Annotated in this window: 34 protein-coding genes and 1 riboswitch (2 of these 35 running past the window's edge); of the genes, 11 read left to right on the forward strand and 23 right to left on the reverse strand. The window is 74.8% G+C overall.

The window, feature by feature from the left end; genetic code table 11:
- The 3 genes from ACGF13_RS19440 to ACGF13_RS19450 form a co-directional block, all read left to right on the forward strand.
- Positions 1-1,313: the 3' portion of a hypothetical protein gene (locus tag ACGF13_RS19440; RefSeq protein WP_392876838.1), read on the forward strand. Its footprint begins 88 nt before the window's first position; only the last 1,313 of its 1,401 coding nucleotides appear in the window; the start codon falls outside the window, past its left edge; the stop codon is at positions 1,311-1,313.
- A 405-nt stretch (positions 1,314-1,718) separates the two neighbouring features.
- On the forward strand, positions 1,719-2,486 hold the full coding sequence (locus ACGF13_RS19445; protein WP_392876434.1) for a serine/threonine protein kinase: 768 nt from the start codon (positions 1,719-1,721) through the stop codon (positions 2,484-2,486).
- 11 nt (positions 2,487-2,497) lie between these two features.
- Positions 2,498-3,934, forward strand: coding sequence for a serine/threonine-protein kinase (locus ACGF13_RS19450; RefSeq protein ID WP_392876437.1), 1,437 nt, complete (start codon positions 2,498-2,500; stop codon positions 3,932-3,934).
- 120 nt (positions 3,935-4,054) lie between these two features.
- On the opposite strand, the gene ACGF13_RS19455 is transcribed toward ACGF13_RS19450, so the two are convergent.
- Entirely contained in the window at positions 4,055-4,975 is a 921-nt protein-coding gene (locus ACGF13_RS19455; protein WP_392876440.1) for a hypothetical protein, read from the reverse strand.
- 350 nt (positions 4,976-5,325) lie between these two features.
- Positions 5,326-5,826, reverse strand: a complete 501-nt coding sequence (locus ACGF13_RS19460) for a hypothetical protein (RefSeq protein WP_392876443.1) — start codon at positions 5,824-5,826, stop codon at positions 5,326-5,328.
- A 394-nt stretch (positions 5,827-6,220) separates the two neighbouring features.
- Here ACGF13_RS19460 and ACGF13_RS19465 point away from each other — a divergent pair, with 394 nt between their 5' ends.
- Together ACGF13_RS19465 and ACGF13_RS19470 are read left to right on the forward strand one after the other, a co-directional pair.
- Positions 6,221-6,757, forward strand: coding sequence for a hypothetical protein (locus ACGF13_RS19465; protein ID WP_392876446.1), 537 nt, complete (start codon positions 6,221-6,223; stop codon positions 6,755-6,757).
- A 187-nt stretch (positions 6,758-6,944) separates the two neighbouring features.
- Positions 6,945-7,538, forward strand: a complete 594-nt coding sequence (locus ACGF13_RS19470; protein WP_392876449.1) for a DUF4291 domain-containing protein — start codon at positions 6,945-6,947, stop codon at positions 7,536-7,538.
- A 196-nt stretch (positions 7,539-7,734) separates the two neighbouring features.
- Here ACGF13_RS19470 and ACGF13_RS19475 read toward each other — a convergent pair whose 3' ends face one another.
- Both ACGF13_RS19475 and ACGF13_RS19480 read right to left on the reverse strand, forming a co-directional pair.
- Positions 7,735-7,872: a DUF397 domain-containing protein gene (locus ACGF13_RS19475; RefSeq protein WP_392876452.1), complete on the reverse strand. Its 138-nt coding sequence runs from the start codon at positions 7,870-7,872 to the stop codon at positions 7,735-7,737.
- On the reverse strand, positions 7,835-8,764 hold the full coding sequence (locus tag ACGF13_RS19480) for a Scr1 family TA system antitoxin-like transcriptional regulator (protein ID WP_392876455.1): 930 nt from the start codon (positions 8,762-8,764) through the stop codon (positions 7,835-7,837). Before ACGF13_RS19480 ends, ACGF13_RS19475 begins: the two co-directional genes overlap by 38 nt.
- A 273-nt stretch (positions 8,765-9,037) precedes the next feature.
- On the opposite strand from ACGF13_RS19480, the gene ACGF13_RS19485 reads away from it, so the two are divergent.
- The 3 genes from ACGF13_RS19485 to ACGF13_RS19495 all read left to right on the forward strand — a co-directional run bounded on the left by ACGF13_RS19485 (position 9,038) and on the right by ACGF13_RS19495 (position 12,198).
- Entirely contained in the window at positions 9,038-10,063 is a 1,026-nt protein-coding gene (locus tag ACGF13_RS19485) for a HEAT repeat domain-containing protein (RefSeq protein ID WP_392876458.1), read from the forward strand.
- A gap of 101 nt (positions 10,064-10,164) precedes the next feature.
- A complete protein-coding gene (locus ACGF13_RS19490) occupies positions 10,165-10,917 on the forward strand; it encodes a phosphotransferase family protein (protein WP_392876461.1) in 753 nt (250 codons plus the stop codon).
- A 159-nt stretch (positions 10,918-11,076) separates the two neighbouring features.
- Positions 11,077-12,198, forward strand: a complete 1,122-nt coding sequence (locus ACGF13_RS19495; RefSeq protein ID WP_392876464.1) for a basic secretory protein-like protein — start codon at positions 11,077-11,079, stop codon at positions 12,196-12,198.
- Positions 12,199-12,394: 196 nt separating this feature from the next.
- Here the strand turns inward: ACGF13_RS19495 and ACGF13_RS19500 are convergent, their stop codons facing one another.
- Positions 12,395-13,786 carry an amino acid permease gene (locus tag ACGF13_RS19500; RefSeq protein WP_392876467.1) on the reverse strand — a complete coding sequence of 464 codons (1,392 nt, stop codon included), beginning with the start codon at positions 13,784-13,786 and terminating at the stop codon, positions 12,395-12,397.
- Between the two features lie 137 nt (positions 13,787-13,923).
- Here ACGF13_RS19500 and ACGF13_RS19505 point away from each other — a divergent pair, with 137 nt between their 5' ends.
- Both ACGF13_RS19505 and ACGF13_RS19510 read left to right on the forward strand, forming a co-directional pair.
- Positions 13,924-14,376 carry an Lrp/AsnC family transcriptional regulator gene (locus tag ACGF13_RS19505; protein WP_392876470.1) on the forward strand — a complete coding sequence of 151 codons (453 nt, stop codon included), beginning with the start codon at positions 13,924-13,926 and terminating at the stop codon, positions 14,374-14,376.
- Positions 14,377-14,497: 121 nt separating this feature from the next.
- Positions 14,498-15,751, forward strand: coding sequence for a threonine/serine exporter family protein (locus ACGF13_RS19510; protein WP_392876473.1), 1,254 nt, complete (start codon positions 14,498-14,500; stop codon positions 15,749-15,751).
- Positions 15,752-15,811: 60 nt separating this feature from the next.
- Here the strand turns inward: ACGF13_RS19510 and ACGF13_RS19515 are convergent, their stop codons facing one another.
- Together ACGF13_RS19515 and ACGF13_RS19520 are read right to left on the reverse strand one after the other, a co-directional pair.
- A complete protein-coding gene (locus ACGF13_RS19515; protein WP_392876476.1) occupies positions 15,812-16,525 on the reverse strand; it encodes an IclR family transcriptional regulator in 714 nt (237 codons plus the stop codon).
- A 200-nt stretch (positions 16,526-16,725) separates the two neighbouring features.
- Positions 16,726-16,868: riboswitch (SAM riboswitch) on the reverse strand.
- Positions 16,869-16,942: 74 nt separating this feature from the next.
- Entirely contained in the window at positions 16,943-18,094 is a 1,152-nt protein-coding gene (locus ACGF13_RS19520; RefSeq protein WP_392876478.1) for a hypothetical protein, read from the reverse strand.
- Between the two features lie 260 nt (positions 18,095-18,354).
- Here ACGF13_RS19520 and ACGF13_RS19525 point away from each other — a divergent pair, with 260 nt between their 5' ends.
- Positions 18,355-21,498 carry a BTAD domain-containing putative transcriptional regulator gene (locus ACGF13_RS19525; protein ID WP_392876481.1) on the forward strand — a complete coding sequence of 1,048 codons (3,144 nt, stop codon included), beginning with the start codon at positions 18,355-18,357 and terminating at the stop codon, positions 21,496-21,498.
- Between the two features lie 48 nt (positions 21,499-21,546).
- On the opposite strand, the gene ACGF13_RS19530 is transcribed toward ACGF13_RS19525, so the two are convergent.
- From ACGF13_RS19530 to ACGF13_RS19605, 16 genes are all read right to left on the reverse strand, one after another.
- A complete protein-coding gene (locus ACGF13_RS19530) occupies positions 21,547-21,774 on the reverse strand; it encodes a hypothetical protein (RefSeq protein ID WP_392876484.1) in 228 nt (75 codons plus the stop codon).
- A gap of 161 nt (positions 21,775-21,935) precedes the next feature.
- Positions 21,936-22,748 (reverse strand): dimethylargininase, encoded by an 813-nt coding sequence (gene ddaH, locus ACGF13_RS19535; protein ID WP_392876487.1) that lies wholly within the window; start codon positions 22,746-22,748, stop codon positions 21,936-21,938.
- Positions 22,749-22,809: 61 nt separating this feature from the next.
- Positions 22,810-24,108, reverse strand: coding sequence for an MFS transporter (locus ACGF13_RS19540; protein ID WP_392876490.1), 1,299 nt, complete (start codon positions 24,106-24,108; stop codon positions 22,810-22,812).
- Between the two features lie 6 nt (positions 24,109-24,114).
- Positions 24,115-37,524: an amino acid adenylation domain-containing protein gene (locus ACGF13_RS19545; protein WP_392876493.1), complete on the reverse strand. Its 13,410-nt coding sequence runs from the start codon at positions 37,522-37,524 to the stop codon at positions 24,115-24,117.
- Between the two features lie 91 nt (positions 37,525-37,615).
- Positions 37,616-38,611 carry a TauD/TfdA family dioxygenase gene (locus ACGF13_RS19550; RefSeq protein ID WP_392876496.1) on the reverse strand — a complete coding sequence of 332 codons (996 nt, stop codon included), beginning with the start codon at positions 38,609-38,611 and terminating at the stop codon, positions 37,616-37,618.
- 8 nt (positions 38,612-38,619) lie between these two features.
- Positions 38,620-38,832 (reverse strand): MbtH family protein, encoded by a 213-nt coding sequence (locus ACGF13_RS19555; protein WP_380451513.1) that lies wholly within the window; start codon positions 38,830-38,832, stop codon positions 38,620-38,622.
- A 112-nt stretch (positions 38,833-38,944) separates the two neighbouring features.
- Positions 38,945-40,129 carry a cytochrome P450 gene (locus tag ACGF13_RS19560; protein WP_392876499.1) on the reverse strand — a complete coding sequence of 395 codons (1,185 nt, stop codon included), beginning with the start codon at positions 40,127-40,129 and terminating at the stop codon, positions 38,945-38,947.
- A complete protein-coding gene (locus ACGF13_RS19565) occupies positions 40,129-40,908 on the reverse strand; it encodes a thioesterase II family protein (protein ID WP_392876502.1) in 780 nt (259 codons plus the stop codon). The genes ACGF13_RS19560 and ACGF13_RS19565 overlap by 1 nt, the downstream gene beginning before the upstream one ends.
- Positions 40,905-42,704, reverse strand: a complete 1,800-nt coding sequence (locus ACGF13_RS19570) for a non-ribosomal peptide synthetase (RefSeq protein WP_392876505.1) — start codon at positions 42,702-42,704, stop codon at positions 40,905-40,907. The genes ACGF13_RS19565 and ACGF13_RS19570 overlap by 4 nt, the downstream gene beginning before the upstream one ends.
- Before the next feature lie 9 nt (positions 42,705-42,713).
- On the reverse strand, positions 42,714-47,177 hold the full coding sequence (locus ACGF13_RS19575; protein ID WP_392876508.1) for an amino acid adenylation domain-containing protein: 4,464 nt from the start codon (positions 47,175-47,177) through the stop codon (positions 42,714-42,716).
- Between the two features lie 32 nt (positions 47,178-47,209).
- Positions 47,210-51,901, reverse strand: a complete 4,692-nt coding sequence (locus ACGF13_RS19580; protein ID WP_392876511.1) for an amino acid adenylation domain-containing protein — start codon at positions 51,899-51,901, stop codon at positions 47,210-47,212.
- A gap of 177 nt (positions 51,902-52,078) precedes the next feature.
- Positions 52,079-53,341 (reverse strand): glutamate synthase-related protein, encoded by a 1,263-nt coding sequence (locus tag ACGF13_RS19585; RefSeq protein WP_392876514.1) that lies wholly within the window; start codon positions 53,339-53,341, stop codon positions 52,079-52,081.
- 74 nt (positions 53,342-53,415) lie between these two features.
- Entirely contained in the window at positions 53,416-54,408 is a 993-nt protein-coding gene (locus ACGF13_RS19590; RefSeq protein ID WP_392876517.1) for an asparagine synthetase A, read from the reverse strand.
- Positions 54,409-54,519: 111 nt separating this feature from the next.
- A complete protein-coding gene (locus tag ACGF13_RS19595) occupies positions 54,520-55,866 on the reverse strand; it encodes a methylaspartate mutase (protein ID WP_392876520.1) in 1,347 nt (448 codons plus the stop codon).
- Entirely contained in the window at positions 55,863-56,306 is a 444-nt protein-coding gene (locus ACGF13_RS19600) for a cobalamin B12-binding domain-containing protein (protein ID WP_392876523.1), read from the reverse strand. The genes ACGF13_RS19595 and ACGF13_RS19600 overlap by 4 nt, the downstream gene beginning before the upstream one ends.
- Positions 56,307-56,543: 237 nt before the next feature.
- Positions 56,544-57,671: the 3' portion of a helix-turn-helix domain-containing protein gene (locus tag ACGF13_RS19605; protein ID WP_392876526.1), read on the reverse strand. It continues 138 nt past the right edge of the window; 1,128 of the gene's 1,266 nt are visible here — the last part of the coding sequence; its start codon lies off the right edge, out of view; it ends in the stop codon at positions 56,544-56,546.

Raw genomic sequence — 57,671 nt, forward strand, 5'->3', positions numbered from 1 at the left:
TGGTGACCGCGATCGCCGTCGGCATGGCCGAGTCCAGCTGCAACCCGCTGGCGTCCAACGTCCAGGGCAACAGCCCGCAGTCCACCGACCGCGGCCTGTGGGAGATCAACGACTACTGGCACAGCGAGGTCACGGACGCCTGCGCCTACGACGCCCAGTGCAACGCCAACGAGGCCTACCGCATCTCCAACCAGGGCATCGACTGGCACCAGTGGTCGACCTACGCCGCGGGCGTGCACCAGCGGTACATGGACGCGGCGCGGGCCGCCGTGGACCGGCTCGGCCACCACGAACCCGGTCCGGCGCCGGTGGTGTATCCGGCGGAGTCCGGCCGGGTGGTGTCGGCGCGGTCGGCGGACGGACGCCTGGAGGTCTTCGCGGCCGGGGCGAACGGCGTCTCCCACGCCTGGCAGACTGCCATCAACGGCGCCTGGTCGGAGTGGGAGAACCTCGGTGGACCGGGCGGCGCGGAGCTGGCGGTCGGTCCGAACGCGGACGGCCGGTTGGAGGTGTTCGCCATCAACGGCAGCACTTTCCAGCACCGTTACCAGCTCCAGCCCTCCGGCGCCTGGTCGGGCTGGGAGGACTTCGGCACCGGAGGCCACGACATCGCCGTCGGCTCCAACCAGGACGGACGCCTCGAAGTCTTCGCCTCCGGACCGGTCGGCGTCTACCACCGCTACCAGACCGCACCCAACGGCGGCTGGTCCGGCTGGGACCCCACCGGCGCTGGCCCCACCGGCGCTGGCCCCGCCAACAGCGAGATCGAACTCGGCAAGGCCCCCGACGGCCGCCTCGAAGTCTTCGCCCTCAACGGCAGCACCTTCCAGCACCAGTGGCAGACCAGCGTCAACGGCGCCTGGTCCCCCTGGGAGGACTTCGGCACCGGAGGCCACGACCTCACCGTCAGCCACAACCAGGACGGACGCCTCGAAGTCTTCGCCTCCGGACCCGCCGGCGTCTACCACAAGTACCAGACCAGCCCCACCAGTTGGTCCGGCTGGGACCCCACCGGCGGGCCCGCCGACTCCCAGCTGACCAGTGAGCGTTCGCCGGACGGCCGGGTGGAGGTCTTCGCGATCAACGGCAGTACGGCTCAGCACATCTGGCAGACCGGCGTCAACGCGCCGTACGGCCAGTGGGACACCTTCGGCACCGGCGGCACCGAGATCGCCGCGGCGGGCAACGCGGACGGCCGGATCGAGGTGTTCGGCTCCAACACCGACGGGGTCCACCACCGCTGGCAGACCGGGTTCTCCACCTGGTCCGACTGGACCTGGCTGAACACCACCCCCGGACCCGCCGTCCCCTGACAACGCCCTGGAACACAGCGATCCACCCGATCAGCAGGCGCGGCCTGCTGTGGTGGGCGGCCGAGCGGGAGCACTCGTGCTCCCGCTCGCGGGCCGTTCCGCGCCAGTGGCGTCCGAAGACGCCGCCGGGCCCCACCCGTGGGTCGGCGGCGGCCGGCGGCCGTGGGCCGTCGGCGGCGACCTCCCGGCGGCACCGCCGCATTCGGGGCCGCCGATGCTGTGACCGCGGGGGTGCCGATGCCCTGACCGAACACCCGTACATTCCACTGTCACCTTGTCAAGTAGCGTGCGGCTCCGGTTTATTGTCGTACGCGAAGAGGTACCGTCCGTCCGTCCGGCCTGAGCCGGCGCGGCACGGGAAGCGGTGCGCGGGGACGGAGGCGCGGTGCGCGGGACGGGGCAGCGGTGAGCGGGATTGTCGTCCACCTGCCGGCGGGGAACGGCGACGCCCCGGTGACCTTGCGGCTCGGCCCGGGAGAGCGGGCGCGCTTCGGCCGCGGTTCCGCCCACACCCCGGTGGAGCTGCGGCTCGGCGACGAGTCGGTCTCCCGGCTGGCCGGCGAGATCCACGCCACCGACGACCACTGGCAGTTGAGCAACCTCAGCAACACCCATGCCTACCTGGTGGAGAACCCGGAGGGCGCCGGCGAGTACCTGCGGGTGCCGCCACGGCGGGTCGGCGCGCCGATCCCCTTCGAGTTCTCCCGTGTGGTGCTGCCCTCTCGGCGGGAGACCCCGCTGTCCTTCCAGGTGTTCGCCCCTGACCACGTCTACCTGGACCCGGACACCCGCGGCGGCTCCCGGGAGAGCCGCACCATGACGGCGTACTCGCTGGACGAAACCGCCACCTACTTCCTGGTCCTGGTCGCGCTCTGCGAGCCGTGGCTGCGCGACCACTCCCCCGCCGCCGTTCCCACCACCCCGCAGGTGGTCGCACGGCTGCACGGCCACCCCGCCTGCGCCCGGCTCACCGCCCGCGCGGTCAGCTCGCACCTCGACTACCTCGCCGACGAGAAGCTCCGCATCGACCTGCCCGACGGCGACCGCGCGGACCGCCGCGGCGGCAAGCGCGAGGCCGTCGTGGGGCTCGCCCTGAAGTTCGGCATCGTCCGCGAGGAGCACCTCGTGCTCCTGCCGAGCCCCGGCCCCGGCCCCGGCCGGTCCGGACGGTAGGGAGGGCGGCGATGCTGCAGGACCCGGCCTTCCCCGTGGACAGCGAGGAACTGCTGCCGGCCGGCCACCGGGTCGGCGAGTGGACCGTCACCGGGCCGATCGGCGAGGGCGCCTGGGCCACGGTGTACGCCGCCCACCGGACCGACCACCGGGCCGAGGGCGGGACCGCCCCCCGGACCGACCACCGGCCCGACCACCGGAACGACCGCAGGAACGACGAAGCGAACGACGAGCCGGACGACACCGTCGCCCTCAAGGTGCTGCCGACCGCCGGGCTCGCCCCCCGCCAGGCCCGCCAGGTCGCCGAAGCCGCCCGGCGCGAAGCCGAGTTGGCCCGCACCGCCCCGCACCCCCGGCTGGTACGGCTGCTCGACACCCTCGTCCTGGCCGCCCCCGACCAGCCCTCGCTCGACGGCGCGATCGTCCTGGTCATGGAACGCGCCCGGTGCACCCTGCGCGACCTGCTCGCCACCGGCGTCGACGAGGCCGAGGGCGCCCGGATCGTCACCGGCATCTGCGAGGGCCTGGCCCACCTGCACCGCTCCGGCTGGGTCCACGCCGACCTCAAACCGGAGAACGTCCTCATCGGCGCCGACGGCGAGGTCCGCCTCTCCGACTTCGGCCTCGCCATCGAACTCACCGGCACCCACGGCCACGGCGCCCCGATGGGCACCCCCGACTACCTCCCACCGGAGCGCTGGCGGGAGCCGCTCGGCGAACACGGCGTCAAGGTCCGTACCACCGCCGACATCTGGGCGCTCGGCATCGTGATCCACGAGGTCTTCGCCGCCGGCAGCCGGCCCTTCCCCGGCACCACCCCGACCGCCCGCTGCGCCGCCGCCCAGCAGTACGCGGAAGGCCGCGCCGCCCTGCGGCTGGCCGCCGCCGTCCCCCCGTTCTGGCGCGCCCTGGCCGCCGACTGCCTCGCCCCCACCCACGCCGCCCGCGCCCCGCACACCGCGGAGAGCCTGCTCGGCCGCATCCGCGCCCACCGCCCCGACCGGCGCCCGCTCCGCCCCCGCCGCCGCCCGTACCCGCGTCCTCGCCCGCGCACCGCCCTGCTGGCCCTGGCCTCCTGTGCCACGGTCGCCGCCACCGTCACCGCCCTGTGGCCGCACCCGGGGCCGTCCGGCCAACCAGCCCACGTGCGGGTCTTCAACGCCGAACGCGGCTGCCAGGACCGCGCCGACCGCGACCCCCAGTGCAGCCTCGGCCTCGCCGTCGACCCCCTGCGCCCCTACACCGCCGACAACGTCGTCCCCGTGCGGGTCTGGCACGACGACACCCTCGACGCCGACTGCCAACTCCCCACCGGCCTCCCCGTCATCAACGAGGAGGACCTCACCTCCACGCTCTGGTACCGCATCCGCCTGCCGGGCTCCTCCACCACCGCCTGGCTCCCCGCCGTCCGCACCAGGGACCGCCCTGCCCTGCTCCGCTGCCCGTGAGCGCCGCCGGCCCGGCTACCCGCCCGTCGGCCGGCCGGCGTTGGGGGCGCCCCGCTGCTCGGGCTCGACGGCACCGCCGTCACCGAGCAGCGGATGAACCTCCCTCCCCGGAGGACGGGGTCAGGGAGCGGGTGACCGCCTGCCGGATGCTCCGGCGGCGCGTTGGCAGAGCTCGACGAGGGAACCGAGGAACTGGCCGCCGTAGACGCGGGCGGCGGCGCAGGGGTCCGTGTTGGCGTCGGCGGCCGGGCCGCCGGGCGGCCGGGCGGTGGAGGGGGCGGGCCGTGGTCGGGGGTGAGCGCCCGGGAAGTGCGGTCGCTGCCCCGGCCGGGCGCCGTCTTCGCCCGGCTCGGCGGCCGGGGTCTCCTGCTCCTCGGTGGGCGCGGCGTCCGGCGTGGGGACGGGCTCCGCGGCCGTCGGCTCCGGCGGGGGCGGCGCGGGGACCGGCGCCGGAGAGGCCGACGGCGCGGAGTGCTTCAGGGCCCCCACGACGGCGGGGGCGACCGGCTGGTCGTCGAGCGCCGGGCGCGGCCCCATCCCGAGGTAGGCCCGCGGGCCGGCGTCCGCCGCCCCCGAGAGCAGTGCCGTCGCCAGCACGACCGCCACGACGGCGCCACGCCCGAACGCCCGGGCCGGGGACGGGTAGAGGGGCGGACGCCCGGCGCCGGCCTCCGCCGAGGGCTCGGACTCCAGCAGTTCCACCCGGCGCCGGCAGACCTCCGCGTTGCGCGAAGCCGCCCACTGCTCGGACGCCCCCTGGTCGGCCCACGCGGTGGCCGTCCCGGTGAACAGGTCGGCCGCAAGGCCTGGGTCCCCGCCGACCGCCGCGACGTAGGCCCGCACCTCCTGCGCGCGCAGCGCCTCCGGGTGCGTGGCGCCGCGCTCCAGGGCGACGTGCTGGTGGAGCTCCTCGGCCAGGCGGGCGGCGAGAACCGTTTCCCCGACCTCCATGGCGCCCCGGATCAGGTCCACCCTGGGGGCGTAGGCGGCGGGCGGCTTCTCGGCTGCCGTCCTTGACGACGTGTCGGTCGGATCGGTCATGGGCCCCTCGCAGGTGGTCTCCGAACGATGGATCACGTCACCTATACCGGTCGGGGCCACCCGTCGGCCGGTCCACGGTCGTCCCTTCGGGTGAAAGCGTCAACGAGCGATCGGACGCCGTTCGGGGTCCGGGCCGCCCTGATCGGCCTGCGGTGGACCTCCGGTAGGCCGCCGGAAGGCCTGCGATCGGCCTGCGATCAGCCCCCGGCCGGCCTCCGGTCCGCCCGGCGGCCGAACGGAGGCCGACCGGCGCGCCCGTAACGGCTCCGCGCCGGAATCGCCGCTTCGAGTGACAGGCCGACAGCAGGGGCACACGTCCGACCAGCGGTGGACCCGGCCGCATCGTCGGCTCAGCGGATCACGCCGGAAAGGTCCAGTCGCTCCATGCGGTTGAGGCACTGTCCGATCTCGACGATCAGGTCCTCGGCACTCAAGGGGAACTCCTCGGGACCGGTGGACAGCAGCTCCGCGACGTTGCCCTCGTCATCCTCGACGGCAACCGTGGCCAGCAGATCCGTGCCGGTGACACTGAAACCGATGGACAGCTGGACGGCCACCGTCAGCCCACTCGCCAGCTCGATCACCTGGCCATCGGCGTAGGACGCCTCATCCGGCCGGTCCGAGTACTGCCACCCCGGCCCCAACGACTCACGCCTGCGCACCGAACCGACCGGGACGCCCTCCTCCCAGGCGCGCGCCAGCCTCCTCAGCCCGAAATGGGCATCCCGAAGCGCCACAGCCAGCGCAACGGCGGCCTGCCCGGTGCCATCCATCAAGTCCGCTTCCCGCCCGTGTCCGTATCGATCCTCGTACTCCTTCGCGCCGGGCCGTCCGGAGGCGAAGGCGGCCACCGTTACTCATCGTCAGTTCTGTGGAAAAGCGAAGATCAGTCGATGGCCGTGGGCCACAGCGTAGACCCGCGCCGGCAACCGGTCCGGGACAGCCGCCGGATCTGCCGCTGACGGCCGGGTGGTCAAGATCCCTGTCAGAGGACCGTCGGGTTGGACGGCCGCGCGGAGTCGGGGTCGGGCGAGAGCGACCGACACCTCCCACCAGCTGTTCTCCGCCGCGCGAAGAGGCGATCGGCTGACTAGAGTGGGCACATAGGTCTCGTGTGTGAGTACCGGTCAACACGACTGGTGGCAGGTGGAAACAGACCGGCCAGTCGTTTCTGCAGTAGTGACATGTCGCTGTTCAACCATTGAAAAGTTCAACACCCCTCCGATGCTCGAAGGAGGCGGAGTCATGGTGGGAATTCTCAAACGCCGCGGTGGCGCAGTCCTCGCAACTGCTCTACTGGCTGCGGGAACCATCGCCGGCCCGACCGCGGCAGTGGCGGCGCCCGTACCCAGTAGTCCAACCATCCTGCCGACCCAGGTCGTCATCAACCACAACGTGACCTTCGGTGGAGGAGTCCCGGTCGGCGGCTGGTACTCATTGAGCGTCTTCCCCAGCGGGTCGTTCAACTACTCCGGCCACATGCACGACTCGGGCGCGCCGAGCTACAACCTCGCCGGTGTCTGCGTCGTGCGCTTCAACAACGGCACGGCCTTCGTGTTCCAGACGTCCGGCCGTATGCACGGGACCTTCGAATCGGGGTCCCGGGACTACAATTGGAACAGCAACGGCACAAACCAGTCCATCCGCGACGCTTGGCAGGCCTCGGGCGGCGGCTGGAACGCGAGCTGCAACAGCAAGGTCAACGCCGACATCGGCGCTCTGGTCAACTCGACGATCCAGGGGGTCGGATACGTCGCACAGGTCATCGCGGTCGTCGGGTGACCCGGTCGGCACCGTCGATGTGGCCCCGTACGGGAACCGCACGAAGTGGTTCTGACTCAACTCCCGCGGAATTCGAGCCAGAACCACTTCATGAAGGCGAACGACGCCACAGCGGGGCATCCGCCGGCCCCGCCGGGCCAGGGAAATCCGCTGGCGCGAGGCTCGCCAGGCCTTGATCCTTGGCACCGTGCCAGAACCCAAGCAGCAGATTCGCGCCCTCCACACGGCGTCCACGGTGACCGTCTACCAGGCGTACCGGCCGGAGATCGGCCTGCCCGCCGCACGGGACGGTCGGTTCCCGGCGGCGTGGAAGAGGGACCGGATGACGTGGATCAAGCCGTCGTTCCTCTGGATGATGTACCGCTGCGGGTGGGCGCGGAAGGAGGGACAGGAGACCGTCCTCGCGATCGAGATCACCCGCGAAGGCTTCGAATGGGCCCTGGCGAACAGCTGCCTGTCCCACTACGAGCACGGGCTGCACTCCGACCGGGCCTCCTGGAAGCGCGAGTTGAAGCGGTCGGCCGCGCGGGTGCAGTGGGACCCCGAACGCGACCTGCACCTCCAGCCGCTGGCCCACCGGTCACTTCAGCTCGGCCTCGCCGACGAAGCGGCTGGGCGGTACGCGGACGAGTGGATCGTCGCGATTGAGAACGTCACCGCGCTCGCGCACACGATCCACGCACGCGTGCGGGACGGGGACCTGGACGCCGCGCGGAAACTGCTTCCCGCCGAACGACCGTACCCGGCGGGCGCCATGCTGCTGAACCACCTGGGCGGCTGAGCGGTTACGAGAACGCGACCGGCGGCACCCGGAGTTGTTGGATCGGTGGCTCCGAGTCGACTGTGGAGTCGAGAAGGCCAGCGAGCCCGAGGCCCCGCCGGATGCGTCCGGCGGGGGCCTCGGGGCTGTCCGGCGGCGCCGTGTGAGGACGAGTGGTCCCGAGGCGGTCGCAGATGCAAGGGGCGGCTTGGGGGCGTCAGTTCCCGCTCGGGAACTCGCCCGCCTGGATCGCGGCGATGAAGGAGTCCCAGGCGGCGGTGGGGAAGACGAGCGCTGGGCCGTGGGGGTCCTTGGAGTCACGCACGGGGACGAGACCGGGGAATCCGGGGGCCACCTCGATGCAGTCGCCGCCGTCCGGGCCGCTGTAGCTGCTCTTGAGCCAGCTGGCCGCGTCGAGCTCGTTCCGCGTCATCTCTGAACCCTTCCAACGCCTCGGCGATCAGCGCGAGCGTCTCGCCTGCCGTGAGCGCATCGCCACGCAGCCGATCATAGCGCCGCCGGTGTCCTGAGACGATGGACGGTTCGTCGCAGGGGTTACCCCTGTCCAGGCTCTCCGAGTACACCGAATGCCGGCCATCCGGCATCTCCAGAAGGACCATTGGGATCTTGATGATCGTCACCCGAGCCGTGAACGGCACCACCTGGATGACGATGTTCCCGCGCTGGGCGAGGTCCAGCAGGTGTTGCATCTGGCGCACCATCACCTTCGGCCCGCCGACCACCGATCGAATGGCGCTCTCGTCCAGCAGGACGACCAACTGCGGGCCGCCCTCCGCGAGGAATCGCTCCTGCCGTGCAAGCCTCGCCTCGACTCGCTCCTCGATCACTTTGGGGCTTTCCTCAGTTCCACCCGCCTCGAACATCGCTCGCGCGTAGTCCCGACACTGGAGCAGCCCGTGCATGTAGTCGGTCTGGAACACCTGGGCCCCGACCGCCTCGGCCTCCGCGTCGGCGTGGGTCTGGAACCAGTCCGGATGCTCGATCTGCGCACTCCAGTCGACCCGGTTGTACAGCCGCATCAGCAGCCCACCGGTGTCCAGCAACTCCTCAAGCAGCTCGACTTCCTCGACGGTCGGCTTCCGCCGCCCACCCTCGGTCCGCGAGATCACCGTTCGGTCGAGGTGGAGCAGCTTGCCCAGGTCCTCCTGGGTGAGGCCCGCCAACTCCCGGGCGTAGCGGATCTCTTCACCGAACATGATCGCGGAACTCGCCGTCGGCTTGCGCATCTTCCGCTGTGTCATCACTGCCCCCTGCCGTACGCCACGCGCCCAACACGTGCTTCTGCGCGTCACCGTACCCCCGCATTCCGACCGCCGACCTCGGAACGCGATCTTTTGCGTGCAGAGCGTCACATGCGCGCCCCCTCTGCACGCCCCTCTCCACGGCCCGCGCTTGAACCCCACGCAGGACGTCGACCCCGCCGACTTCCTGCGCGCTCAGCTGACGGGCCGGGCGGAAACCGCTGTGCGCGAGTGGGCGCCGTGCGCGAGACTGCCGGAATGTACCTGGGGAACGACATGGTGACGGAGCTGGTCAGACGGGCCCTCGAGGCGCCGGACCGGCACACGAGCGAGGATCTGCTGCGGCGCGCCGCCGAAGCCGACGCGCACGGCGCGGTGGCGCGCGCGGGCGACCTGCTCCGGTCGCCTCAGCCCCTGGAACGGGCCCTGGGCTGCGATCTGTTGGGGTTCGCGAGTGACGTCCACGAGGACGTCCGGGCCGAAGCCGCCGTCACCCTGACCGCCCTCGCCACTCAGGAGTCCGACCCCGACGTCCTCTGCTCGTTGGCACGCGCCCTGGAGCAGACCGAGGACTCCCGTGCCGTACCCGTCCTGGTGGCTCTGGCCGAACACGAGGACTCCGAGGTGCGGCAGCGGACGGCCATCGCGCTCGGCGGCTTCGCCGACGGGCCGTCCGACGGGCCGGTGGTCCGCGCGCTGGTCGCCCTCACCCGGGACGCGGACCCGGACATACGCGACTGGGCGACGTTCTCGCTCGGCTTCCAGTCCCAGGCCGACACCCCGGCAGTCCGGGCCGCCCTCTGGGAACGGACGCGGGACGCCGACCCGGACGCCCGTGCGGAGGGCATCCGTGGCCTGGCGCGGCGGCGCGACCCGCGCGCCGCCGCGCTCCTGCGCGAGCTGCTGGCGGACCCCGACGGCGCCGAGATCCTCACCTTCCGGGCGGCGGAGATCCTGGGCGCCCCCGAACTGCTGCCGCTGCTACAGGACTACGACCCGGACGACCACGGGGTCGCCGAGGCCATCGCCGCCTGCGATCCCGCGCAGAAGGCCCGGCACGACGAGGCCGCCTGGACGCTCGTACACACACTGGAGCAGCTGCGGCCCGAACTTGCGCCCGCGGTCTGGGCGACCCGCTGTGAACCCGGCCTGACCCTCGGCCTCGGCAGCGGCCCCGACGCACCGGTCTACGACGTCGCGGCACTGCTCGCCCGGGCGGGCGGCGACCCCCTGCGGGCAGCCGAACTCGCGGACGGTGACCACCCGTCGGCCATCGGTCGCTGAGCACTCCTGACGAAAGTGGTGGCAGCGGGGCGAGGTCAGCCGAGTGATCGCGGGCGAAAACCCGGCGACGTCGGCGACCGTCCCCGGGATACTGGTCGCCCATGGATGAGGTCGAAGTCGTCGTCGCCCATTCCGAGCGTGCGACTCTGCGGGTCGGCGACGTGTTCCTGAAGGTGGACGCCGACCAGGCGCGCATCGACGTCGAGGTCGAGGCGATGTCCCTGGCGCCGGTCCCGACCCCGGAGGTCCTGTGGCGCAAGCCGCCCGTGCTCGCGCTCGCCGCGGTTCCGGGGACGACGCTCGGGCGCCTCGGTGGGCCGTCGACCGGGTCGCCGGCGGCGTGGGCCGCGGCGGGTGCCGCCATCCGGAGGCTGCACGACGCGCCGCTTCCGTCCTGGCCGGGACGGGCCGGGCGGAGCATCGCCGCGCTGGCGGCGGAACTCGACGACGAGTGCGAGTCGCTCGTGACGGACGGCGTCCTGCCCGCCGACCTGGTCGCCCGCAACCGCCGGGTCGCCGAGGCCGCGCTCCGGCCGTGGACTCCGGCGTTCACGCACGGCGACCTGCAGATCGCGCACGTCTTCGTCGACGGTGACGAGGTCACGGGCATCATCGACTGGTCCGAGGCGGGCCGGGGTGACGCCCTGTACGACCTCGCCACCTTCACGCTCGGACACGAGGAGCACCTCGACGACGTCATCGCCGGCTACGGCACCGGCGCCCGCATCGACCTCGACGTGATCCACGCGTGGTGGTCGTTGCGGAGCCTGCTGGCGGTCCGCTGGCTGATCGGGCACGGCTTCGATCCCTTCGCGCCGGGCTGTGAGGTCGACGTGCTGAGATCCCGGATGTGAAGCCGCGCGGGGCCGGCTGCCTCTGCACCCGGCCCATGGCGAACACCTGCCCGTCAACGCACCCGTCCACGGGCCGTCGACGTCGTGTACACCCCGACCAGGTGGCATCACCTCGGGCCGGTTCCAAGAGGGGAGCCGGCCCGAGAGGAGAGCCCAGAGATGATCACCCGTCGTACGGCCGCCACCGCCGTCGTCCTGTCCGCCGCGACCCTCGTGTCCGGGATGGCCTTCGGCGCCGGGACCGCCGGCGCGGCCGAGTCGCTGCCGACCGGCGGCGCCGCCTACCGCATGTCCAACTACGCGGGCGGTGCCCTCCAGTGGGACAGCCGCGACAGCGGCCTCAACGTGGTGGTCCGCGAGTCCGACCAGTCCTCCGCCCGGCAGTCCTGGACGTTCCGGGACGAGGGCGACGGCACCTGGTCGGTCAGGGCGCCCGGTACCGACATCGCGCTCGACCGCGACCGGGGCGGGAACACCGTCGGGGCCCGGAACTACACCGGCGCGGGCAACCAGCGGTGGTGGCTGGAGAACACCTCGGCGGGCGGCGGCCGGGCCTGGCTGCTGCACAGCGCCTCGGACAACGGCCTCTGCCTCACCCGCAACAGGGACCTGAACGCCACGGTGGCCGCCTGCAACCCGGGGGATCCGACGCAGTCCTGGAACCTCGACCGCAGCGGCATCACCACACCGCCGACCACCGACCGCCCGACCATCGACCTCGACTACGCGCAGGCCCCGGACCTCGGCCCGTGGCTGGAGCAGCAGAAGAAGACCGTCGCGGACTACTACCCGGCGATCTCCGACCTGATCATCAGGGGAACCTTCAAGGCCCCCTCCTACTTCAAGATCATCATGGACCCGGCGCTGACCGATCACCCCGCGTACGCCTGGACGAACCCCGACACCGGCGTCAAGGAGATCCACGTCAACATCGGCTACACCCGGGACAACAAGGGCGACACCGGCTTCCTGGTCCACGAGGCCGTCCACGTCGCGGTCGCCGACAACCCGACGGACCGCCCGTGGTGGCTGAGCGAGGGTCTCGCGGACTGGGTGCGCGACTACAACTTCCAGCCCGGCACCGGCGCCCAGCACTTCGACCCGGACACCGGCTACGACAGCGGCTACCAGGCCACCGCCCGCTTCGTCGACCACATCTCGAAGACCTACGGCAAGCCCGCCCTGGCACACCTGCTGAACACCACCGAGTACAGCGAGCAGCTCTGGGTCCAGCTCACCGGGAAGAGCGCGCAGCAGCTCTGGAACGAGATGCCGAAGTAGCACCCGCCCCCATCTCCCTGAACCCGCGCACAGGAAGTCGGCCCCGCCGACGGCTCGTGGCAGCCGGTGTGGACCGTCATGCGCACCCTCGCGGACGTGCACGGCGAGCAGAACGTCCGGCTGGTCGTCTGGTTCGAGGAGTAGCCCTGCTCACCTGGGGCATCGTCAGCCCCAGGTGAGCGGGCCCCGACTCAGGTCACCGGGCGGTTGCCGCGTTCCGCCGCTGGCGCCAGTAGCCGACGGCGCTCAGGGCGGTGACCAGGACGCCGGCCGCGTAGAGCTGGTCGCGGTTGCCGGGGCTGGTGGTCATCAGGGCCAGGAGGGCGACCACGGCGGCGATGGCGAGCCAGGTCAGGTACGGGTAGGCCCACATGCGCACGGTGAGCAGTTCGGGGCTCTCGCGCTCGACGCGGCGGCGCATGCGCAGCTGGGCGATGCCGATGAAGAGCCAGACCACCAGGATGGCCACGCCGGTGGAGTTCAGCAGCCAGAGGAAGACGGTGCCCGGCCAGAAGTAGCCGGCCAGCACGGCGGCGAAGCCGAAGCCGCAGGAGGCCAGCACGCTCAGTCGCGGGACGCCGCCGGTGACCTTGGCCAGCGCACGGGGACCCAGACCGCGGGTGACCAGCGAGTGGACCATCCGGGAGGCGCTGTAGATGTTGGCGTTCATCGCGCTCAGCAGGGCGATCAGCACCACGGCCTTCATGACGAGGGCAGCGCCGGGAACGTTGAGCAGCTGCAGCACCGTGACGTAGGGGCCCAGCTTCACCACGTCGGGGTTGTTCCAGGGCACCAGGGTGACCGCCAGGGCCATCGTGCCGATGTAGAAGATCGCGATCCGCCAGACCGCGGTGCGCACGGCGGTGGCGACGTTGCGGCGCGGGTTGTCGGACTCGGCGGCCGCGATGGTGACGGCCTCCAGGCCGCCGTAGGCGAAGACTGCGGGCAGCAGGCCGGTGATCAGGCCGTGGCCGCCGTGTGGCAGGAAGCCGCCGTGGCCGGTCAGGTTGGCGGTGCCGGGGGCGTGGCCGACGACACCGGCGACACCCAGCACGCCCAGAGCCAGGAAGGCGACGATCGCGGCGATCTTGACGGCCGCGAACCAGAACTCGAACTCGCCGAAGTTCTTCACGGCGGTCAGGTTGGTGGCGCAGAAGAAGACCATGAAGATGCCGACCCAGACGAAGGCCGGAACCCCGGTGACCCAGGAGTGCACGAGCGCGCCGGCGGCCGTGGCCTCGACGGCGACGGCGACGCCGACCGTCACCCAGTACAGCCAGCCGGTGGTCAGGCCCGCCCAGAGGCCGATCTCGCGCTCGGCGTGCACCGAGAAGGAACCGGAGGCCGGGTGCGCGGCGGACATCTCGCCCAGCATCCGCATGACCAGCATCACCAGCAGACCGGCCGCGACGAACGCCAGGATGATGCCGGGGCCGGCTACCGCGATGCCCGCGCCGGAGCCCACGAAGAGGCCGGCGCCGATGACGCCGCCGAGGGCGATCATCGAGAGGTGGCGCCGCTTGAGGCCGTGGCCCAGCTCCGGGGCGGCCTGGGCCTCGGGGGCTCTCGACGCCTTGGTGGTGCTCATCGGGGATCCATTCCTGTGACGGACGACTCGTGCGGACATGCGCCCCTGGTTTCCTGAAGGGAAGGCTAGGCGGGTTCGCCCAGAAGGTGCTTCCAATCTTTTCCCGATGATCGCCACCGAGTGGAAGAATCTTCTCCATGGATGACATAGACCGGAAAATTCTTGCCGAACTGCAGCGTGACGGGCGACTGACCCTCACCGAGCTCGCCGAGCGAGTCCGCCTGAGCGTGTCCCCCTGCCACCGCCGACTTCGGGCCCTGGAACGCTCGGGCGCGATCGCCGGCTACCACGCCCGGCTCGACGCCGCCGCCCTCGGCCTGACCTTCGAGTCGCTGGTCTTCGTCACCATGCGCTACGAGGACCGCGAGACCGTCGCGGCCTTCGAGCAGGCCGTGGCCGACATCCCCAACGTCCTCCAGGCCCAGCGGCTGTTCGGCGACCCCGACTACCTCCTGCGCGTCGTCGCCCGCGATCTGGCGGCCTACCGGCAGCTCTACGACGACCGCCTGGCCACCCTGCCCGGCGTCCAGCGCCTCAGTTCCACCATCGTCATGGCGAACGTCGTCGAATCCCGCTCCCTGCCCCTGTGACGTGCCGAGAAGGCCCGCACCCGGCCCCGGGGGGAGCGCGAGGGACGAGAGCCCGGGCCCGGGGGGGGCGAGGACCGGGGCAGAGTCGGGCCGAATCGGGCAGGGTGGGACGATACCTGCCATGTCTAGCAAGTCTCCATCGGTCCGGGTCGTCGATGCCCCGCCCGAACCGCTCCGCCGTCTCCTCCTCGACCTGGGCGAGGCCCTGCTCGGCGGTGGCCTGCCCGTCCATGACGTCGAGGAGGAACTCCACTGGCTGGGACGGGCGTTGGGGGCTCCTGAGGTGCGGGTCGCCGCGCTGACCAACGGGCTGTTCGTCTCGCTGGACGCGGACGGCGCCACCCGGTTCCAGCCCGTCGGCGGCGCGCTGCGGTTCGAGCAGACGGCCGACGTCCTCCACCTGGTGCACCGGCTGCGGGCGGGCGAGCTCGACGGGCCCCGGGCGCTGGCCGAACTGGACCGGATCCGGCGGGCGCCGGCCCGCTGGCCCGCGTGGGTGGCGGATCTCGGGGCGCTGCCGGTCGGTGTGGGGGTCTGCCTCTTCCTCCAGCCGGCGGCGGCGAACGTGCTCGCGGCCGGGCTCGGCTCGCTGATCGTGGTGGGGCTGACCGTGCTCGCCCGACGGCTGCCGTACCTGCGGCCGCTGCTGCCCGTCACGGCCGGCTTCCTGGTCGCCCTGCTGGTCCTGGCACTCGCGCGGGCCTCGCTGCTGGACGGCCCGCTGCGGACGATCGTGGCCACCCTGGCGATCCTGCTGCCGGGCGGGCTGCTGGTCACCGGGCTGTCCGAGATCGCCGCGGGCGCGGCCAGCGCGGGCACCGCCCGGCTGGTGTCCGGCGCGGTCCAGCTGGCGCTGTTCCTCGCGGGGGTGGCCGCGGCCGCGACGGCGATCGGCATGCCGGCCACCGCGCTGGCCAACGTCCAGGTCGCCAAGCCCAGCTGGTGGGTGATCGCGCTGGGGCTGGCGATCGCGGTGGCCGGAGTGGTGGTCAACGTCCAGACACCGCCCTCGGCCATCCCGTGGATCGTCGCCGTGATCGCGGTCAGCGTGACCGCCCAGGTGGCGGTGGGGTCGGTGCACGGCGCGGCGATAGGCGGCCTGGCCGGGGCGGTCGCCGCCGCGGTCGCGGCCACCCTGGTGCACTGGCTGCCGGGCGGCCCGCTCTGGCAGGTGCTCTACCTCCCGGCGTTCTGGATCGTGGTGCCGGGGTCCTTCGGTCTGTTGAACACGGCGCAGATAGAGGTCGGGAACGGGGCCCAGTCGGTCCTGGCGGCCGTGTCGGCGGTCTTCGGGGTGTCGATCGGCACGCTGATCGGCGCGGTGATCAGCCGGATCCCCCGGCCCTCCCGCGCCGTGCTGCTGTCCCGGGCCTGAACTCCGGGGCGGCGGCCCCCTGACGGGGTGGGGGCGGACCCGGGTCCGCCCCCCGTCCCGTCAGGCGTGGCGCAGGGCCTCGGTGAGGCGGCGGCCCGCCTCGACCACGGCCTGGGAGAGCTGGGCGCCGGGGTGGCGGGTGAGCCGTTCGATCGGACCGGAGACCGAGACGGCGGCCACCACCCGGTTGGACTGGCCGCGGACGGGCGCGGACACGGAGGCGACCCCGAGTTCGCGCTCGCCGACGGACTGCGCCCAGCCCCGGCGCCGTACGCCGCTCAGCGCGGTGGCGGTGAAGCGGGCGCCCTGCAGCCCGCGGTGGAGGCGCTCGGGCTCCTCCCAGGCGAGCAGGACCTGGGCGGCGGAGCCGACCTTCATGGGGAGGGTGATGCCCACCGGGACGGTGTCCCGCAGGCCGGTGAGGCGTTCGGCGGCGGCCACGCAGATCCGTACCTCGCCCTGCCGGCGGTAGAGCTGGGCGCTCTCGCCAGTGAGGTCCCGCAGGTGGGTGAGGACCGAGCCGGCCGCGGCCAGCAAGCGGTCCTCGCCGGCGGCCGCGGCGAGCTCGCCGACCCGGGGGCCGAGCATGAACCGGCCGTTCACGTCCCGGCTGACCAGGCGGTGGTGTTCGAGTGCGACGGCCAGCCGGTGGGCGGTGGGGCGGGCCATGCCGGTGGCCGCGACGAGGCCGCCGAGGGTGGCGGGGCCCGCCTCCAGGATCCCGAGGATCGAGGTGACCTTGTCGAGCACGCCGACGCCGCTCGTGTTCTCCATGGGTGGGGGTACTCCAGTCTCAAGGCCCGGGAGCAGCGGGTCGGCGCTGCTCACGGCGGCTCCTGGCGGGGAGCCGGGGGTGGTCAGCGAGGACGGGCCGCGGAAGTCGGCCGATTGCCTGCGCCGGGCACGAGACGGGTACGCGAAAGCGCCGGGGCGGGAAGCGCCCGGGCGAAGGACAGCACAGAGAGCACCGTGTCTCCTCATCTTTCCCGCGCCACATTGGCGACAGGCCGGAGTTGGCACTGATCCCGGACGGCACGGCGCGTACTTCGGACGCCGGGTCGAACGGGGAGTTGCCGGGGCTTCGTAGGGCCGGTCCCTCCACCCCTCTGGATGATTCGCCAGGAACGATACAAGACTTCCCGGGCCCGCTGCCAAGCCCCCCTGCTCTCGACGGCGGGCGGGCGGGCCCGCTCAGCGGTGGCGCGGCTCCGACAGTCCGGTGCACGGGGCCGGGTGCGGGCCGCCGGGGGCGGTGGTGTCCCAGGCCCGCAGCGCGGCCAGGGCGGCGGCGCGTTCGGCCGCCGTCGGCCGGGCGCCCTCGGCGCCGAGCAGGTAGTCGGCGACCGGGGTGAGCAGCAGGGTGGCGCCACCGGCCGGGAGCAGCAGGGCCTCGTCCCACTGGTGCCGGATGACGGTGCGGCGCAGCAGGGTGCCGTGGCGCAGCAGGGTCCCCTTGCGCGGCCGGTGCGTGCGGGTGAGGGGCCGGCGGCGGCGGAGTTCGGGGCCGACCTCGGCCTCCAGGACGGTGCGCACGTCCCGCAGGGAGCCGAGCGGCACGTGCTGGGCGGCGAGGTCGAGCAGGGCGGCGGCCTCCGGGGCGAGCCGGTAGGCGGCGAGGACCGCGGCGGTCTCGGCGGGGTCGAAGGGCTGTCCGGCGAGGTGGGCCACGTCGATCACGTCGCCGGCCAGGAAGGTGCGCGCGAGCCCCTCCTCGGCGAGGGCGATCAGGCATTCCACGTGTTCGTCGGCGGCCAGGTAGGGGCGGACGGGGACGGTGGCGAGGTCGCCGGTGAGGGCGGCGGTGGCGACCCGTACCTGGTACCAGGGGTCGAGCAGCGGGTCCTCGGCCGGCCAGCGCAGGGTGACGGCGGTGTGCCGGGGCCGCTCGCCGAGCAGGGTGACCTCGACGGACTCCACCGGGTGGTCGGTGACCAGCCGGTTGACGGCCTGCCAGAGCGTCGCCTCGGTGGGGCTGACGAGGCTGAGCCCGCCCAGCGGCCGGGGCAGGTCCGGCGGGTAGTAGCCGGCCAGGGGGAGGTCCCGGATCGGGCGGACGCCGGTGGCGTCGGCGAGGTCGCGGGCGACCCGGGCGTAACACTCGGCCCGGTCCCGGGCGCGCTGCAGCTCGGCCCGGGCGTGCCCGCCCATCCGCACGCCCTCGCGGGAGAGCGCGGCGAGCACCAGGTACGGGAGGTGGCGGTCGGCGCGGGCGCGGTGGAGCAGTTCGGCCGGCCCGGCGGCCGGGTCGACGTCGAGCAGCCGGTGGAGCAGGTCGCTGGTCAACGGGTCGGTGCCGACCGGGGCGGTGTCGAGCCGGTCGGTGTGCAGCAGGTCGGTGTCCATGGGCGTCCGCCTCCGAGAGCCGTGGGGGGCGCCCGGGCGGCGGCCGGGCGGCCGGGGACGTGGCGGGTCCGACGGCCGGGGCCGGGCCGTCGGCGGGTGCCACACCATCGATTGTCGTGACGGCCGATCAACACCGGATCACCATCGGGTCGACGATCTCTCGACATCACGCCCGGTGGCGTGGGTTGATAGGGGCTCATCAAATCGGGGGCGGCACGTGCACGGGCGGGGGCGAGCACATGAGGCGGGCAGGTGCAGTCATGGATGAATTCCGGTTCTCGGTGCTGGGACTGATGAGAGCGCAGCGCGGCGCGACCGCGCTGAAGGTGGGCAGCCCCCAGCAGCAGGCGATGCTGGCGGTGCTGCTGCTCCGGCCCGGGCACGGTGCGAGCGCCACCGACCTGATCGACGCCCTGTGGGGCGAGGAGCCGCCGGGCACCGCGATGACGACGGTGCGCACCTACGCCTGGCGGTGGCGCAAGGTCCTGCACGGCGAGGAGCCGGACGCGCCGACGGTGCTGACCTCGGTCGGGGACGGCTACCGGCTGGTGCTGCCCAAGCACGCGGTGGACGCGGCGCAGGCGGAGGAGCTGGCGGGGCAGGCCGAGCGGACGGCGGCGGCCGGGGAGCCGCAGCAGGCGCGCGACCTGCTGAACCAGGCGCTGGAGCTGTGGCAGGGCGAGCCGCTGGCGGGCATTCCCGGCCCGTTCGCGCAGCGCCAGCGCCAGCGGCTGCAGGAGCTCCGGCTGACCCTGCTGGAGGAGCGGATCGCGCTGGACCTGGCGCTGGGCCGCTACTCCCGGTGCATTCCGGAGCTGACCTCGCTGACCACCGAGCACCCGCTGCACGAGCGGGCGTACGGGCTGCTGATGCGGGCGCTGTACCAGGCCGGGCGGCAGGCGGACGCGCTGGCGGTGTTCCGGGGCGCGCGTCAGCTGTTCCTGGCCGAACTGGGCGTGGCGCCGGGGGCGGAGCTGGACCTGCTGCACCAGCGGATCCTGGAGGGCGACCCGTCGCTCGCCGCCCCGGCGCCGGCCGTCGCGCCGCGGTCGGCCCCGCCCGTCTCCGTGCCGCCGGCCTCCGCCCCGCCCGGCTCCGGACCGGCGGAGCCCGGCGCGCCCGGGGCCGAGTCGCCGGACCCGCGCGCCAAGGCCCAGGCGGCGGCGGACGCGCCCGCCGCCCCGACCGGGAGCGGCGCCCCAAGACCGGCCCAACTGCCGCCCGACGCCGCGGACTTCACCGGACGTACGGCGCTGGTCGAGCGGCTGGTCGGGGCCCTCGGCGCACCGGGCCAACAGGCGCTGGCGATCGCGACCGTGGTCGGCATGGGCGGGGTCGGCAAGACCGCGCTGGCCCTGCACGTCGCCCACCGGGTCCGCGAGGCCTACCCGGACGGGCAGCTCTACGCGGACCTGCGGGGCGCCGACGCCACCCCGGCCGATCCGGAGGCGGTGCTCTGCGGCTTCCTGGTGGCGCTCGGCGTGTCGGCCGACGCGGTGCCGGACGGCCTGGACGCCCGCTCGGCGCTGTTCCGCTCGGTGGTGGACGGCCGGCGGCTGCTCCTGGTGCTCGACAACGTCCACGACACCGCGCAGATCAGACCGCTGCTGCCGGGCGCGGTCGGCTGCGCGGTGCTCACCACCAGCCGCACCCGGCTGTCCGGCCTGCCCGCGACCGTCCAGGCCGACCTCGGCGTCTTCGAGCCCGGGGAGGCGCTCGAACTGCTGGGCCGCACCATCGGCGCCGAGCGGCTGGCCGCCGAGGCGGAGGCCGCCCGGGAACTGCTGCTGATGTGCGGGCACCTCCCGCTCGCGGTACGGATCGTGGCGGCCCGGCTGGCCGCCCGGCCGAGCTGGACGGTGCAGACGCTGGGCCGCCGGCTGGCGGTCGAACGCCGCCGGATCGACGAGCTGCGCATCGGCGACCTGGAGGTCGCGGCCGCCTTCGAGCTGAGCTACCGCCAGTTGACGCCCGCCCAGGCCAGGGCGTTCCGGCTGGCCGCCTCGGTGGACGGCCCTGACCTCGGGCTGCAGGCCGCGGCCGCCCTGCTGGACCTGGACGAGTACGACGCCGAGGACCTGCTGGAGGCCCTGGTGGACGTGGCGATGATGGAGTCGCCGTTCCCCGGCCGCTACCGCTTCCACGACCTGCTGCGCGCGTTCGCCCGGCGCCGCCCGGACGATCCCGGCGCGGCCGTGGCGGCCCGCGACCGGATGCTGGACCACCTGCTGGCCACCGCGTGCGCGGCCTTCCAGCACGCCGTCCCCGGGGACCCGGCGGCCGGGGCGCTCGGGCCGGCCCGCAGTGCGGGCGTCCCGCTGGACGGCCCGGACGGGGCGCGGGCCTGGGCCGAGGCGGAGGGCTCGGGGGCGATCGCGCTGGCCGCGCAGGTGGCGGGCTGGACGATGACGAACGACGGCGACGACGGCAACGACGGTTCGGCCCCCGACCCGCTGGGCGCCGCGATCGACCTGCTGATCGCGCTCACGCCGTTCCTCCTCGCCCCGCCCAGCCGCCAACTGGCCACCACCGCCGAGGCCCTGGCCGCCGCCGCGGCCCATCGCGCCGACCACCGGGCAGCTGGCCGGGCGCACTTCCTCCGCGGCAACGTCGCCCTGGCCACCACCCGGCTGGAGGACGCGGAGGCCGCCTCCCGACTGGCGGTGGCCGCCTCCCGCGAGGCGGGCGACACGGTGATCCTGCGCCAGGCGCTCAACGACCTCGGCCTGGTCTGCCAGTTCCTCAGCCGCTACGACGAGGCCGTCGGGCACTACGACGAGGCGCTGCTGCTGGCGCGCGAACTCGGCCACCGCTCCGGGGCGCTGGTGACGACGGTGAACGCCGCGCTGGCGCGGGTGCGCAGCGGGCGGGCCGCCGAGGCGGTGCAGATCTGCCACGAGGCGCTGGCCGAGCTGCGGACCCGCAACGACGATCCGGGCCGGGCGTACACGCTGTACGTGCTGGGGCTGGCGCTGCACGGGCTGGGGCGGCACGAGGAGGCGGTCACCTGGTTCGGCGAGTGCCTGGCGGTGGCCTCGGCGGCCGGTCTGCGGGCCCGGGCCGGGCACGCCCGCTACCGGATGGCGGACAGTCTGCGCTCGCTGGGCCGGACGGACGAGGCGCTGGAGCACGCCGGGCGGGCGCTGGAGCTTTGCGAGGAGCTGGGCGCCGAGCGGGACCAGGGCCACGCGCTGGTGGTGCTGGGGCGGACGCTGGCCGACCTCGGGCGGGAGGCCGAGGCGGACGTCCGGCTGCGGGAGGCGCACCGGATCTTCGTGCGGCTGGGGCTGCCGGAGGCGCGGGAGGTGGCGGAGCTGCTGCCCCGGGGGGAGGGTTCGGCCGCGTCGGGCCGGTCGTTGCCGGGTGGGCGGCGGGCCGCCGACCGGCTGTCCTCGGGCTGTTGAGGAATCGATCCTGCGGGCGGTTTCCTCGCTGAGCTCAGGAGCCGCTGCTCAGGAGCCGGTGCTGTTCCAGTCGCCGGTGCTGCCGTGCCCGGTGCTGGTGGGGGTCGGGGTCGGGGTGGGCGTCGCGTCGCCGCTCACCACCGCCGCCGTCCCGCTGTCCACCGTCTGCGCCACGGCCGCCGTGGCGCAGAGGCCGGCGCCCAGGGTGAGGGCCACTCCGAAGCCGACCGTGAACAGCCGGAGGCGGGTGCGGGTGGTGGCCGGACGCTGCGTCATCTCTGCTGCTCCTTGGCTCGCTTCCCTGGTGGGAAGGGGTTCCGTCGTGGTGTGGCACCAGTCTGGCCGGGAGCGTTCAACGGCCGATCTACAGCCGAGCACCGGTGATCACCAGGCATCGCCAGGGATCACCGGTGCCCGGCACCGCCCGATCCGGCGGCTCAGGCCGCCGAACGGATCTCCAGGGTGCAGCACTTCACGCTGCCGCCGCCCTTGAGCAGCTCGCTGAGGTCCATCCCGATCGGCCGGAAGCCGCGCTCCCGCAGCCGCGCCGCCAGGCCGACGGCCGCCTCCGGCAGCACCACGTGCAGGCCGTCGCTCACCGCGTTGAGGCCGAACACCTCCGCGTCGGCCCCGTCCACCAGCAGGGCGTCCGGGAACAGCCGGCGCAGGACGGCGCGGCTGCCGGCCGAGAAGGCCTCCGGGTTGTACATGATCTCGTCGCCGTCGAGCACGGCGAGCGCGGTGTCCAGGTGGTAGTAGCGCGGGTCGACCAGCTCCAGACCGACCACCGGCCGGCCGAAGAACTCCTGGGCCTCCGCGTGCCCGTCGGCCACGCTGCGAAAGCCCCGCCCGGCCAGCACGTAGCCGGCGGTCAGCAGGAGGTCCCCCTCGCCCTCGTTGACGTGCTCCGGATCGCGGGTCTCGAAGCCCCGGGCGCGGAACCACTCCAGGTACGCCGGGCCCTCGGCGGCCCGCTCGGCGTCGCGGAAGCGCGCGCCGAGCACCCTGCCGTCCACCACGGTGGCGCCGTTGGCCGCGTACACCATGTCGGGCAGGCCGGGCAGCGGGTCGATCAGGTCGACCCGGTGGCCGAGTTCGCCGTAGAGGGCGTACAGCCGCTCCCACTGGGCGACGGCGAGGTCGGTGTCCACCGGCTTGGCCGGGTCCATCCACGGGTTGATCGCGTAGCTGACCTCGAAGTGGGTCGGACGGCACATCAGGTAGTGGCGCGGACGGGCGGTGCGGGTCATCGGGGCCTCCGGGTGAGGGCAGGTGGGGCGGGAGGTGAGGCGGGGAGGTGGGGCGGTGCGGTCAGGCGGCGGGGGCCGACGGCCGGGTCGGGAAGTCGCGCAGGCCGCGCAGCGGGCTGGCCAGCAGCACCCCGCCGGCCGAGAGCAGCACGCCCGCCATCAGCCAGATGGTGCCGCGCGCGCCGATCGTCTCGCCGAGCCAGCCACCGAGCAGGGCGCCCACCGGGATCGCGCTGTAGTTGAGGGTCGCGGAGCTGGCCCGGACCCGGCCGATCAGCTCGGGCGGGCAGTAGGCCTGGGAGAAGCTGCCGGCCAGGACGTTGCCCGCCACCACGCCGCACACCGCGACGGCCCAGGCGAGCGCGCTGACCACGAGCGGCAGCCGCTCCCCCGCCAGCGGCAGCAGCAGGATGAAGGGCGCGACCACCAGCTCGCAGACCAGCAGCCCGCGCGCGGTGCCCAGCCGGCGGGCGATCCGCCCGGCCAGCATCGCGCCGGCCAGCCCGCCGACGCTCACCAGCGCGAACACCGCGCCGACCGCACCCGGTTCGATCCCCACGCTGCGCACCAGGAAGACCGTCTGCACCGCCTGGATGCCGTTCAGCCCCAGGTTGCCGACCGCCGCGAAGCAGGCGAACGTGCGCAGGTACGGGTCACGCAGCAGGAACCGGACGCCCTCGCCGATCTCGCGCGGGATGCCGCGTCGCTCGGACACCGGCGGGGGGCGCTCCTCCGTCCTGATCCGCCGCAGGAAGACCGCCGACACCAGGTAGCTGAGCGAGTCGGCGAGCATCCCGCTGGCGGCGCCGAGGGCCTGGGCGAGCAGACCGGCCACGCCCGGGCCGGCGATCTCCGCCGCCGACGCCCCGGAGCGCAGCTTGACGTTGGCCTCCAGCAGGTCGGCCTTCGCCACCAGGGTGGGCAGCACCGCCCCGTAGGCGGTGGAGAAGAACACCTTCACCGCCCCGGTCAGCAGCGCCACCACCACCAGCTGGGCGAGCGAGAGCGCCCCCAGCCAGGCGGCCACCGGGACGCTGCCGAAGAGGACGAGCAGCAGCAGGTCGCAGACCAGCATCACCCGCAGCCGGGGCCAGCGGTCCACCCAGGCGCCGGCCGGCAGGCCGAGGAACAGCCAGGGCAGCCAGGCGGCGGCGTTGACCACGCCCACCGCGAGCGGGCCGGCGCCCAGGGTGACCACGGCCACCAGGGACAGCGCCACGCTCCCGACGGCCGTACCGAGGGTGCTGGTGGTCTCGCCGATCCAGAGCCGGCGGAAGTCCCCGTGGGCCCACAGGCCCCAGCGGCCGCGCGGGCCGTCCGGCGGGGCGGCCGGGGACTCGATCGGGACGGTGGTGGTCATCGCGGGTCACGCTCCCGGCTTCTCGGTGGGCAGGTTCTCGGACGGCTTCTCGGTGGCGGGCTTCTCGGACGGCTTCTCGGTGGCGGGCTTCTCGGACGGCGCGTCGGACGGCTTCTCGACGGCGTGCAGCTTCTCTGCCAGCACGGCGGCGATCCGTGCGAGCGGTTGCGGCCGGGTCAGCTCGCCGTGCGCGCAGTCGAGGCGGTGGCCGTCGATCCGGCCGTCCAGGTACGGCCGCCAGGCCTGCTCGTACGGCCAGTCGGCGGGCTTGCCGGTGGTCGCCCCGAAGAAGACGGCGTCCCCCGGGTAGCGGGCGGGCACGTGCTCGGCCATCAGCTTGCGGTGCCGGTCGAAGACCTCCGGCAGCACCGCCACCGCGTCGCCGAGCACGGCCCGCAGGTCGGCCAGGCCCCGGCCGTCCGCCGGGTCGTAGCCGAGCGAGTGCAGCAACTCGGCCAGGCTGTCGGCGGTTTCGACGGGCGGCGGGGCGTCGTCGGTGCGGGTCGCCGGGGCGCCGTCGAGCAGGGCCAGCAGCCCGACCTCGGCGCCCTCGGCCCGCAGCCGCACGGCCATCTCCTGCGCGACCACCGCGCCGAAGGACCAGCCCAGCAGGTGGTACGGGCCGTCGGGGCGCACCGCGCGGATCTGCCGCACGTAGTCCTCGGCGATCTCGGCGACGCTCGCCGGTGCGTCGCCGCGCAGGCCCCGGGCCTGGAGGCCGTACACCGGCTGCTCGGGGCCGAGGTGGCGCAGCAGCCCGGAGTAGACCCAGCTGATGCCGGCCGCCGGGTGGACGCAGAACAGCGGGGGCCGGTCGCCGCCGGCGCGCAGCGGCAGCAGGACGTCCAGGGCGTCGGCCGCCGGGCCGTGGTCGGGGCTCCGGTCGAGGTGCCGGGCGAGGCCGGCCACGGTGGGTGCCTCGAACAGCGCCCGCATGCCGGGGTCGGCGCCGAGGGCGGTGCGGACGCGGGCGAGCAGCTTCATGGCGAGCAGCGAGTGGCCGCCGAGGTCGAAGAAGTCGTCGTCGATGCCGACCGTCTCCAGGCCGAGGGTCTCGGCGAACAGCGCGCAGAGCAGCTCCTCCTCGGGGGTGCGAGCGGCGCGGCCGCCGGTGAGCGGCCCGAAGTCCGGTGCGGGCAGCGCCGTCCGGTCGAGCTTGCCGGTGCCGGTGAGGGGCAGGGCGGCCAGCGGGACGACGGCGGCGGGCAGCATGTAGCCGGGCAGGTGGCCGGCGGCGAAGGCGCGCAGCTCGGCCGGGTCGAGCGGGCCGTCGGTGACGACGTACGCGACCAGGCGCAGCCCGTCCTGGTCGGGCAGGACGGCGGCCTGGTGCACCCGCGGGTGGCGCGTCAGCACGTGCTCGATCTCGCCGAGTTCGATCCGGAAGCCGCGGATCTTCACCTGGTGGTCGGTGCGGCCCAGGTACTCCACGCCGCCCTCGCGGGTGCGGCGGGCGAGGTCCCCGGTGCGGTACATCCGCGCGCCGTCCGGCTCGAAGGGGCAGGCGACGAAGCGCTCCGCCGTCAGGCCCGGCCGGTCGAGGTAGCCTCGGGCCAGCCCGGCACCGGCCAGGTACAACTCCCCCGGCACGCCCGGCGGAACGGGGTTGAGGAACTCGTCCAGGACGTACGCCCGCACCCCGGCGATCGGGCCGCCGAGGCCGGGGCGCTTCGCGGCGGCGACGGGCTGGCCGAGGGTGTAGACGGTGGCCTCGGTCGGGCCGTACAGGTTGTGGGCGACGGTGTCCGGTGCCTCGCGCAGGGTGGTCCAGAGCTGCTGTCCGACGGCTTCGCCGCCGAGCACCAGCACAGAGGGTGCGGCCTTCTCCAGCAGGCCCTCCGCCAGGAGTTGCTCGGCGTAGGAGGGGGTGAGGTCCATGGCGCCGATGCCGGTGGCGCGGACGTGCCGGACCAGGGCGGCCGGGTCGCGGCGCAGCTCGTCGCCGATCAGGTGCAGCTCGTGCCCGGCGAACATCCAGAGCAGGCTCTCCAGCGATCCGTCGAAGGACAGCGAGGCGGTGAGCGCGGCGCGCAGTCGGCCGTGCGCGGCCTCGGCGGGGGCGACCACCCCGGCCAGGTGGGCGGCCAGCCGCGCGGCGATGCTCCCGTGCGGGACGACGACGCCCTTGGGGCGGCCGGTGGATCCGGAGGTGTAGATCAGGTAGGCGGCGTTGTCGGCCGAGGCGCGCGGAGCCGGGTCGGTGTCCGGTCCGGTGGCCTCGGTGACGGCCAGGACGGGGGCGACGGCCAGGACGGGGGTGCCGGCCAGGGCCTCGGGCTTCGGCCAGCCGTCGTCGGTGAGGACGAGGGCGGGGGCCGCGTCGGCGAGGGTGCGGGCGGTGCGGTCGGCGGGGTGGTCGGCGTCCAGCGGCAGGTAGGCGCCGCCGGCCTTGAGCACGGCCAGGATCGCGATCACGCTCTCGGCGGAGCGGGGCAGGGCGAGGGCGACGACGGACTCGGGGCCGACGCCCCGCCCGATCAGGTGGTGGGCGAGGCGGTTGGCGCGGGCGTTGAGCTCGGCGAAGGTCAGCGCGGTGTCGCCGCAGACCAGCGCGACGGCCTCCGGGGTGCGGGCGCTCTGGGCCGCGAAGGCGGCCGGGAGCAGCGGGACTTCGGCCGGCAGGGCGGCCCCGGCGGTCGGGAGCGCGGCGCGCTCCTCGGCCGGGAGCAGCTCGATCCGGCCGATCGGCAGCTCCGGATCGGCGGCCACCGCCGTCAGCAGCCGGCCGAAGCGGACGGCGATCGCCTCGACCGTCTCGCGGTCGAAGAGGTCGGTGGCGAAGTCGATCGCGCACTCCAGGCCGGCGGGCGCGCCGTCGGGGTCGAAGGACTCGCCGAGGCCGACGCTCAGGTCGAACTTGGCGACCGTCCCGGCGGAGGACTCCACGGAGGCGTCCAGTCCGGCCGGGGCGAGCGGCGCGGAGTCGCCCGACCGGCCCTCCAGCAGCAGCGCCACCTGGAAGAGCGGGTGGCGGGCCAGCGAGCGGGCCGGGTTCAGCTCCTCGACCAGGCGCTCGAACGGCGTGTCCTGGTGGGCGTGGGCGTCGAGTTGGGTCTCCCGGACGCGGGCGAGCAGCTCGGTGAAGCTCGGGTTGCCGGAGGTTTCGGTGCGCAGCACCAGGGTGTTGACGAAGAAGCCGACCAGGTCGTCCAGCGCCTCGTCGGAGCGCCCGGCGACGACCGAGCCGATCGGGATGTCGGTGCCCGCGCCGAGGCGGGTGAGCAGGGCGGCGAGCGCGGCCTGCACGGTCATGAACATCGTCACCCGGTGTTCGCGGGACAACTCGCCGAGCGCGCGGTGGAGTTCGGCGCCGTAGGGCACGACGACCCGCTCGCCGCGGTGGGTGGCGGCGGCGCGGCGCGGCCGGTCGACGGGCAGCGACAGTTCCTCGGGCAGGCCGGCCAGCTTCTCGCGCCAGTGGGCGAGTTGGCGGGAGATCGGGCTCTGCGGGTCGTCCTCCTCGCCGAGCAGCTCGCGCTGCCAGAGCGCGTAGTCGGCGTACTGGACGGGCAGTGGCGCCCACTGCGGGGCCGTACCGCCGGTGCGGGCCGCGTAGGCGGTGGCGAGGTCGCGCAGCAGCGGGCCCATCGACCAGCCGTCCCCGGCGATGTGGTGCAGGACGAGGGCGAGCAGGTGCTCGCCGGGCCCGGCGGGGATGAGGTGGGCGCGGACGGGCAGGTCGGCGGCCAGGTCGAAGGGCAGGGCCGTGCGGCTCTCGGGGTCGGTGCCGGGCGGCAGTTGCTCGACCCGGACGCGGGCCTGCCCGGCGGGCAGGATCCGCTGGTACGGGGTGCCGTCCTCGCTCTCGCCGATCAGGGTGCGCAGGCTCTCGTGCCGGGCGACGACGTCGCCGAGCGCCAGTTCCAGTGCGTCCGGGTCCAACTCCCCTGCCACGCGCAGCAGGAGGGGCAGGTTGTAGAGGGCGCTGGGGCCCTCCATCCGGTCGATCAGCCACAGCCGCTGCTGGGCGGGGGACAGCGGCACCCGCTCGGGCCGCTCGCGGTCGGCGGTCAGCGCCGCCCGCCGCGGGCCGGCGCCCAGCCGAACGGCCAGCCCGGCCACGGTCGGTACCTCGAAGACGTCCCGGATCGCCAGTTCGGCTCCGAGTGCGGACCGCACCCGACTGAGCAGCTTCATGGCGAGCAGCGAGTGGCCGCCGAGGTCGAAGAAGTCGTCGTCGATGCCGACCGTCTCCAGGCCGAGCACCTCCGCGAACAGCCCGCAGAGGATCTCCTCCTGCGGCGTGCGGGCGGCGCGGCCGGCCGACAGCGCGGCGAAGTCCGGCGCGGGGAGCGCCCGGTGGTCGACCTTGCCGCTGCCGGTCAGGGGCAGCGCGTCGAGCAAAACGACGGCGGCCGGCACCATGTAGCCGGGCAGCGTCTCGGCGGCGAACCGCCGCAGTTCGGCGGCGAGTTCGGGCGCGTTCCGGGCCGCCGCGCAGTAGGCGACCAGGCGTTGGTCGCCGGTGTCGCTCTCCCGGACGGTGACCACGGCCTGGCGGACGGCGGGGTGGCGGGCCAACACCTGCTCGATCTCGCCGAGTTCGACGCGGAAGCCGCGGATCTTCACCTGGTGGTCGGTGCGGCCCAGGTACTCCACGCCGCCCTCGCGGGTGCGGCGGGCGAGGTCCCCGGTGCGGTACATCCGCGCGCCGTCCGGCTCGAAGGGGCAGGCGACGAAGCGCTCCGCCGTGAGGGCCGGCCGGTCGAGGTAGCCTCGGGCCAGCCCGGCGCCGGCCAGGTACAACTCCCCCGGCACGCCCGGCGGGACGGGGTTGAGGAACTCGTCCAGGACATAAGCCCGTACCCCGGCGATGGGGCCGCCGAGACCGGGGCGCTCCACCGCGGCGAACGGCTGGGTCAGCGCGTAGACGGTGGCCTCGGTCGGGCCGTAGAAGTTGTGGCCCGCGGTGTCGGGGTGCTCCCGCAGCCGCTGCCACAGCGCCTGGCCGACGGCCTCCCCGCCGAGCAGCAGGAGGCGTGGCGCGGGTGCGTCCAGCAGCCCCTCCTCGATCAGCTGCTCGGTGTAGGACGGGGTGATGTGCAGGGCGTCGATGCCGGCCTCGGCCGTGTGCCGGACCAGGGCGGCCGGGTCGCGGCGCAGCTCGTCGCCGATCAGGTGCAGCTCGTGCCCGGCGAACATCCAGAGCACGGGCTCCAGGGAGGCGTCGAAGCAGAGCGAGGCGGTGAGCGCGATCCGCTGTCGGCCGTGGGCCTCCTCGACGCCCCGGATCAGGGCGGCGCGGTGGGCGGCCAGCAGGGCGGCGACGGCGCCGTGCGGGACGACGACGCCCTTGGGGCGGCCGGTGGATCCCGAGGTGTAGATGACGTAGGCGGCGTCGCCCGGGTCGACGGCACTCCACTGCGGGTCGCCGGTGTCGCCTTCCGGAAGGCCGGCGACGTCCAGGGTGGTCAGGCCGGTCAGCACCTCGGGCAGCGGCCAGCGGTCGTCGGTGAGGGCGAGGGCCGGGCGGGCGTCGGCGAGCATGTGGGCGGTGCGCTCGGCCGGGTACTCGGCGTCCAGCGGCAGGTAGGCCGCCCCGGCCTTGAGCACGGCGAGCATGGCGACCACCGTCTCCGCCGAGCGGGGCAGGGCGAGGGCGACGACGGACTCCCGTCCGGCGCCCGCGGCCCGCAGGCGGCGGGCGAGGCGGTCGGCGCGGGCGTTCAGCTCGGCGAAGGTCAGCCGGGTCTCGCCGCAGACCAGTGCGACGGCCTCGGGGGTGCGGGCGGCCTGGGCCGCGAAGGCGGCCGGGAGCAGCGGGACTTCGGCCGGCAGGGCACCGCCGGCGGTCGGGAGCGCGGCCAGCTCCTCGGCCGGGAGCAGCTCGATCCGGCCGATCGGCAGCTCCGGATCGGCCGTCACCGCCGCCAGCAGCCGGCCGAGGCGGGCGGCGACCGCCTCGACCGTCTCTCGGTCGAAGAGGTCGGTGGCGAAGTCGAGGGCGCAGTCGATCCCGGCGGGCTCGCCGTCAGGGCCGAAGGACTCCTCGGCGATCAGGCTGAGGTCGAACTTGGCGGAGCCGGTGCCCGCCCCGAGCGGCTCGACCCGCAGGCCCGCCGTCGACGGCTCGGCCCGCTCGTTGCTCTGGAGCACCAGCATGACCTGGAACAGCGGGTGGCGGGCCAGTGAGCGGGCCGGCTTGAGCTCCTCGACCAGGCGCTCGAACGGCGTGTCCTGGTGGGCGTAGGCGCCGAGGGCGGTCTCCCGGGCGCGGCCGAGGAGTTCGGCGAAGCTCGGGTTGCCGGAGGTTTCGGTGCGCAGCACCAGGGTGTTGACGAAGAAGCCGACCAGGTCGTCCAGGGCCTCGTCGGAGCGCCCGGCGACGACCGAGCCGATCGGGATGTCGGTGCCCGCGCCGAGGCGGGTGAGCAGGGCGGCGAGTGCGGCCTGGACGGTCATGAACAGGGTGACCCGGTGCTCGCGGGACAGGGCGAGCAGTTCGCGGTGGCGCCGCGCGTCGAGGGTGAGCGCCACCCGGTCGCCGCGGTGGGAGGCGACGGGCGGGCGGGGCCGGTCCAGCGGCAGCGTGGCCTCGTCCGGGAGGTCGGCCAGGGTGTCGCGCCAGTAGGCGAGTTGGCGGGTGGCCAGGCTCCGCGGGTCCGCCTCGTCGCCGAGCAGATCGCGCTGCCAGAGCGCGTAGTCGGCGTACTGGACGGGCAGCGGCGTCCACTGCGGGGCCGCACCGCCGGCGCGGGCGGTGTAGGCGGTGGTGAGGTCGCGGACCAGCGGGCCGAGGGACCAGCCGTCGCTGGCGATGTGGTGCAGTGCCAGCACCAGCACGTGCTCCTCCGGCGAGACCCGCAACAGGGTGGCGCGCAGGGGCAGTTCGGTGCGCAGGTCGAAGGCGTGGCGGCACAGATCGGCCACGGCGGCGGCCACCTCGGCGGCCGGGCAGGCGCGCGTGTCGAGGGGGGCGACGGCCTCGCCGGCCGGGAGGATCCGCTGGTACGGGGTGCCGTCCTCGCTCTCGCCGATCAGGGTGCGCAGGCTCTCGTGCCGGGCGAGGAGGTCGCCGAGCGCCGACTCCAGTGCGGCGGTGTCCAGTTCGCCCGCCAGGCGCAGGGCCAACGGCGCGTTGTAGAGGGCGCTGGGGCCCTCCATCCGGTCGATCAGCCACAGCCGCTGCTGGGCGAAGGACAGCGGCACCCGCTCGGGCCGCTCACCGCTTCCGCTCAGCGCCGCCCGCCGCGGACCGGCGCCCAGCCGGCCGGCCAGCCCGGCCACGTTCGGCGTCTCGAAGACGTCCCGGATGCCCAGTTCGGCCCCGAGTGCGGACCGCACCCGACTGAGCAGCTTGGTGGCGAGCAGGGAGTGGCCGCCGAGGTCGAAGAAGTCGTCGTCGATGCCGACCGTCTCCAGGCCGAGCACCTCCGCGAACAGCCCGCAGAGGATCTCCTCCTGCGGCGTGCGGGCGGCGCGGCCGGCCGACAGCGCGGCGAAGTCCGGCGCGGGGAGGGCGGTGCGGTCCAGCTTGCCGTTGGCGTTCAGCGGCAGCGCGTCCAGCGGCACGATCGCGGCGGGCAGCATGTAGCCGGGCAGGGTCCGGGCGGCGGTGGCGCGCAGGTCGGCCGGGTCTAGCGGGCCGTCGGTGACGACGTACGCGACCAGGCGCAGCCCGTCCTCGTCGGGCAGGACGGCGGCCTGGAGCACCCGGGGGTGGGCGGTCAGGGCGCGTTCGATCTCGCCGAGTTCGATCCGGAAGCCGCGGATCTTCACCTGGTGGTCGGTGCGGCCGAGGTACTCCAGCTCCCCGTCGCGGGTGCGGCGCAGCAGGTCCCCGGTGCGGTACATCCGGGCGCCCGGCTCGAAGGGGCAGGCGACGAAGCGTTCCGCCGTCAGGCCCGGGCGGTCGAGGTAGCCGCGGGCCAGCCCGGCGCCGGCCAGGTACAGCTCCCCCGGCACCCCGGTCGGGACGGGGTTGAGGTACTCGTCCAGGAGGTAGCCGCGGGTGCCGGCGACGGTGCGGCCGAGGACGGGCCGTCCGGTGGCGGCCAGCGGGTGGGTGAGGGCGTCGACGGTGCACTCCGTCGGGCCGTAGAGGTTGTGGGCGGCGGTGCCCGGCGCCTCGCGCAGCCGGGTCCAGAGCACCTGGCCGACGGCCTCGCCGCCGAGCAGCACCAGGGCCGGCGCGGGCTCGTCCAACAGGCCCTCCTCGAGCAGCTGCTCGGCGTAGGAGGGGGTCACCTCCAGGACGCCGATCAGCTGTTCGCGCACGTGGCGGACCAGGGCCCGGGCGTCGCGCCGCACGTCGCCGCCGATCAGGTGCAGCTCGTGCCCGGCGACCAGCCAGAGCAGGCCGTCCCAGGAGGCGTCGAAGCAGAGCGAGGCGGTGAGGGCGACCCGCTGCCGTGCGGTGCCGGCCATCACTCCGGTGCGGTGGGCGGCCAGCAGGGCGGCGATGCCGCCGTGCGGGACGACGACGCCCTTGGGGCGGCCGGTGGAGCCTGAGGTGAAGATGACATAGGCGGCGTCGGCCGCGCCGGCCCGCGGCACCGGGTCCGTCTCCGGGCCGGGCTCCGCTACGGCGAGGTCGAGCGCGGGGTGTCCGTCGAGCGCCTCGGGCAGCGGCCAGCGGTCGTCGGTGAGCACCAGCGCCGGGCGGGCCTCGGCCAGCATGTGGGCGGTGCGCTCGGCCGGGTGGTCGGCGTCCAGCGGCAGGTAGGCGCCGCCGGCCTTGAGCACGGCCAGGATGGCCACCACCGTCTCCGCCGAGCGCGGCAGCGCCAGCGCCACCACGCGCTCGGGGCCGACGCCCTGGGTGATCAGCCGGTGGGCGAGGCGGTTGGCCCGGGTGTTCAGCTCGGCGAAGGTCAGCCGGGTGTCGCCGCAGACCAGCGCGACGGCGTCCGGGGTGCGGGCGGCCTGCGCCTCGAAGGCGGCGGGCACCAGGGGTACCCGTTCGGGCAGCGGCGTGTGGTCACCCGCGGCCGCGGACCGCTCCGCGGCGGGCAGGACGTCCAGTTCGGCGACGGACCGCCGGGGATCCTCGGCGACCTGACGGAGGATCAGATCCAGTGCGGTGGCGAGCCGTTCGGCGGTCTCGCGGTCGAACAGGTCGGTGGCGTACTCCAGGACGCCGGCCAGGCCCCCGGCGCCGTCGGCGCCCTGCCGTTCGACCAGGCGCAGGGTGAGGTCGAAGGTGGCCGTCCCGAAGTCGACCGGCTCCTCCGTCACCGTCACGCCGGGCAGGTCCGGGCCGTCCTCGACGGCGCCCGCGAAGGCGAGCATCACCTGGAACAGCGGGTGGCAGGCGGTCGACCGGGTCGGGTTCAGCTCCTCCACCAGCCGCTCGAAGGGCACGTCCTGGTGGGCGTGGGCGGCCAGGTCGGTCTCCCGGACGCGGGCCAGCAGCTCGGCGAAGCCCGGGCGGCCGGCGAGGTCGGTGCGCAGCACCAGGGTGCCGGCGAAGAAGCCGACCAGCTCCTGCACGGCCTCGTCGAGGCGCCCGGCCAGCGGGGTGCCGATCGGCAGGTCGGTGCCGGCGCCGAAGCGGTGCAGCAGGGTGGCGTACGCGGCCTGGAGGACCATGAAGAGGGTCACGCCGTGCTCGGCGGCGAGCGCGGTGAGCCGGGCGTGCAGGTCGGCGTCGAACTCCAGCGGGACGACCGCACCGCGGTGGGAGGCGACCGGCGGGCGGGGGCGGTCCAGCGGCAGCGGCAGCTCCTCCGGGGCGCCGGCCAAGGTCTCGCTCCAGTGGGCGAGTTGGCGGGAGAGCAGGCTCTGCGGGTCCTCCTCGGAGCCGAGCAGCTCGTGCTGCCAGAGCGCGTGGTCGGCGTACTGGACGGGCAGCGGCGCCCAGCGCGGGGCGTCGCCGGCCAGGCGGGCCCGGTAGGCCTCGGCGAGGTCGCGGTAGAGCGGGCCCAGCGAGGCGCCGTCCCCGGCGATGTGGTGGACGACCAGGACCAGCACGTGTTCCTCGGCGCCCTCGGGCCGCAGGTAGGCGTGCACCGGGAGGTCGGTGGCGAGGTCGAAGGTGTGGCCGGCGAGCTCGTCGGTCGGGCGGTCGGTGACGGTGAGCAGGGCGGCGGTGGGGGCGTCGAGGACGCGCTGGTACGGGGTGCCGTCCTGCTCGCCGATGACGGTGCGCAGGGCCTCGTGCCGGTGGACGACGTCGCCGAGGGCGGCCGTCAGGGCGGTGGGGTCGAGCGGGCCGCTCAGCCGCAGGGCGAGGGTCACGTTGTAGGTGGCCGAGGGGCCGTCGGCCCGGTCGAGGAACCACAGGCGGCGCTGGGCGAAGGAGAGCGGCACCCGCTCGGGCCGGACGGCGGGGCGCAGCGCCGGGCGGGCCGGGGCGGGGGTGTCGGCCGCGCGCTCGGCGATCCGGTCGGTGAGCCCGGCGACGGTGGGCGCCTGGAAGAGGTCGCCGATGGCGAGTTCGACGCCGAGTTCGGCGCGGGCCCGGCCGACCAGGCGGGTGGCGAGCAGGGAGTGGCCGCCGAGGGCGAAGAAGTCGTCGTCGATGGTGATGTCGTCGATGCCGAGGAGGTCGCCGAAGAGCTCGCAGAGCACCCGTTCGCGCTCGTCGCGGGGGGCGCGCCCGGTGTCGTCGGCGGCGAGGTCGGGGGCGGGCAGGGCCCGGCGGTCGACCTTGCCGTTGGCGTTGAGCGGCAGCGCGTCCAGCAGGACGACCACGGCGGGGACCATGTAGCCGGGCAGCACGGTGCCGGCGAAGGCGCGCAGTTCGGCCGGGGTGAGCGTGGCCTCGGCGGTGCAGTAGGCGACCAGCCGGGTGTCGCCGGGGCGGTCCTCGCGGGCGATCACGATGACCTGGCGGACGGCCGGGTGGCGGGAGAGCGCCGCCTCGATCTCGCCGAGTTCGATCCGGAAGCCGCGCAGCTTGACCTGGCCGTCGATCCGGCCGAGGAACTCCACGGCGCCGTCGGCGCGCAGCCGTACCAGGTCCCCGGTGCGGTACATCCGCTCGCCGGGCCCGTACGGGCAGGCGACGAAGCGCTCGGCGGTCAGGCCGGGCCGGCCGAGGTAGCCGCGGGCCAGGCCGGCGCCGGCGAGGTACAGCTCGCCGGGGACGCCGGGCGGGACGGGGCGCAGCCGGGCGTCCAGGACGTAGCTGCGCATGTTGTCCATCGGGCCGCCGATCGGCACCCGGGGGCCGTCGAGGTCGGCGGGGGCGAGCGGGTGGTGGGTGGCGAAGGTGGTGGTCTCGGTGGGCCCGTAGACGTGGGCGAGCAGCAGGTCGGGGCAGGCTTCCAGGACGCGCCGCATCAGCACGCCGGAGGCGGCCTCGCCGCCGGTGCAGACGACGCGCAGGGCGGCGAAGGTCTCCGGGGCCTGCTCGGCGACGAGGTCGAACAGGGCCTTGGTGAGGAAGACGGCGGTGACGTCGTGGCGGACGGTGACGGCGTGCAGGGCGGCGGCGTCGAGGGCGCCGGGTGGGGCGACCACGACGGTGCCGCCGGCCAGCAGGGGCGTCCAGATCTCGTAGGTGGCGGCGTCGAAGGCGTGCGGGGAGTGCAGCAGGACGCGCCGGTGCCGGCCGTCCCGCCAGCGGCGGTCGGCGGCGAGGTCGAGGACGTCGCGGTGGCGCACGGCGACGCCCTTGGGGCGGCCGGTGGAGCCGGAGGTGTACATCGCGTAGGCGAGCTGGTCCGGGTGGACGGGCAGGCCGGGGCGGTGGTCGGGGGCGCCGGCCTCGTCGCCGGGGCGGACGACGGCGGCGCCGTGCGGGAAGCCGGGGTCGGCGCGGTCGGTGAGCAGGACGGGGGCGCCGGTGTCGGCGAGCACGCCGGTCATCCGCTCGGGCGGCAGGCCGGGGTGCATGGGGACGTAGTAGCCGCCGGCCTTGAGGACGGCCAGGGTGGCGACGACGACGTCGGCGGAGCGTTCCATCAGCATCGCGACGGGGGTCTCGGGGCCGACGCCGAGGGCGGTCAGGTGGTGGGCGAGGCGGTTGGCGCGGGTGTCGAGTTCGGCGTAGCCGAGGGCGCCGCCGTCGTGGACGAGGGCGGTGGCGTGCGGGGTGCGGTCGGCCTGGGCCTCGAAGGACTCGGCGAGGGTGCCGGGCCGGCGGGGGGCGTCGGTGGCGTTCCACTCGGTGAGGATGCGGGCGCGCTCCTCGGAAGCGAGCACGTCGAGGGTGCCGATGGGGGCGTGCGGGTCGGCGGCGGCGCCGGCCAGCAGCCGGCCGAGCCGTTCGGCCAGGGCGGCGACGGTGGCGCGGTCGTAGAGGTCGGCGGAGTACTCGATCGAGCCGGTGAGCCCGGCGGGGGCGCCGTCGGGGCCGTGCCGTTCGGTGATGCCGATGTTGAGATCGAACTTGGCGACCCGCAGGCCGATCGGCTCGGGGGCGGACTCCAGCCCGGGCAGGGCGAGTTGGGTTTCCTGGCCGTGGTTCTGCAGTACCAGCAGGGTCTGGAACAGCGGGTGGCGGCCGAGTGCCCGGGGCGGGTTGAGCTCCTCGACGACGCGCTCGAAGGGGAGGTCCTGGTGGGCGAAGGCGTCGAGTTGGGCCTCCCGGACCCGTCCGAGCAGTTCGGCGAAGCCCGGGTCGCCGGACGAGTCGACGCGCAGGACCAGGGAGTTGACGAAGAAGCCGACCAGGTCGTCCAGGGCCTCGTCGGAGCGTCCGGCGACGCCGGTGCCCAGCGGGATGTCGGTGCCGGCGCCGAGCCGGGTGAACAGGGCGGCCAGACCGGCCTGGAGGACGGTGAACAGGGTGGTGCGGTGGGTGCGGGCGAGGTCGAGCAGGGCGGTGTGCAGGCCGGCGTCCCAGGCGAGGTCGACGGAGTCGGCGGCGCCGGTGGGGGCGGGCGGGCGGGGGCGGTCGGTCGGCAGCTCCAGTTCCTCCGGGAGCCCGGCCAACGCGGTTCGCCAGTGGTCGAGTTGGCGGGCGAGCAGGCTCTCGGGGTCGTGTTCGTCGCCGAGCAGGTCGCGCTGCCAGAGCGCGTAGTCGGCGTACTGGATCGGCAGTGGTTCCCAGTCGGGGGCGTGGCCGGCGAGCCGGGCCCGGTAGGCCTCGGCGAGGTCGCGCAGCAGCGGGCCGAGCGACCAGCCGTCGCCGGCGATGTGGTGGAGCACGACGAGCAGCACGTGCTCGGTCGGGGCGAGAGTGAACACCGTGACCCGGATGGGCAGTTCGCGGCTCAGGTCGAAGGTCTCGGCGGCCGCGGCGTCCCGGCGGGCCGGGTAGTCGTCCGGTGCGCAGTCCACGGCCAGGAAGCGCGGTTGCGCCTCCTCGGCCGGCAGGATCCGCTGCACCGGGACTCCCCCGGCCACCGGGAACACCGTGCGCAGGGCCTCGTGCCGGGCGACCACGTCCGCCGTCGCGGCGCGCAGCGCGGCGGTGTCGAGCCGGCCGCGCAGGCGCAGGGCGAACGGCAGGTTGTACAGCGCGGTCGGCCCCTCGATCTGGTCGATCAGCCAGAGCCGTTGTTGGGCGTACGAAACCGGGATCACGGTGCTTCCTCTACTCGGGTCTGCTCACGGCAACGGCACGGGCTGGTCGGCGGGGCGGGGACGACCGCGCGGGCGGGGCGGGACGGGGCCCTCAGACGGCGGCCAGGGTGGGCCGGACGCTGGGCCGGCAGTCCAGGACGTCCAGCGGGCGCCCCATCGAGACGGCGATCCTGCGGTCGCCGCGGTACGGGTCCCGGCCGTGGGCGCAGAGCACGTTGTCGACCAGCATCACGTCGCCGACCTGCCAGCGCTCGCGCACGGTCGCCGCGTGGTACGCCTCGTTGAGGGCGTCGACGTCGGCGCGCTCCAGCGGTTCGCCGTCGCCGAACCCGGTGTTGAACGGCAGGCCGTCCGGGCCGAACTCGTCGGTCATCGCCTCGCGGATGTCCGGGTCGAGCGACCACTCGTTCCAGAACGCGAGGTGGTTGAACCAGACCTCCTCGCCGGTCACCGGGTGGTGGATGGTGCCGGGGCGCAGCTGGGTGGTGCGCAGGTTGCCGTCCGCCAGCCACTCCCAGGTGATGCCGTTCTCCCGGCAGTAGGCCTCGACCTCGGCGCGGTCCTCGGTGGCGAAGGCGGTGCGCCAGCCGAGGGAGACGTAGTCCGAGTAGTTGCGGGTGAGGGTCCAGCCGGAGGTCCGCATCCGCTCGGCCAGGTGCGCGGGCAGGTGGTCGAGCACCCGGCGGCAGTCGGCGGTGGGGGTGGCCCCGCCCTCCTCGGGGGCGGTCAGGCAGGCGAAGAGCAGCCGGCCGGGGAAGGTCAGGGTGTAGCTGTTCTCGTTGTGCATCCGGATCGGCTGGGCCGGCGGCAGGTCGGTGGAGGAGAAGACGCCGTTGCCGTAGTCGCTGCGCGGGGTGGCCTTCTCCCGGTACGGGGTGCGCTCGGGGATGAGGACGTCGCGCACGGCGGCGACGTCCTCGGTGCCGGCGACCGGCAGGCCGCGCAGGAAGATCGTGCCGTGCCGGTGCAGGGCTTCGGTGAGGGCGCTCTCGTTCTCGCGCAGCCACTCGCAGGCCTCGCCGATGTCGGCGGTGCGCGGCGCGTGGGCGAGGGCCGGGCGGCCGGGGTTCAGTTCCCAGGTCGGCATGGCGGCGGTCACCGGTCGGCGAGGGCGGCGACCAGGCTGGCGGGCCTGATGTCGGTCCAGTTGGCCTCGATGTGGTCGAGGCAGCCCTGGCGGGTGTCCTCGCCGTGGACGGTGGTCCAGCCGGCCGGCACGTCGATCCAGACCGGCCACAGGGAGTGCTGGTTCTCGTCGTTGACCAGCACCAGGTAGCCGGCGTTGTCGTCCTCGAACGGGTTGCTCATGGTGTCCTCCTTGGGTTGCTTCGAAGGTAGGGGCGGGCCGCGCGGCGGAAGGGCAGGAGTCGCGGCAGGAACGCGGCAGTTGGGGCCCTGCCGCAGGGTGTGAAGGGCCGGCTCAGCGCGGGGTGAGGCGGACGGGGAAGCGGTCCAGGCCGAAGTTGATGATCGAGCGGTTGTGGGTGACCGGCCCGGTCGGCTCGATGGCGTCGACGCGCTCCAGCATCGCCGTGAACAGGCCGCCGAGTTCGGCCTTGGCCAGCGGCGCGCCGACGCAGTAGTGGGCGCCGAGGCCGAGTGCGAGGTGCTTGTTGGGGGCGCGGTCGAGCAGGATCTCCTCGGGCCGGTCGAAGGCCTCCGGGTCCCGATTGGCGGACCAGACCCAGACCGCGACCCGGTCGCCGCGCCGGATGGTGCGGCCGTCGAGCTCGGTGTCCCGGCTGGCGGTGCGCAGGCTGTGCAGGCCGACGGAGGTCCAGCGCAGCAGTTCGTCCAGGGCCGAGTCCATGCCGACCTCGCCGCGCTGCAACTGCCGCCACAGGTCCGGGTGTTGGACCAGGGTGTGCAGGCCCATGGCGGCGGTGTGGCGGACGGTCTGGACGCCGCCGACCACGATGTTGTCCAGGTTGAGGACGACGTCCTCGATCGGCAGCAGCTTCCCGCCGACCCGGTAGGTGGCCATCATGCTGATCAGGTCGTCGCGCGGGTCGCTGCGGCGCAGCATCACCTGGTGCAGCAGGTACGGGATGAGCTGCTGGTGGCCGGCCCGGCGCTCCTCGGGGGTGCGGCCGAGGAAGGCGACGTCGCAGACCCGCACGACCATGTCGCGGTCCGTCTCCGGGACGTCCAGCAGGTCGCACATGACGGACAGCGGCAGCGCGGACACGGCGTCGACGAGGTCCACCTCGCCCTGTTCGACGGCCCGGTCGACGATCGAGGCGGCGAGCTCGGCGATGCCCCGGGAGGCTCCGCGCACCGCGCCCGGGGAGAAGAACGGGTTGGCGGGGGCGCGGAGTTCGCGGTGCCGGGGCGGGTCGGTGAGGGCCATCATCCGGCCGGAGCCGACCGGCACGTTGCCCTCGCCGGCGCCGAGCAGCGAGCCCTGTTCGGAGCTGTAGACGGCGGCGTTGCGCAGCACCTCGGCGGAGTGCCGGTAGGAGAGCACCGACCAGACCGGTCCGTCGTCGACGGTGTCGGTGAGGTGGACGGCGGACTCCCGGCGCAGCTCCGCGACCAGCGCGGGGGTGTCGGGGCGGGCCCACAGGTCGGGGTCGGTGAGGTCGACCGCGGTGGTGGTTGGCATCAGTGCTCCGTGGTGGGCTGGTGGGCGGCGCCGGGCCGCGCGATGAGGGAGGTCAGCAGGTCGACCGGGCCGGGCCCGTCGACGGTGGCGAGCAGGTGGCCGCCGGGGACGACGTGGTGGCCGTGGCCGCCGCGGGTGTGGACGGCCCAGCCTTCGAGCCCGCCGACGGCGAGGAGCGGGTCCTCGACGCCGACGACGGTGTGCAGGGCGGAGCCGATCGGCGGGTGCGGGCGGGGCCGGTAGGTGTCGACCACGGCCAGGTCGGTGCGGATGCCGCGCAGCGCGTGCTCCTTGAGGTCGCCGTCGCCCGCGACGAGTTCGCCCATCCCGGCGAGCCGCAGCAGGTCGTCGGCGGTGTACTGCGGGCGGTCGGCGCCGGCCCAGGCGGCGGGCGGCGAGGCGGAGGCGGCGACGACGAGTTCGGGCCGGCGCTCGGCGGGCAGCGCCCGGGCGACCTCGTAGCCGAGCAGGGCGCCGAAGCTCTGCCCGTAGAAGCCGAACCGGCCGGTCAGGTGCGGGGTGAGGGCCTCCAGGACGGCGTCGACGAGCAGGTCGAAGCTCGCGGGCATCGGGTGGCCGAGCCGGCCGCCGCGGGCGGGCGGGCGCAGGGCCCAGACCTCGGCGGCCGGGGCGAGGGCGCGGGCGAGCGGGGTGTAGGCGGTGGCGTCGCCCCCGGCGTGCGGGAAGCAGAACAGCCGGTACGGGCGGTGCGGTTGGGGGGCGGGGACGAACAGCCAGTCCCCCTCGACGCGGGGCCGCGTCCGCAGTGCGGTGGTCATGCGCCGGCCGCCCGGGCGCGGGCGGTCAGGGCGGGCCGGGGGGCGGCGGTGCCGGCGGCGACGGCGCGCTCGACGGTGGCGGTGAAGGCGGCGAGGTCGGCCGAGTCGAGGAGGTGGCGCAGCTGGAGTTCGATGCCGAGCCGGCGGCGCAGCAGGTGGACGACCCGCAGCGCGGCGATCGAGTGGCCGCCGAGCGAGAAGAAGTCGTCGGTGGGCCGGACGCCGCCGACGCCGAGCACGGTGCTCCAGACCTCGGCGACCTGCCCGGCCAGTCCGGCGTCCTCCTGCGGCGCGCCGTCCTCGACGGCGGCGCAGGCAGCGGGGGCGGCGGCGGGTACGGGCAGCGCCGCCAGGTCGACCTTGCCGTTCGGGGTGAGCGGCAGGGCGTCCAGCACGGTGATCGCCGAGGGCACCAGGTGGGCGGGGACGGCGGCCCGCAGCCGCTCGGTCAGTTCGGCGGCGGTGACGGCGCCGGTGACGTACCCGGCGAGCCGGCGGTCCCCGGGGGCGGGCTCGTACACGGTGACGGCGGCGGACTGGACGCCGGTCAGCCGGGCCAGGGCGTGCTCGACCTCGCCGAGCTCGACCCGGTAGCCGCGCAGCTTGACCTGGCGGTCCACCCGGCCGACGTACTCCAGCCGGCCGCCCTCGCCGCGCCGGGCCTGGTCGCCGGTGCGGTACATCCTCCCTCCTTGCCCGGCGGCGGTCGGGTCGGCCACGAAGCGCTCGGCGGTCAGGCCGGGCCGGCCGACGTAGCCGTGGGCGAGGCCGGGCCCGGCCAGGTACAGCTCGCCGACGACGCCGTCGGGGACGGGGGCGAGCTTCTCGTCCAGCAGGTGCAGGCGCACCCCGGGCAGCGGCTCGCCCAGGTGCGGCCCGGGGCCGGTGATCGGCGCGGTCACGGCGTCGACGGTGCACTCGGTGGGCCCGTACAGGTTGAGCGCGTCGATGCCGCCGTCGGCCAGCTCCCGCCAGGTGCGCTCGGGGACGGGCTCGCCGCCCATGAAGAGCCGCGGCACCCGGGCGCCGGCGAGCGGCTCGCGCAGCAGCTCCCAGTGCGAGGGGGTCAGGTCGAGGTCGGTGACGGCGTGCTCGGCGAGCAGGGCGGCGACCCGGGCCGGGTCGGCGCGCTGCTCCTCGCCGATGACCAGGACGGTGTCGCCCCGGCAGATCCGGGCCCACTGCTGGACGGAGGCGTCGAAGGAGACACTGGCGTTCCAGCCGACCACGCCGGGCTCGGCCCGGTAGGCGCCGGAGGCCTCCAGGGCCTCGACCAGGGCGGCGACGGCGCCGCGCGGCACCTCGACGCCCTTGGGACGGCCGGTGGAGCCGGAGGTGAAGATGACGTAGGCCGGGTCCAGCGGGTGGGCGTGCTCCGGCAGTTCTCCCCCGGCCTGGCGGCCGGGAGGTACCCCCGGCCCGTCGGCGGCGGCGTCCGGGCGCAGCACCGGCACGCCCTCGGCGGCGGGCAGGCCGTCGGCGCTGATCAGGGCGGCGAGCCGGGCGTCGGCGGCCATGAGGGCGAGCCGCTCGGCGGGGTAGGCCGGGTCGAGCGGGACGTAGGCGGCGCCGGCCCGCCAGACGGCGAGCAGGGCGACCGGCAGGTCGGCGGTGCGGGCGAGGTGGACGCCGACCCGGTCGCCGCGGCCGATGCCGCGCTCGCGCAGGGCGCGGGCCAGGGCGGCGGTGCGGCGGTCGAGTTCGGCGAAGTCCAGGCGGGCCGGGCCCGCGAGGACGGCGGTGCGACCGGGGTGGGCGGCGACGGTGTCGCGCAGGCGGTCCAGCAGATCGGTCATGACGGCTCCTCAGGACTCTCGGGCGGCGGCGGCCATGGTGTGCAGGGCGGCGGCGTAGGTGTCGATGAACTGCTCGGCGGTGCTGTCGGCGACCAGCGAGCGCTGGTGGTCCACGGCGAGCAGCACCCGCTGCGTGACCGGGTCCTGGATCACCGAGGCGCCGAAGGCGAAGCTGTTGGGTTCGTGGCGCAGGGTCGGCTCGGTGCCGATCCGGCCGTCCACGATGCGGGCCGAGCTGAGCCGGCCGAGGGCGTGGAAGCGCAGGTAGCCGAACTGGCTGTCCAGCGCGGTGTCGGTCATCAGGCGGGCGAGCCGGGCGAAGGGCACCCGGCGGTGCGGCATCATGTCCAGCTCCTCCCGGTGGACCTCGCGGACCAGGGCGAGCAGGTCGTCGGTGGGCTCGCAGCTGAGCGGGACGGTGTTGAGGAACAGCCCGTACACCTCGGTGCCGCCGAGCCGTTCCAGCCGGCCGTTGACGGCCAGGCCGGTGGTGACGCGCCGACGTCCGGTGACGGCGGCGAGGGCGTGCAGGTGGGCGGCGAGCGCCACCGACTTGACCGGCACGCCGAGCGCGTCGGCGACGTCGCGCAACTGCCCGGGCGCCTCGGGCAGCACCCGTTCGACGGTGCGGGGCGCCTCGTGGACGTCCTCGCTGCCGGGGAACAGCTGGCCGCTGACGCCGGTCAGCCGCTCGCGCCAGTAGCCGAGCGAGCGCTCGTCCCCGGCGGCCTGTCGTTCGACGGCCACGAAGTCGCGGAAGGCGGTGCGCGGCGGCGGGGCGGGCACGCCGAGCGGGTCGGCGGCGAGGGCGCCGTGGCGCTCCAGGATCTCGGTGAGCAGCGAGGTGAAGCTCCAGCCGTCGAGGATCGCGTGGTGCTCGGAGACGGTGAGCTGGAAGGCGTCCTCGGCGAGGCGCTGCACGGTGATCCGGAACAGCGGCGGCGCGGTGAGGTCGAAGGGCGTCCACCGGTGGGTGTCGAAGACCTCGCGGATCGCGGCGTCCTGGTCCGCCTCCGCCGTGCCGCGCAGGTCGGCGAACTCGACGGGGGCGGGCAGCCGGCCGTGCACGAGCTGCAGCGGTTCGCCGTAGCCGGACAGGTCCAGGCCGGTGCGCAGCACCGCGTGGCGGTCCATGGCCTCGGCGACGGAGCGGCGGAAGGCCTGCTCGTCGAGGTCGCCGGCGATCCGGTAGGAGTTGACGTTGTGGTAGCTGTCGGTGCCGCCGGCGATCTCCATGTGGAAGACCATGGAGAGCTGCATGGACACCATCGGGTAGGCGTCGACGAGGCCGGGCGGCAGGTCGGCGCGGTCCTCCGGGGAGATCAGGGCGAAGGGCTCGCGGGCGTCCCGGTCCTCGGTGACGGGCTTCGCCAGCGGCAGCAGGGCGGCCACGGTGGGGGCGTTGAAGACGTCCCGCAGGCTGAGCCCCCAGCCGCGCTCGTGCAGCGCGCCGGCCAGCTGGACGGCCCGGATGGAGTCCCCGCCGAGGTGGAAGAAGTCGTCGTGGACGCCGATGCCGTCCACCCCGAGGACCTCCGTCCAGACGGCGGCGAAGGCCTCCTCCTCCGGGGTGCGCGGCTCGACGTGGCGCCCGCCGGTGGCGGCGCTGCGCTGGCCGGGGGCGGGCAGGGCGGCGCGGTCCACCTTGCCGTTGACGGTGAGCGGCAGCGACTCCAGCACGGTGTAGCTCGCCGGGACCATGTACGGGGGCAGCGAGCGGCCGAGGAAGGCGCGGACGTCGGCGGGCTCGCGGCCGGTGACGTACGCGGCGAGGCGGTCCTCGTGCACGGTGACGACGCAGGCGTCGACGTCCGGGTGGGCGGCGAGCGCGTTCTCGATCTCGCCGAGTTCGATCCGGAAACCGCGCAGCTTGACCTGGAAGTCGGCGCGGCCGATGTACTCCAGTCCGCCGCCGGGCAGCCGGCGGGCGACGTCGCCGGTGCGGTAGAGCCGGGCCCCGGGCGGGCCGTACGGGTCGGCGACGAAGCGGCCCGCGGTGAGGCCGGGGCGGCCCCAGTAGCCGTGGGCGAGGCTGCCGCCGCCGATGTACAGCTCGCCGGCCGCACCGGGCGGCACCGGCCGCAGCCAGTCGTCCAGGACCTGGGCGCTCAGGTGTGCCATCGGGGCGCCGATCAGGCTGCGCTCGAAGCCGGCGCTGCCGGCCAGGTCGTGGGTGGTGACGTGGACGGTGGTCTCGGTGATGCCGTACAGGTTGCACAGCCGGGCCGGGGGCGGCGGGTCGAGTTCGAACCAGCGCTGGACGACGGCCGGGTCGAGCGCCTCCCCGCCGAGCATGATCCACTTCAGTGCGGGCAGGGCGCGCGGGCTGCGGCGCAGCACCGGCTCCAGCTGGCGCAGCGCCGAGGGGGTGAGGCAGAGGCAGGAGACGGCCTCCTCCTCCAGCAGCTGGGCGAACTCCTCCGGCGAGCGGCTGGTCACGTACGGGACGACGACCAGGCGGGCGCCGTGCAGCAGGGCGCCCCACATCTCCCAGACCGTCCAGTCGAAGGCGTAGCTGTGGAACAGCGTCCAGGTCTCCTGGGGGCCGAAGCCGAAGTGCCGCTCGCCGTCCGCCATCAGCCGGCTGACGTGCTCGTGGGCGACGGCGACGCCCTTGGGGCGGCCGGTGGAGCCGGAGGTGAAGATGACGTAGGCGACGTCGCCGGGGCGTCCGGCGGCCGGCGGGCGGGTGTCGGGGCGGGCGGCCAGGTCGGCGGCCTCGGCCGTCAGGTCGTAGGCCCGCCAGGGGCCCTCGGGCACCCGGTCCGGGCGGTCGGTGACGACCAGGGTGACGCCGGTGTCGCCGAAGACCAGCGCGGCGCGGTCGGCGGGGGCGGCGAGGTCGACGGGCACGTAGGCGGCGCCGGTCTTGAGCACGCCGAGGACGGTGACCAGGACGTCGGCGGTGCGCTCCAGCAGCATGCCGATCCGGTCGCCGGGGCCGGCGCCGCGGGCGCGCAGGGCGTGGGCGAGGCGGTTGGCCCGGCGGTCCAGTTCGGCGTAGCTCAGGGTGCGGTCGGGGTCGCTGACGGCGGGCCGGTCCGGGTGGGCGTCGGCGGCCCGCTCGAACAGGTGGTGCAGGCAGTGGCCTGGGGTGTCGGTGGCCGCCGTCGCGTCGGCGGCGGCGCCCGCCGCCCTGGTGGTCAGCCGCAGCACGGTGGCGTCGGGGTCGTCCAGGGCGGCGGTGAGCAGGGTGTCGTACTCGGCGGCGAGGCGGCGGACCGTCCCGGCGTCGAACAGGTCGCTGCGGTACTCGGCCTCGCCGCGCAGCTCGCCGTCGGCTTCCCCGGCGTCGAAGACCGACCAGGTGAGGTCGAACTTGCTGGTGCCGTTGGAACGCACCCGGCTCTGCGCGGTGGCCGCCGGGCCGAGCGCCAGCGGGGTGCGGTCCTCGCCGTGGGCGCCGAACACCACCTGGACCAGCGGCGGGTGCTGGGCGCTGCGGGCGGCGCCGAGCAGGTCGACGATCCGGTCGAAGGGCAGGTCGAGGTAGCCGTACGCCTCGAAGGCGACGTCCTGGACGTGCTCCAGCAGGTCCCGGAAGCCCATCGTGGGCGCGAGCCGCAGGCGCAGCGGCAGCAGGTTGACGAAGTAGCCGAGCAGGTGCTCCAGTTCGGGGCGGTCGCGGGTGGTGACCGGGGTGCCGACGACGAGGTCCTCGGCGCCGGTCCAGCGGTTCAGCAGCAGGGCGAAGGCGGCCAGCTGGACGGTGAACGGGGTGACGCCCTCCGTCTCGGCCAGGGCGCGGACCCGTGCCGCGGTGCCGGCGGCGAGGCCGAACCCCTCGGTGCGGCCGGCCGCGCCGCGCTCGGCGGGCCGGGGCCGGTCGGTGGGCAGCTCCAGCAGGGCGGGGGCGCCGTCCAGCCGCTCCTTCCAGTAGGTCAGGTGCTCCTCGTACGAGGTGCCGAGCTGCTCCTGCGCGTAGTCGGCGTACTGCACCGTCAGCTCCGGCAGTTCGGCCTCCCGGCCGGCCGCCGCCGCGCCGTACAGCGCGGCGAGCTCGCGCTCGAAGACCTCGGCGGACCAGCCGTCCCAGACGATGTGGTGGACGGTGAACAGCACGGTGGTGCGCTCGTCCGCGAGCCGGAACGCCTCGGCGCGCAGCAGCGGTCCGGCGGCGAGGTCGAAGGGTTCGGCGCAGCGGGCGGCGAGCAGTTCCTCCAGGCGCCGCGCCTGGCCGGGGCCGCTCAGCGGGCGCAGGTCGGTCACCGCGAGCGGCACGGTGAGGCCGTGGTGGACCTGCTGGCGGGGGCCGTCGGGGTGCAGCGCGAAGCTGGTGCGCAGCGTCTCGTGGCGGGCCGTCAGGGCATCCAGCGCGCCCTGGAGGAGCGCGAGGTCGAGCGGGCCGGTGACGTCGAGGGTCCAGGGGGTGCAGTAGGTGACGGCGCTCGGGTCGAGGCGGTCGAGGAACCAGAGGCCGCGCTGCAGCCCGGAGGCGGGCGCGGTGCGCGCCGGGTGGTCGGACGGGCTCACGGCCTCGTTCCCTTCGTGTGCGGTGCGGGCCGTCACCGGGCGGCCAGCCGTTCGGCGATGGCGCTCACGGTGCGGGCCCGGAAGACCAGTTGCGGGGGGACGCGGCTGCCGGTCTCCTGGGACAGCCGCATCGCGACCCGGACGGCGGCCAGCGAGTTGCCGCCGATCCGGAAGAAGTTGTCCTCGCGGCCGACCTCGGCGAGGTCGAGCACCTCGCGCATCGCGTCGGCGACCAGCCGTTCGGCCTCGGTCATCGGGTCGGCGGCGGCGGTGGCGCGGCGTCCGGCAGGGGCGGGCAGCGCCTTGCGGTCCACCTTGCCGTTGTGGTTGAGCGGCAGGGCGTCCAGGACGTCCAGGGTCGCGGGCACCATGTGCTCGGGCAGCAGGCCGGCCAGGTGGTCGAGCAGGGCGTCCGGCTCGGGGGCGTCCGGGCCGACGGTGACGTAGGCGGCGAGCCGGCGGTCGCCCGCGGCGGGCTCGTGGACGGCGACGGCGGCCTCCCGGACGGCCGGGTGGCGGGTGAGCGCGTCCTCGACCTCGCCGGGCTCGACCCGGAAGCCCCGGATCTTGATCTGGTCGTCGATCCGGCCGGTGACCTCCAGCAGGCCCTCGGCGTTGACGTAGCCGAGGTCCCCGGTGCGGTAGAGGCGCTCGCCGGGGGCGCCGTACGGGGAGGCCACGAAGCGCTCGGCGGTCAGCCCGGGCCGGCCGAGGTAGCCGTAGGCGAGGCCGCCGCCGGTGGCGTACAGCTCGCCGGTCACGCCGGGCTCGACGGGGCTCAGCCGCTCGTCCAGGACGAGGACGCCCTTGCCGTTGAGGGCGACGCCGATCGGCACGGAGCCGCCGGTGACGTCCTCGGGGCCGACCCGGTGGCAGGTGGTCAGGCCGAGGCTCTCGACCGGGCCGTAGCCGTTGGCGACCGCCAGCTCCGGGTAGGCCTCCAGGGCCTTGGCGACGTGGGTGACGGAGGCCCGCTCGCCGGCGGTGATGGCGAGCTTCAGACCGTCGTAGGTCTCCGGGAAGTCCTCCAGCAGGAAGTTGAACAGGCTGGCGGAGAGCTGGAGTTGGGTGACGCCGTGGCGGCGGGTCAGCTCGGCGATGGTCTGCGGGTCCGGCCGCTGGCCGGGCTGCAGGACGCAGGCGCCGCCGAAGCAGAGCGCGCCGTACAGCTCCAGGGCGAAGGCGTCCCAGGAGACCGGCGAGCACTGCAGCCAGACCTCGTCCGGGCCGAAGCGGGCGTAGTCCTGGCCGAGGTAGGTGGTGGTGAGGGCGCGGTGCGGGACGGCGGCACCCTTGGGGCGGCCGGTGGAGCCGGAGGTGAACATCACGCAGGCGAGGTCACCGCCGTCGACCGGCAGGCCGAGGTCGTGTGCCGCGTGGCGGGCCAGTTCGGTGGCCGAGGCGTCCAGGTCGACGAGGCGCCCGACGGGGAAGGGCACGGTGGTCCGCCGGTGGGTGACCACCGTCGAGGCGCCGGTGTCGGCGACGGCGCCGGACAGCCGCTCGGCCGGGAAGTCCGGGTCGAGCAGGGTGTAGGCGGCGCCGGTCTTGAGGGCCGCCAGCAGGGCGACGACCATCTCGGGACCGCGCTCGGCCAGCACCGCGACGGTGTCGCCGCGGCCGGTGCCGAGGCCCGCCAGGTGGCGGGCGAGCCGGTTCGCGGCGGCGTTCAACTCGCCGTAGCTCACGGTCCGTTCACCGGAGACCAGGGCGACGGCCTCCGGGCTCCGGGCGGCCCTCGCCTCGAACAGGGCGTACACCGGCACCTCGACGGCGGCGGCCAGGGTGCCCAGCCACTCCTCGCACAGGCCGGCCATGGTGGCGGGCTCGAAGAGGTCGCTGTCGTACTCGAAGCGGCCGGTGAAGCCGGTGCCGAGGTCGTCCACCGAGACGGACAGGTCGAAGCGGGAGACCGGGTTGGAGTGCAGGGCCCGGGTGACCTCGTACCCGCCGACCGTGAACGGCCTCGGGTCCAGCGGGTGCAGCTCCAGCAGCACCTGGCAGAGCGGGTTGCGGTCCTCGGGGCGCTCGTCGAGCACGGCGTTCGCGATGTCGTCGAAGGGCACCTCCTGGTGCCGGTAGCCGCCGATCGACACCTCGCGCACGTGCCGGACCAGCTCGCGGAAGGAGGCGCCCTCCTCCAGCTTCAGCCGCAGCGGCAGCAGGTTGACGAAGTAGCCGATCAGTCCGTCGAGTTCGGCCCGGCCGCGGACGTTCACCGGGGAACCGAGCACCAGGTCGCGCTGCCCGGAGCGGCGCTGCAGGGTGAGCGCCAGCCCGGCCAGCAGCACCATGAACGGGGTGGCGTCCTCGCTGCGGGCGAGCGCCCGGACGGCCTCGGCGACCGGGCCCGGCATCGCGAAGCGGTGGAAGGCGCCGCGGAAGGCCTGCTCCTCGGGGCGGGGGTGGTCCGGCACCAGCGCGTCGGCGGTCGGCGCGTCGCTCAACTGCTTGCGCCAGTAGTCGAGTTGCCCCTCGACGGTGTCGTCCCGGTACTGCCAGGCGGCGTAGTCGCCGTACTGGACGGCGAGCTCCGGCAGCCCGGCCGGGCGACCCTCGGCCAACGCGGCGTACAGCTCCTGGAGTTCGGTCTCCAGCACCGCCAGCGAGCCCTCGTCCCAGACGATGTGGTGGAGGGCCAGCAGCAGCGTGGTCGCCCCGTCGGCCCGGAACACCCGGGCCCGCAGCAGCGGCCCCCGCTCCAGGTCGAAGGGCTCCAGGGCGGCCTCGGCGACGAGCGCGTCCACCTGCTCGGCGGTGGTCTCGGTGAGCGTGAACGGCAGCTCCACGGACGGGTGGACGACCTGGCGCGGACCGTCCTCGGCGAGCTCGAAGGTCGTCCGCAGGCTCTCGTGCCGCTCGACCACGCCGGCCAGCGCCCGCCGCAGCAGCTCGGGGTCGACCGGGCCGGAGAAGCGGAACACCCAGGGCACCACGTAGGTCGGCGCGTCCGGGTTCCACTGGTCGAGGAACCACAGGCCGCGCTGGAACTTGGACAGCGGGGCCTCGGTGGCGCCGCTCCTGGTCAGCGCCGGGCGCTCGCCACCGGACGCGGAAGTCACCGCGGCGGCGAACTCGGCCAGCGTCGGCGCGTCGAAGATGGTGTACGGCGACACCATGCCGAAGACGTCGAAGACCCGGCCCACCACCCGGACGGCGGTCAGCGAATCGCCGCCCAGGTGGAAGAAGTTGTCGTCGGCGCCAACCTCCGGCACCCCGAGCACGTCCGCCCAGACCGCGGCGATCAGCTGCTCGGCGGGGGTGCGCGGCGGGCGGCCGGCCGGCTTGCCCTCCGGCGCGGTCTGCGGCTCGGGCAGCGCCGCGCGGTCCACCTTGCCGCCGGCCGTCAGCGGGAAGGCCTCCAGCGCGGTGACCGTCGCCGGGACCATGTGCTCGGGCAGCCGCTCGGCCAGCCAGGCGCGGGCCTCGGCGTACCCCGGTGCGGCGCCGGTGACGTACGCGGCCAGCCGGCCCTCGTGGGCGACCACCACGCAGCCGGTGACGCCGGGGTGGCCGGCCAGCACCTGCTCGATCTCGCCGGGCTCGACCCGGAAGCCGCGGATCTTCACCTGGTGGTCGCTGCGGCCGAGGAACTCCAGTGGGCCGTCCTCGGCGGTGCGGCGCACCAGGTCTCCGGTGCGGTACATCCGGGCACCCGGGGCGCCGTCCGCCGGCGCGAACGGGTCGGCGACGAAGCGGCCGGCGGTGAGGCCGGGGCGGCCGAGATAGCCGGAGGCCAACAGCGGCCCGCCGACGTACAGTTCACCGGTCCCGCCGGGCTCCACCGGGCGCAGCCGCTCGTCCAGGACGTGGAGCCGGCGCGCGCCGACCGCGGTGCCGATCGGCACCCGGGCGGCCGGCTGCTCCTGCCCTGCCTGTTCGCCGTCGAGCCGGTGGGTGGTGGCGGTGACCACGGTCTCGGTCGGGCCGTACGCGTTCAGCAGCGGCACCCCGGTGGCCGACCACCAGGCGGCGGCGGTGGCGGGCTCCAGCTTGTCGCTGCCGGAGACCATCAGCCGCAGGGTGCGCGGCACCCGGCCGCCGAGGGCCGCCACCACGTCCTGGAAGTAGCCCGCGGCCAGGTTGGCGACGGTGACGCCCTCGTCGTCCAGCAGGTCCAGCAGCGCGGCCGGGGCGAGGAGTCGCCGCTCCGGCAGGACCAGGCAGGCCCCGGCGGACAGCGCGCCGAGCACCTGCTCCACGGCCACGTCCACGGTCGGGCGGGCGAACTGCAGCACCACGTCCCGCTCGGTCAGGCCGAAGGCCCCGACGATGCCGGCCAGGTGGCCGGTGAGCGCGGCGAGCGGGACGTGCACGCCCTTGGGGCGGCCGGTGGTGCCCGAGGTGTAGATGACGTAGCCGGCGCCCGCGTTCCCGCCCGGACCCGTGCCGAGCCCGGTGAGCTCCTCGCCGTCGAGGGCGAGGCAGGCCCCGGCGTCCTCGGCGATCCACCGGTTGCGCTCCTCGGGGGCCTCCCGGTCCAGCGGCAGGTAGGTGGCACCCGCCCGCAGCACCGCCAGCAGCGCGACCACGTGGTCCAGCCGGTCGCGTCCGGTGACGGCGACCGTCCGCCCGGGGGCGATCCGGGCGGCGAGGGCGGCGGTCAGGCCGTCCAGCTCCCGGTAGCTGATGCTCCGGCCGGCGGCCCGGACGGCCGGCCGCTCCGGGAAGCGGGCGACGGCGGCGGCGAACGGCGCGAAACCGGACGGCGCGAGTCCGGGCACCGGGAATTCGGTTGCCGGGAATTCGACGGGAAAACCGCGCGAGGACATCATCCAACCCCAGATCGTGAGAGAAATCGGCGACGAAAGCGACGATAGGGGGAATTCGACGGCCCTATCGGCAGAACGAGCGGAAGGAAATCGGCAGTTTCACCATGCCGCTTCCCGAGCAGGCCAGAGCTACCGGCCGGAGGTGGTGAAGGAATTCCCCGGGGACCAGAGATCCTCCCGGTCCAGGGCCTCGGGCGTGTACTTCCCGAGCGAACTGATCAGCAGTCGGAGCTCCAGTGCCAGACATTCCGCGAAACGGCGCAGCCCGGATTCCCGGTCCTCGGCTACGGCGAGCAGCGCCGCCCGGCCGAGGCCCACCGCGCGGGCCCCCAGGGCCAGGCTCCTGACCGCCCGGGCGCCTTCCCAGATCCGCCCGGAGACCAGCAGGGAGGGCGGCGGCGCGTCCGCCAGCCGGCGCAGGCACTCCGCGAGCGGCAGACCGACGTGCGGCAGGAACACCCCCGGCGCCCAGCCGGTGCCGCCCTCCGCGCCGTCCACCACGACGGCGTCCGCTCCGGCCTCGTGCGCCACCCGGGCGGCCTCGGCCACGTCCCGGCCGGGGTAGAGCTTCACCCAGATCCGCACCCGCGGGTAGTTGTTGCGCATCAGCCGGATCTGCTGGCGCAGGATCTCCGCGGTGAAGGTGCCCGGGGTGGCGGCGCGCAGCACCCGGCCGTCACCGAACAGCGGGTCAAGGCCGAAGCGGTCGCCGAGCGCGGCGGCGGCGTCCGCGTCCAGCACGGTCATCCCGCCGAGGCCCGGCTTGGCGCCCTGGCCGACCTTCAACTCGAAGGCCAGCCGCCCGGATTCGAGCAGCGGTAGGGCCGCAGGATCGCTGTGGACGAGGTTCCACACCTCGGCGTCGGCGTCCTCGGTGCTCTGCTGGACGGCCACGCCGCCGAGCCCGTCCGGCAGTTCCTCGGCGTAGGCGCGCAGCCGGCCGAGCAGCGTGCGGTCGGCGGCCTCGCCGAGCCGGCCGTAGCCGTTGACCGGCACCACGTTCTCGCCGATCACCATCGGGATCCCGAGCGCCCCGGCCTGCCGGCTCAGGGCCAGCCCGAGGTCGCCGCCGGCCGCTCGGGTGGATCCGGTCGCGGAGACGTACACCGGCAGAGCCGAGGCGAACCCGCCGACGGCGGTGGCGAGTTCGACGTCCCGGTAGTCGGGCTCGCGGCCGAGGTCGATCAGCTTGGCGAGCCGCTGCGGCAGGAACAGCGGCGGGACGATCCGCAGGGCGTCCAGGGCGTCGGCGGGTGCCGCCTCCCCGGGCCCGCCGGCACCGAACAGCACGTGCCCGTACTCCTCGGCGGGCGGGAACGCCGCGGCCGCCCCGGCGCGGGCCCGACGCCGGACCTCCTCCTCCGGGAAACCGGGTGCGGTCAGATCACTCACGCCGCCCACCTCGCTGCGCTCGGCAGGGGCGTTCGCCCACTCGCCCCTCTCAATGGTGAGCTCGCTTCGCTCGCTCACGGTGAAACCACCCCGGCGAGCTTCGGGAACGCGCTGGCCTGCCAGACGGCGTCCAGCCCGGCGACGTACCGGGTGAGCCGCTCGACCCCGATGCCGAAGCCCGCGCTGGCCGGCACGCCCTCGCGCACCAGGTCCAGGTACCAGCGGTACTTCTGCGGGTTCTCGCCGGTCTCCCGCATCCGGGTGATGATCTCCGCGTAGTCGTTGGTCCGCTGGCTGCCGCTGCACAGCTCGCCGTAGCCCTCGGGCGCGAGCAGGTCGAAGTTCCGCAGCAGGCCCGGGTCCTGGGGGTGTTCGCGGTCGTAGAAGCCGCGCGAGCCCTTCGGGTAGTCGGTGACGAAGAACGGCCGGTCACGCCGGGCGGACAGCAACGCCTCGCCCTCCCAGTCGAGTTCGGCCTCCGGGCTCTGCGGGTGTCCGATGCCGCGCAGTTCGGCGACCGCCTCGGCGTGCCGGATCCGGCCGAAGGAGCCCTTCAGGAGTTCGGCGAACGCCTGCGGGTCCCGGCCGAGTTCGGCGAACTCCTTGGGCAGCTCGCGCAGCACGCCGTCGACCATGTGCACCACCAGGTCCTCGGCCAGCTGGACGACGTCGTCCCGGCTCGCGCCGGCGACCTCCACGTCCAGCTGGTGGAACTCGGCCAGGTGCCGGCTCGTCCCGGCGGTCTCCAGCGGCTCCAGCCGGACGTTCGGGGCGATGCAGAAGATCTTGTCGAAGGCGAGCAGCGAGGCCTGCTTGTACAGGATCGCGCTGGTCATCAGCTTGTAGCGGTGGCCGTAGAAGTCGATGTCCACCTGCTTGGAGCCGCGCGCGCCGGGGTCGGTGACCGGGCCGATGATCGGCGGCAGCAGCTCGGTGAAGCCCCGGCCGCGCAGGAACTCGCGGGCGGAGGTGAGCAGTTGCTGCTGGATCCGGAGCGCGCTACGGGTGGCCGGTGCGGTCAGGTGGCGGCCCGGATCGGTCGGGGGCAGGGGCGTGGCGTCGGGCATGGCCGGGGTCCTCTTCTCTCGGGGAGTGTCCGTGGTCGTTCGGCGTGAAGTGGTGTCGGGCGTATGGCAGTTCGACCTGGATCGGCGGCGCCGCGGGCCCGGTCGGGAGGGTCAGCGCGCCACGGGCAGGCCACGGGCCGCGGACGCGGACGCCGCCGCGGCCGTGTACTCGGCCCGGCCGTCGTAGCCGCGCTGCACGTGGGAGAGGGCGGCCAGCAGCCCGGCCGAGCCGAGGATCGGCGTCCGGCCGCGCTCGCCGAGCCCGGCGATCGGCATCGAGCCGACCGCGGACCAGTGCAGCCGCCCGTCCGGGCCCAGCGAGCTGCGCGTCCGCCCGGCGTTGTCGGGGTGGAGGCAGTACGGCACGTCCAGGTAGCCGGCCGCGAACGCCCGCACCAGGGCGCGCCCGACATCGGCGTCCAGGTCGAGCACCGCCCCGATCAGCGCCCTGGCCTCGGCCTCGATCCCGGTGTCCGGTGGTGCGGCGGGCCGCGGGCGGGCGCGCTCCGCCGTGGCGGCCGCGGCGGCCGCCTCCAGCGCCCGGACGTTCTCGGCGACGGTCGGGATCCGGTGCGCCTCGGCCGTGGTCTTGACGATCAGCCGGGCCGCACCCCCGCGCACCGAGAGCCGCGCCGCGTCCTCCAGCAGCAGCCGCGCGCCACCGGGCGAGCGCGGGTACACGCCCATGTACGCGTACACCACGAGGTGCCAGTCGACGTCGGCGAGCAGTTCCCCCGCGATCCGGCCGAGCGCGGCGAGCGCCTCCTCGTCCTGGCGGGCGTTGGCCTGCTGGGCGTAGCTGAGCGAGATGCTGCGAAGTCCGTGCGCCCGGAAGAACAGCGCCTCCAGCACGCTGACCGCGATCAGCAGCGAGGGCGGGCAGAGCTGGCCCATCAGGCAGCCGCCGAAGGTCTCCAGGTGCGGCTCGGCGCCGAACTCCCTGGTGGACGCCAGGAGTTCGCAACTGGTTCGCCAGCGGGCGACCGACTCGTGGAGCGGGGTGCGGCCGTACGGCAGACAGTAGGAGACCGGCCCGCCCTCGGTGGCGTCCAGGCCGGCCGCCAGCAGCGCGCGGAAGATCCGCTCCGGGGCGGCCGAGCCGTGCCGGACCTGCACCGGGAAACCCGCGTCCGCCACCCCGCGCAGCACCTCCCGGGTGACGTCGACCGGGTGGGTGGCGATCGGATAGCCGTTGAGGCCCGCCCCGGCGGCCAGGGCGCGCCGCGCGGCCGCGAGGTCGCCGGTGCGGGTGTAGCTGTCCAGGGTGATGGTGCCGACGGTGACGGCGGCCGCGCCCCGGGTGGCCAGCAGGCCCTCCCGCATCCGGGCCGCCTCCGCCATGCCCATCCGGGGCTGGACCACCAGGGCGCCGGCCTCGGCGGCCTGCGCCACGAAGGCGCCGAAGCCCGCCCGGGCCGGGCCCGGCACACCAGGGCCGATCGCCAGCGGACCCGTCACAGCAGGACCCCGGAGCGCAGCCCGGCGACGAACTCGCGGAACCCGGCCACCGCCGCGCCCTCCTCGAAGACCGCGTCGAAGCCGGCCGCCAGCAACTCCCGCTCGCGGTCCGGGTCGTCGGCTCCGGCGATGCCGAGCTTGCCCCCGATGACGGTCGGGATGCGCCGCAGTTCCGGGCAGACGCGGAGGGCCTCGATCACCCGCAGGCCCTCCTGGTGGCCGTGCCCGTTGACGCTGCTGATCACGATCAGGTCCGGTTCGATCCGGCGGCATTCGGAGAGCAGCAGCGCATCCGGGACGCAGGCGCCCAGATTCGTCACCCGATGGCCCATCTCCTCCAGCAGGACCTGGAGGAACACCAGGTTCCAGGTGTGCGAATCCGAGGCGGTCGTCGTCACGACGACGGCCGGACCGTTCTGTTCGGCGTTCCCGTGCTCCACAACTCAGCCCTCATCGGTAGAGATCGTCGATGGCGTTCCGGCGCGCTCCTCGCGGTGGTCCGGCCCCACGGAGAACGCTAGGAACGATCGGGCCGGGCAAGCGGCAGCTCCTGCGGCATTAAGCGGCAGAATCGGCGCGGTGGGCAGAATCGGCGGAGTCGGCGGAGTCGGCGGCCTGCCGACGCGTCGCGGCCTGCCGACACGTCGCGGTCGGCCGGCGACAGCCGGCCCCGACGGTCAGCCCGCGACGGCCAGCAGCGGGACGTCCCCGCCCGACCCGAGCCGGACCCCCGGCTCCTCCCGGACGAGGCGCCGGCACAGGTTGAGCACCGTGAACCGCACGCCGTCCCGGGCGGGCACGCTGCGGATCAGCCCGCGCGACAGCAGCTCGTGCACCGTGGCGAGGCAGGTCTGCAGCGCCCAGCCGCTGCGGACCACCGCGTCCTCCCCCGACCACTCCCCCGGTTCGTCCACCAGCACCTCCAGCAGGGCACGCTGACGGTCCGTCAGACACCGGATCGCGGGCTCCACGTCGTCCCGCAGGTCACCGCGCGCGCCGAACACCACCGGCGGCGCGGCCAGGGTGAACGGGACGGCCCCCAGCCGGGCCACCAGCTGGGCGGTGGACTGCACCAGCGCCCACCCCGCCGCCCGCTCCAACGCGCCGGGCAGGCCGTCGAGGCGGCGGCAGAGCTCCGCGACGGCGGGCGCCTCGGAGCGCTCCAGGGTGTAGCCGGGACGCAGCCGGCACAGGTGCGAGAGCAGCAGCCGGACGGCTCCGACCTGCGCCAACGCCTCCGGCTCGGCGTCGAGTTCGAGGGCCGGGACGGGCAGCGGCGCGAGCGGGATGACCTGGCCGCCGGGCAGCGGCCTGGCCTGCCGGGCGGTGATCAGCACCCGCAGCCCGGGGCAGTGGTGGAACAGCCCGTCCAGCTGCCCGGCGTCCACCCCGCCGTCGGCGCCGTCCAGGACCAGCAGGGCGGGCCGGTCGCCGAGGTCGCGGACGAGGTCGTCCAGCGGCGCGCGCCAGGGGTGCGGGCCGCCGCCGCAGTCCACCCAGCGCACCGACCAGCGGACGGCCAGGTGCAGCCGGCGGGCGACCTCCAGGGCGAGCCGGGTCTTGCCCACTCCGCCGAGGCCCACCAGCGAGACCAGCCGGTCGCCGTGCACGGCGAAGGCGTCGGCCAGCACCTCGGCCTCCATCTCCCGGCCGACGATCGCCCCGCGCGCCACCGGCGGGGCGGCCGGCGCGGCCACCGGCTCGTCGGCGAGCGGGTGCCGGCGAGCGGCCTCCTCGAAGTCGGCCCGGCTGCGGCCCTCCAGCCGCAGGGCGTCCGCGAGCAGCCGGACGGTCTCGTTGCGGGG

Origin of the sequence: Kitasatospora sp. NPDC048286 (genome assembly GCF_043201735.1) — a bacterium.
In the GTDB taxonomy this organism is placed as follows: domain Bacteria; phylum Actinomycetota; class Actinomycetes; order Streptomycetales; family Streptomycetaceae; genus Kitasatospora.

Bases quoted from the DNA above. Each gene is read 5' to 3' on its own strand.
- ACGF13_RS19450 (WP_392876437.1), top strand. From the start codon at position 2,498: ATGCTGCAGGACCCGGCCTTCCCCGTGGACAGCGAGGAACTGCTGCCG.
- ACGF13_RS19455 (WP_392876440.1), bottom strand. From the start codon at position 4,975: ATGACCGATCCGACCGACACGTCGTCAAGGACGGCAGCCGAGAAGCCG.
- ACGF13_RS19465 (WP_392876446.1), top strand. From the start codon at position 6,221: ATGGTGGGAATTCTCAAACGCCGCGGTGGCGCAGTCCTCGCAACTGCT.
- ACGF13_RS19480 (WP_392876455.1), bottom strand. From the start codon at position 8,764: ATGCGCAAGCCGACGGCGAGTTCCGCGATCATGTTCGGTGAAGAGATC.
- ACGF13_RS19485 (WP_392876458.1), top strand. From the start codon at position 9,038: ATGTACCTGGGGAACGACATGGTGACGGAGCTGGTCAGACGGGCCCTC.
- ACGF13_RS19490 (WP_392876461.1), top strand. From the start codon at position 10,165: ATGGATGAGGTCGAAGTCGTCGTCGCCCATTCCGAGCGTGCGACTCTG.
- ACGF13_RS19495 (WP_392876464.1), top strand. From the start codon at position 11,077: ATGATCACCCGTCGTACGGCCGCCACCGCCGTCGTCCTGTCCGCCGCG.
- ACGF13_RS19500 (WP_392876467.1), bottom strand. From the start codon at position 13,786: ATGAGCACCACCAAGGCGTCGAGAGCCCCCGAGGCCCAGGCCGCCCCG.
- ACGF13_RS19505 (WP_392876470.1), top strand. From the start codon at position 13,924: ATGGATGACATAGACCGGAAAATTCTTGCCGAACTGCAGCGTGACGGG.
- ACGF13_RS19510 (WP_392876473.1), top strand. From the start codon at position 14,498: ATGTCTAGCAAGTCTCCATCGGTCCGGGTCGTCGATGCCCCGCCCGAA.
- ACGF13_RS19515 (WP_392876476.1), bottom strand. From the start codon at position 16,525: ATGGAGAACACGAGCGGCGTCGGCGTGCTCGACAAGGTCACCTCGATC.
- ACGF13_RS19520 (WP_392876478.1), bottom strand. From the start codon at position 18,094: ATGGACACCGACCTGCTGCACACCGACCGGCTCGACACCGCCCCGGTC.
- ACGF13_RS19525 (WP_392876481.1), top strand. From the start codon at position 18,355: ATGGATGAATTCCGGTTCTCGGTGCTGGGACTGATGAGAGCGCAGCGC.
- ACGF13_RS19530 (WP_392876484.1), bottom strand. From the start codon at position 21,774: ATGACGCAGCGTCCGGCCACCACCCGCACCCGCCTCCGGCTGTTCACG.
- ddaH (WP_392876487.1), bottom strand. From the start codon at position 22,748: ATGACCCGCACCGCCCGTCCGCGCCACTACCTGATGTGCCGTCCGACC.
- ACGF13_RS19540 (WP_392876490.1), bottom strand. From the start codon at position 24,108: ATGACCACCACCGTCCCGATCGAGTCCCCGGCCGCCCCGCCGGACGGC.
- ACGF13_RS19550 (WP_392876496.1), bottom strand. From the start codon at position 38,611: ATGCCGACCTGGGAACTGAACCCCGGCCGCCCGGCCCTCGCCCACGCG.
- ACGF13_RS19555 (WP_380451513.1), bottom strand. From the start codon at position 38,832: ATGAGCAACCCGTTCGAGGACGACAACGCCGGCTACCTGGTGCTGGTC.
- ACGF13_RS19560 (WP_392876499.1), bottom strand. From the start codon at position 40,129: ATGCCAACCACCACCGCGGTCGACCTCACCGACCCCGACCTGTGGGCC.
- ACGF13_RS19565 (WP_392876502.1), bottom strand. From the start codon at position 40,908: ATGACCACCGCACTGCGGACGCGGCCCCGCGTCGAGGGGGACTGGCTG.
- ACGF13_RS19570 (WP_392876505.1), bottom strand. From the start codon at position 42,704: ATGACCGATCTGCTGGACCGCCTGCGCGACACCGTCGCCGCCCACCCC.
- ACGF13_RS19590 (WP_392876517.1), bottom strand. From the start codon at position 54,408: ATGCCCGACGCCACGCCCCTGCCCCCGACCGATCCGGGCCGCCACCTG.